The following is a 56,624-nucleotide window of genomic DNA, read 5'->3' as shown; positions in this document are numbered from 1 at the left end:
TGGTACGCGGAGCACCACAACATGTCCTCCATCGCCTCCTCCGCCACCAGCGTGCTGATCGCGCATGTGGCCGCCCACACCGAAAGCATCCGGCTGGGCGCCGGCGGCATCATGCTGCCCAACCACTCGCCGCTCACCATCGCGGAGCAGTTCGGAACCCTCGAAACCCTGCACCCCGGCCGGATCGACCTGGGCCTGGGACGGGCACCGGGCAGTGACCAGAACACCATGCGCGCCCTGCGCCGGGACCCCATGTCCGCAGACAGCTTCCCGCAGGACGTCCTGGAACTGCAGGGCTACCTGACCGGCCCCACCCGCATCCAGGGCGTTGAGGCCACCCCGGGCAAGGGCACCAACGTGCCGCTGTATATCCTGGGCTCGTCCCTGTTCGGCGCCCGCCTGGCCGCGCAGCTGGGCCTCCCGTACGCGTTCGCCTCGCACTTTGCCCCCGCCGCCCTGCAGGACGCCGTGGCCATATACCGCCGCGAGTTCAAGCCCTCCGCGCAGCTGGACGCGCCGCACGTGATCGCCGGCGTCAACGTGATCGCCGCCGACTCCGCCGCCGAGGCCCAGTCCATGTTCCAGGCCACCAAGCGCGCCCGCGTCTCGCTGTTCTTCGGCGGCGGCCGGGAGTTCACCGACGACGAGGCGGACATGGTCCTGGACTCCCCGCAAGGACAGCATGTGGCCCAGATGATGCGCTACTCCGCCGTGGGGACCCCGGACGCCGTGGTGGACTACCTGGCCGATTTCGGCAAGCACGCCGACGCCGACGAACTCATCGTGGCGCACCAGAGCACCGGCACCGAGGCGCGACTGCGGTCCGTCGAGCTGCTGGCCGAGGCCGCCGGCCTGGCCCGGGTGGGCGCCTGAGGGTTTCGCCGCCCGCGGCCCTGTCCGGCTGCTTTTACACGGACGCAATAAAAGCGACTCCCGGGGGAAACTCCCGCGGCTGAAGATGGGTACTGCCCCGTCAGGGATTGCTGGGATTTCCGGGCGGGGCACCAACCGGTAGTCCGCAGGCGATCCAGCGGCTGAGTTCCCGGCCTGGTTCTGCCTCGAAGGGGTACCTGGATGCCTACGCCGTTGAACCAAAGCGTGGCGGAATCCGCGCTGCTCACCCGCTCGCTCCCGCTGGACATGCTCCGCGCCTTCATCCAGTCCGATGCCGCGGACAACGGGCTCACCCCCGCGCTGCTGGCCGAACTCAAGGTTCTTGCCCGCGTTCCATCCCTGCTGGTGGCCTGCAACTACGGCGGGACCCTCTGCGAGGCCGAGGGCATCTCCACGGAGATCCTGCCCCTGGGCAACGCGGCCATCGCCCTCCGCGCCCTGGCGGCCCTGCCGAACACGCATGCAGCGATCATTTCCGGCCGGTCCCTGCGCGACCTGGCGGCAGTGTCGCGGCTGCCCGTGGAGGTCCACCTGATCGGGTCGCACGGTGCGGAGTCGGACATGGGCTTCGCGCATGCCCAGAGCCTGGCCACCGAATCCGTCCTGCTCAAGGTCAACGCCGCGCTCAACGAGGCCGTGGGCTTCCAGGAGGGCATCTGGATCGAACGCAAGCCCGTGGCCGTTTCCGTCCACACCCGGCCCGCGCCGCCGGAGGTGGTGGAATCGGTCACGGAAACCGCCCGGGAAATCGCCCGCCTCCATGGTCTGTTCTTCATCGTGGACGGCTCCGTGCTGGACCTCTCCGTGGTGGAACCGTCCAAGGCGGAGGCACTGGAAAGCCTCCGCTCCCGGCTCGGCGCCAGCGCCGCCATGTTCGCCGGTGACGCCTACAGCGACGAACTGGCCATCGCCACCCTCCGCGGCCCGGACCTGGGGCTGCGGGTCGGGCCCGGGGAGACCGCCGCCGCACACCGCGTCCGCGACCCCGAAGCCTTCGCCCGCGTCCTGGCCCTCCTCTTCGAACTGCGCCGGGCCTGGCTGTTCGGGGAGGACGCCGTCGGCCTGGAACGGCACTCGATGATCGGCAACGGCTCCTCCACCGCGCTGCTGACCCCGGACGCGAAGATCTGCTGGATGAGCCACCCGCTGCCGGACTCCGGATCCCTGTTCGCCCATATCCTGGGCGGCGACGCCGCCGGCCACTTTTCCGTGGAACCGGTCAAAGCCTCCCAGGTGCTGGGCCAGCGTTATGTGGACAGCACCATGATCGTCGAAACCCGGTGGGCGGACGTGACCGTGACGGACTACCTGGAGCCGGCCCCGGACGGCATCACCAGCCTGGTGCGGGTGCTCTCCGGCCACGGCGCCGCGAGGATCACCTTCGCGCCCCGGCCGGACTACGCCAACGCCCCGTTCAGCATGGAATCGCGCGGCGAGGAACTGCATGTGGTGGGGACCTCGGAGCCCATCATCCTGTTCGCGCCGGGGGTGACCTTCAGCATCGTCTCGGACGGCATCCATGCCACGGCCACGGCGTCGGTGAACCTGCAGGACGGCCCCGTGGTGTTGAACCTGCGCTGCGGCGATACGGACCCGCAGCCCGCGGATCCCGACGGCGAGACGGAGCGCCGGGCAGGGGTGGCCCTGCAATCGCGCCAGTGGGTGCAGGACCTCGCCCTGCCCTCCGTCAAACCCTCGCTGGTGCGGCGCTCAGCCCTGGTGCTCCGCGCCCTGGTCCACGAGCCCACGGGCGCCGTCCTCGCCGCACCCACCACGTCCCTGCCCGAGGGCATCGGCGGAACACGGAACTGGGACTACCGCTACTGCTGGCTGCGCGACGGCTCCATGACGGTCAACGCGCTCGTGGACCTGGGCTCCACCGCCGAGGCCGCGGGCTTCCTGGACTGGCTGGCCCGCATCCTCGAACATGCACCCGGCCCCGAATGGCTGCACCCCCTGTACTCGGTGACGGGCGCACCGCTCTCCACGGAAGCCGTCGTCGACAGCCTGCCGGGGTACGCGGGATCCCGCCCGGTGCGGATCGGCAACGCGGCGGACCACCAGGTCCAGCTGGACGTTTTCGGGCCGGTCGCCGAACTGATCCACGCGCTGAGCGGGCGGGAGGGTTCGCTGGACGACGCCCACTGGGAGCTGATGGTGCAGATGGCATCGGCCGTCCTGGCCCGCTGGCACGAACCCGACCACGGGATCTGGGAGGCCCGGCGCGCAGCCCGCCACCACGTCTACTCGAAGGTGATGTGCTGGGTCACCCTGGACCGGGCACTGCGGACAGCGGCCCGCCACGGCCGCCGGCCTGATCCGGCATGGGCGCCGACGGCGGCAACCATCCGCGACGAGGTCCTGCGCGAGGGCTGGGACGAATCGGCCAAGTCCTACACCGTGGCCTACGACAGCCCGGACCTCGACGCCGCCGTCCTGCACATCGGGCTCTCGGGCCTGCTGGACGTCACGGACCAGCGCTTCCTGGACACCGTCACCGCCGTCGAACGCGAACTCCGCGTGGGCCCCACCGTGTTCCGTTACCGGTACGACGACGGCCTGCCGGGCCTGGAGGGCGGGTTCCACATCTGCACCACGTGGCTGATCGAGGCCTACGTGGCCGTGGGCCGCATCGACGAGGCCTGGGAACTGTTCGACCAGCTGGTGAACCTCTTCGGCCCCACCGGGCTGCTCCCGGAGGAATACGATCCCGGCACCGAAACCCACCTCGGCAACCACCCGCAGGCGTACTCGCACCTGGGTTTCATCCGCTGCGCCCGGCTCTTGGACGCACACCAGGGCAGGCGGTAGTCCGCTTCCGTCTCGGGTACCTAGAGTGGAGGTAGCAGGGACCCGAAAAGACTGAAACGAGACTCATAATGACTGCCCGCGCCCAGGGAGTGGGGTTCCGTTCCGAACGGGGCCCGATCCTCATCGCTTTGATGCTGTCCACCGGGCTGGTGGCCATCGACTCCACCATCGTCGCCACCGCCGTACCGTCGATCGTCCGCGATGTGGGCGGGTTCTCCTCCTTCCCCTGGCTTTTCTCCGCCTACCTGCTGGCCCAGGCGGTCTCGGTGCCCATCTACGGCAAGCTGTCCGACATGACCGGCCGCAAGCCCATCATCCTCACCGGCATTGGCTTATTCCTGCTTGGCTCGGTGCTCTGCGGCCTGGCATGGAGCATGCCCTCCCTGATTGCCTTCCGGGCCCTGCAGGGACTCGGTGCCGGGGCGGTGCTGCCGGTGTCCGTGACCATCGCCGGCGACATTTACACCCTCCAGGAGCGCGCCAAGGTCCAGGGCTACCTGGCCAGCGTGTGGGCGGTTTCCTCGGTGGTGGGTCCCAGCCTGGGCGGCATCTTCTCGGCACTGGGTATCTGGCGAGGCATCTTCCTGGTCAACGTGCCGCTTTGCCTGCTGGCCGGCTGGATGCTGGTCCGCACCCTGCACGAGGACGTGGAACGGGCCAAGCACAAGGTGGATTTTGCCGGTGCAGTGCTGCTGGCGGGATCCCTGGGCCTGCTGATCCTCGGCGCCCTCCAAGGCGGCCAGGCGTGGGCGTGGAACTCGCCCATCAGCATTGGCGTGTTCGCGGTGGGCGGCGTGCTGCTGGTCGCGTTCCTCCTGGTGGAGCGGCGTGCGGCGGAGCCCATCCTGCCTTCCTGGGTGGTGTCGCGGCGCCTGCTGGCCACCACCACCCTGGTGTCCTTCGGGGTCGGGTCCGTCATGATCGGCCTGACCTCCTACGTCCCCACCTACCTTGAGGGTGCGCTGTCCTCCTCGCCGCTGGTGGCCGGCCTGGCGCTCGCCGCGCTGACCCTCGGCTGGCCCCTCAGTGCTTCGCAGGCGGGCAAGTTCTACCTGCGGAGCGGCTTCAAGTCCACGGCCCTGATCGGCATCGCCATTTCCGTGGCGGGCCTGCTGATCCTGTCGCTGACTGCCTCCTCGCCCAACGTGGCGCTGATCGCCATCAGCTGCTTCGTCGTCGGGCTGGGCCTGGGCCTGCTGGCCACGCCCACGCTCATCGCCGCCCAGTCCAGCGTGCCGTGGCACGAACGCGGCGTGGTGACCAGCACCAATATGTTTGCCCGGTCCATCGGCAGCGCCCTGGGCGTGGCCGTCTTCGGTGCCGTGGCCAACGCCATCTACGGCGGCAGCAGCGGCGGCGATACCGACCCCGCCACGGTGGTGGCCGCGTCCGGGGCCGTGTTCCTGGCGGCGCTGGCGGCCGGGCTGCTCACTGTGGCAGCGGTACTGGCCATGCCGGCGGTGAAGGCCGATGACGCCGGAAATGCCGACGGGCAGCCGGTCCCCAGCAGCGCCGAGGGCAGCGCCACCTAGCGTAAAGCCGCAGCTTGCGGGATGCCGCGGCCAGGTGAAAGCCGCGGCTAGCGGGATGCCCGGAAGATGGCCGGTGCGTCCCGCGTCCCGGTGGCAAGGTCCGCCAGGATCCGGCCGATCACGGGCGTGAACTTGAACCCGTGGCCGGAGAACCCCGCGCCAATGACCACCGGGCCCAACCGGTCCAGGACGAAGTCCTCATCCGGGGTGGTGGTGTAGGTGCAGCTGATGGCCTCGAACTGCTCGGGGTCGACGCCGGGCAGCCAGTCCCGCGCGTACGCCTGCAGGGCGGCGAGCTGGGCCGGCTCCGGCAGGAAATCCCGGTGGTCCGGATCCACCACGGGCCCAACACCGTGCCAGCCGGCCTTGATGCCTTCACCGGGGGTCTGCATGCCGTACACAGGGGAGTACCAGCCCTGGTAGTCGGGGCCTGGGTAGTGGTTGAACCCGGGCCACACGGCACCGGCGTCTGCCACCCGGAAATGCGCCGGCTGCTCCTGCGTGACCCGCAATTCCGGGATGCGCATGCCGGCCGCATCGTTCCCGGCTGCGGTGGCCAGCAGCTTCTCCGTCCAGCCGCCCGCCGTCACCACGGCCTGGGCTGCGGTGACCACCTCGGTGACTCCGGCGGATTCGAGCGTCAGCCGCACGCCGTCGTCGAACACTTTGAAGTCCACCACCTTGGTGTGGTGCCGGATCTCGGCGCCCCGGGCTGCCGCCAGCTGCTGGAACACCGGAAGCGCGGCCTCGGGATTGAGCTGGCCGCCGTCGGGCATGTGCAGGACCTGCCGGTCGAAGCGGATGCCGCGCCACCGCTCACCGGCTTCCGCCGGCGCCAGGAACTCGGCGCGGATCCCGGCCGAAGCCAGCGCCGCTGCCACCTGCTCCGGGTCGAAGCCGGGCCCGTGGTTGACGATGCCCGTGCGCGCCAGCAACTGGACGCCGCTCTCCTGCTCCAGCTCTTCCCACAGCGACAAGCCCTCGGCAAGCATGGCCACGTAGTCCGGCTGGTGGTAGCCCGGATTCAGGTTGCGGGTAGCGCCGTGCGAGGCACCTATCTTGTGCCCGGCCCCAAACTGCTCCACGAGTGTCACCTGGCGGCCGCGGCGGGACAGCGCCCAGGCGGCGGCGGAGCCCATGGCGCCGCCGCCGATCACCACGGTGTCAAGATTGGTATTCATCAGCCCTCCAAGCTGGGATGGTGCGGTTAAGGAGCTAGGCCAACAGGAGCGCGACGCCGATCATGGCGGGCACGGCCACCACCGTGGTGATCAGCACGGTGTCCTTCGCCACGGTGAGCCCGGTCTGGTACCGGCTGGCGGCCACGAAAACGTTTTGGGCTGTAGGCAGCGCCGAGGTGACCACCACCGCGAAGAGGGCGTGGCCGTCCATTCCCAGCGCGAAGCGGGCGAAAACGTATGCAAGGGCAGGCTGGACGGCGAGCTTGAAGCCACTCGCCAGCAGGGTGTCCACGCGGCGCCCGGCGGAAGCCTGCAAGGGGCGGGTGCCGTTCAGGCTCATCCCGAACGCGATCAGCATGGCGGGAATCGCGGCGCCGCCGATCAGGTGGATGGGTTCCATCACCAGCGCCGGGACCTGGAAACCGGTACCGGCCACCACCAGGCCCAGGGCGGAGCCGACGATCATCGGGTTCCGCAGGATCATGAGCACGAACCGCAGGGGAGTGGTGCGGTGGGCGCTGGTGCTTGAATCGAGGACCATGAGGAACATGGGGGTGAAGAAGGCCAGCTGGAAGATCAACAGGGGCGCCACGTAGCTGGCGTCCCCCAGGACATATACCGCAATGGGAATACCCAGGTTGGCTGAGTTCGCCAGCGAAGCGGACATGGCGGACATCAATGATTCCGGGAGGGCCCGCTTCAGCCAGAAGCGTGCGATCAGGAAAAAGATCGACGCCGTGGTGATTGCGGCCACCGCCGTCACCAGCAGCGGCTGGGCAAAGACTTCGTGGAGCCGTGCCTTGCTCAGCGTTTCAAAGAGCAGCGCCGGGCTTGCCACGAAGAAGGTCAGGCCGCTCAATACCGGCCGGGCGTTCTCGCCGAGGATCTTTTGCCGGCCCACGAACCATCCCACCAGGATGATGCACCAGACCACGAAGAATCCTGCCAGGACCCCTAGCACGGGATCCCTCCGCGGCCGTGGCGGGAGCGTCTACCGGACTTCACGCTCCGGGTTCAGAGGGTGGCGTTGTTCAGCGCGAACGGCGGACGCATCATGCCGGCGGTGAGGCCCTCGGCGGGGTCGTTGCCCAGCTGGATGATCCGGTTGCCCTGGTCCACGTGGACCACCCGGGGCTCGTAAGCCTTGGCTTCCTCGGTGGTCATCTGGGCGTAGGTAATCAGGATGACAATGTCGTTCTCGTGCATGAGGTGCGCCGCTGCACCGTTGATGCCGATCACGCCGGAGCCACGTTCACCGGCGATGGTGTACGTCTCCAGCCGTGCCCCGTTGGTGACGTCCACGATGGACACCAGCTCGCCGGGAAGGATGTCCGCAGCCTCGAGCAGGTCAAGGTCAACGGTGACCGAACCGACGTAGTGCAGGTCGGCGTGCGTGACGGTGGCCCGGTGGATTTTGGACTTGAACATTGTTCGATTCATAACGAAACCAGTCTAGACCCGTGCTCCGTTGCCCGCAGTGACGCAGGAAACACATCAGTCACGGACGACGGCGGCCAGTCACCCGGCGTCGTTCCCCGCCACCGCCGCGGCGGCTGCGGCGAGCGTCTCGCGGGCCGCGAGGATCGCCGGGCGCTGGACGCTGGAGCGGCGGACCGACGTGAAGATGGTGCGGTGCGGCTTACCGGGAAGCTCCAGGAGCTGCGCCGTGGTGCCGCGGCCGGTCCACACCAGGTCCGGCATCAGCGCCACCGCGTTGCCGGACTCGATCAGGCGGGCCTGGGCCTGCAGGTCCGCGGTTTCAAAGCGGACATCGGGCTCGAACCCGGCGCTGCGGCAGGCCTGCTCCGCCCAGTGGCGGGACGCCGCGCCCCGCGGTTCCATGACCCAGGCAAGGTCCGCGGTGTCCGCCAGCGACCGGATGGCCGGGCCGTCGTCGGATGCCGGGGGAACCGCAAGCCGGATGGCGTCGGTGGTCAGCTTCACCCGGTCCAGTTCGGGGTAGCGCGGGGCAGCGTGGCCCGGGTACTGCTCCGCGATCACCAGGTCGAAGTCCCGCGCCCACGTCTCATGCAGTGCTGTTTCGGGCTCCCGCTGGATCATCTCGATCCGCACCTCGGGGTAGGCGGCGGCCATGCGCGTCAAGGTATCCGGCATCAGCGCCAGCGCGGCCGACTGGAAGACCGCGATCCGCACCGTGCCGGTCACCGTGGTCAGGGAGGCGGCCAGGTCCGCCTCGGCCTGTTCCATGGTTTCGAGCAGTTGCGCGGTGTGCGCCACGAGCACCTCGGCCTGGGGCGTCAGCTGCACCCGGCGGCCGGTCTTACGGAGCAGCTCGACGCCGACTTCCTTCTCCAGGAGCGCGAGCTGCTGCGATACCGAGGACGGGCTGTACTGGAGTGCTTCCGCCACTTCCGCGAGGGTTCCACGGATGCTCAATTCACGCAGGAGCCGCAGCCGGCGGACGTCAAGCATCGCGAATTCCTAACTGAACCTAACGAATATTGGTTAGAAGGATTCACTTTATCTAATGCAAACGCCCACGCATACTGTTGGAACCTAGTTACCCCCGTCACAGCCATCCCCTGGCGTGCCGCGGCGGGGTCGCACCCCACAGCAGGAGTTCCTGATGAGTAGAGACATGACCCAGTCGATCATGCGGCGCAAGCCCATCGACGACATCGAAGAAGAAAGCAAGCACAGCGGCCTTTTCAAGTCCCTCGGGCTGTGGCAGCTCACCGCCATCGGTGTTGGCGGCATTATCGGCGTCGGCATCTTCTCCCTCGCGGGACTGGTGGCGGCAGGCAGCGACGGAACTCCCGGGGTGGGGCCCGCGGTACTGATCTCGTTCCTGATCGCAGGCCTCGCCTCAGCGGCCGCCGCCCTCTCCTACGCGGAATTCGCGGGCATGATCCCGCGTGCCGGCTCCGCCTACACCTATGGCTACGTAGCGCTCGGCGAGGTGATCGGCTGGTTCATCGGCTGGGACCTGCTGCTGGAATACATTGCCATCGTCGCCGTGGTTGCCATCGGCATCTCCGGCTACCTCGACGCTTTCCTCGCAGGCATTGGCATCCATTTGCCGGCCGCGATGACCTCCACCTTTGACGAAGGCAAGGGCGGCATCATCAATGTTCCCGCCATCCTGGTCTGCCTCCTGGTGACATGGATCCTCTCCCGCGGTACCAGGGCGTTCGGCCGGTTTGAACTCGTGGCGGTGGGCATCAAGGTGGTCCTGATCCTCTTCATCATCGGGCTGGGCGTCTTCTATATCGACACCAACAACTACAACCCGTTCATGCCCAGCGGCTTCGGACCTGTGGTTGCCGGCTCCGCCACCGTCTTCTTCGCTGTGTTCGGCTACGACGCCATGAGCACCGCGGCCGAGGAAGCCAAGGACGGCAAAAAGCACATGCCCAAGGCCATCGTGCTCTCGCTCATCATTGCGATGCTGCTGTACGTTGCCGCCACGCTTGTCCTCACCGGCATGCAGAACTACAAGGACATCGACCCCAAGGCAGGCTTCGCCTCGGCCTTCACGTCCGTGGGCCTGCCGGTCATCGCCACCATCATTTCGGTGTTCGCCGTGCTGTCCATCCTCACCGTGATGCTCACCTTCCTCCTGGGCGTGACCCGCGTCTGGTTCTCGATGAGCCGTGACGGCCTGCTGCCGGGCTGGTTCGCCAAGACGGACCGCAACGGTACCCCCCAGCGCGTCACCTGGATCGGCGGCATCGCGTCCGCGTTCCTGGCCGGCGTCTTCCCCATCAAGGCGGTCGCGGACCTGACGAATATCGGCATCCTGGCCGCGTTCGTCGTCGTCTGCCTGTCCGTGATCATCTTCCGTTACAAGCGGCCGGACGCGCCCCGTACCTTCCGCCTGCCCCTGATGCCCGTGATTCCGGCCTTCGGCGTGCTCGCCTCGGCTTTCCTGATGCTGCAGCTGCATTGGGAAACCTGGCTGCGGTTCGTGGTGTGGCTCATCATCGGCCTGGTGATCTACTTCGGCTACGGACGCAAGCACTCACTGATGAACCCCAACAGCCCGCGCCACCAGGAGCTCGCGGACATGCACCGCCCCCTGTCCTGACCCCCTTCCGACGCCCGCTCACATCCGACCGCTTTTCCCCAACGCCCGCTCACATCTGACCGCTTTTCCCCAACGCCCGCTCACATCCTGCAAGAACAGGGAACCCTCCTGCACATCACGTGCAGGAGGGTTTCCTGTTTAACTGCCGAATGTGAGCGGGCGTTTGGAATTAAATTGCAGGATCTGAGCGGGGGTTGGGGTTGTGAGTGTCAAAGGTGAGCGGGGGTTGGGGAGGGCTGAAAGATTGGTTTTCCTAACCTGTATTGGTTGGAAAAGATCGCTTTATCTTATGTGATTCGAAGCTCATACTGGTGGAAAGACCTCCTCCCAACCCCAGGAAAGATCGGGAAAACCATGACCCACGTTGCAATGGAACCGGCAGCCCCCGTCGCTGCCACGGCGCAGACGGTCGACGTCGACGTCCCCCAGGCGAAGGCACTCGCCGACGAAGCGGTCGCCTTGGTCCGCCGCTGGCTCACCGAGGCGTCGAAGGTCCCCGTCGACGCCTCCGCCCAGCAGCTCGCCGGCGTGCTAAAAGACCCCAACGGCCTGGAGTTCACCGTCGGATTCGTTGACGGCGTGGTCCGCCCCGAGGACCTGAACGTCGCCGCACGCAACCTGGCCGCACTGGCCCCCAAGGTTCCGGCCTTCCTGCCCTGGTACATGCGCCGCGCCGTGGCGCTCGGCGGGACCATGGCCCCCGTCCTGCCCCAGGTAGTCATCCCCGTGGCCCGCAAGGTCCTGCGCGAAATGGTGGGCCACCTGATCGTTGACGCCACCGATGCCAAGCTGGGTCCGGCCATCGCAAAGATCAAGAAGGACGGCATCAAGCTCAACGTCAACCTGCTCGGCGAGGCAGTCCTCGGTGAGCACGAGGCCTCCCGCCGGCTGGAAGGCACGCACACCCTGCTTGCCCGCCCCGACGTCGACTACGTTTCCATCAAGGTCTCCTCCACCGTGGCCCCGCACTCGGCCTGGGCTTTCGAGGAAGCCGTGGAGCACGTCGTCGACAAGCTCACCCCGCTGTTCCGGCGCGCTGCCTCCTTCGCGGGCCCCGGAAGGAAGGCCAAGTTCATCAACCTGGACATGGAGGAGTACAAGGACCTGGACATGACCATCGCGGTCTTCACCAGAATCCTGGACAATCCGGAGTTCAAGGACCTCGAGGCCGGCATCGTGCTCCAGGCCTACCTCCCGGACGCACTGTCCGCCATGGTCCGGCTCCAGGACTGGGCCGCCGGGCGCCGCGCCAACGGCGGGGCCGGCATCAAGGTCCGCGTGGTCAAGGGCGCCAACCTCCCCATGGAGCAGGTGGAATCCTCCCTGCACGACTGGCCGCTGGCCACCTGGGGATCCAAGCAGGACTCCGATACCAGCTACAAGCGGGTCATCAACTATGCGCTGCACCCGGACCGGATCAAGAACATCCGGATCGGCGTGGCCGGCCACAACCTGTTCGACATCGCCTTCGCCTGGCTGCTGGCCAAGCAGCGCGGCGTGGAAGCCGGCATCGAGTTCGAGATGCTGCTGGGCATGGCGCAGGGCCAGGCCGAAGCCGTCAAAAAGGACGTCGGCTCCCTGCTGCTCTACACCCCGGTGGTGCACCCGGCCGAGTTCGACGTCGCCATCGCCTACCTGATCCGCCGCCTCGAAGAGGGAGCCAGCCAGGAAAACTTCATGTCGGCAGTGTTCGAGCTCAGCGAGAACGAGGGACTGTTCGAGCGCGAAAAGCAGCGGTTCCTGTCATCGCTGGACGCCCTGGACAATACCGTTCCGCTGCCCAACCGCCGGCAGGACCGGAACCAGGCCCCGGAGGCGATGCCGCACACCGGATTCGGGAATACCCCGGATACCGACCCCGCGCTGCCCGCCAACCGCACCTGGGGCCGGGCCATCCTGGAACGCGTCCCGTCCTCCACCCTGGGCAACGCCGCCGTGGAGGCCGCCTTCATCAACGACGAAGCCGCGCTCAACACCGCCATCGAAACCGCCGTTGAAAAGGGCAAAGCCTGGGGCAAGCTTTCCGGCAACGAGCGCGCCGAGATCCTGCACCGCGCCGGCGACATCCTCGAGGCCCGCCGCGCCGACCTGCTCGAGGTCATGGCCAGCGAAACCGGCAAGACCATCGACCAGGGCGATCCCGAGGTCAGCGAGGCCATCGACTTCGCGCACTACTACGCCGAGTCCGCACGCAAGCTGGACACGGTCGACGGCGCCACGTTCGTCCCAGCCAAGCTCACCGTCGTCACGCCGCCGTGGAACTTCCCGGTCGCCATCCCCGCAGGATCCACCCTGGCGGCACTCGCCGCCGGGTCCGCCGTCGTGATCAAGCCCGCCAAGCAGGCCGCCCGCAGCGGTGCCGTGATGGTCGAAGCGCTGTGGGAAGCCGGCGTCCCCAAGGGCGTCCTGACCATGGTGCAGCTTGGTGAGCGGGAGCTCGGCACGCAGCTCATCTCCCACCCGGCCGTGGACCGCGTCATCCTCACCGGCGGCTACGAGACCGCCGAACTGTTCCGTTCGTTCCGCAAGGACCTGCCGCTGCTGGCCGAAACCAGCGGCAAGAACGCCATCATCGTCACACCCAGCGCCGACCTGGACCTGGCAGCCAAGGACGTGGCCCACTCCGCGTTCGGCCACGCCGGCCAGAAATGCTCCGCAGCCTCGCTGGTGATCCTGGTGGGCTCCGTGGCCACGTCCAAGCGGTTCCACAACCAGCTGATCGACGCGGTCACCTCGCTCAAGGTGGGCTACCCGCAGGATCCCACCAGCCAGATGGGCCCCATCATCGAGCCCGCCAACGGCAAACTCCTCAACGCGCTCACCACGCTGGGCGAGGGCGAAAGCTGGGCCGTGGAACCGAAGAAGCTCGACGACAGTGGCCGGCTCTGGAGCCCCGGCGTGCGCCACGGCGTCAAGCGCGGGTCCTACTTCCACCTCACCGAGTTCTTCGGGCCCGTCCTTGGCGTGATGACCGCCGCGACGCTGGAAGAAGCCATCGCCATCCAGAACCAGATCGAGTACGGACTCACGGCGGGCCTGCACTCCCTCAACACGGAGGAACTGGGCATCTGGCTGGACACCATCCAGGCCGGCAACCTCTACGTCAACCGCGGCATAACCGGCGCCATCGTGCAGCGCCAGCCCTTCGGCGGCTGGAAGAAGTCAGCCGTGGGTGCCGGCACCAAGGCGGGCGGCCCCAACTACCTCGCGGGCCTGGGCGACTGGGTTCCTGCCACCAGCACCGCCACCGCCCCGGTGACCAACGCGGGGGTCCGCCGGCTCCTGGACGCAGCCGCCCCGGTCCTTGGCGCCGCAGCGCTGGAATCCGTCCAGCGGGCACTGGCGTCCGACGCCGAGGCCTGGGCCGAGGAATTTGGCACCGCCAAGGACGTCTCGGGCTTGAGCGCGGAACGCAACGTCTTCCGCTACCGGAACCTCCCCGTCACCATCCGCCTGTCCGAAGGCGCCCCGCTGGCCCACCTCGTACGGACTGTCGCGGCCGGGGTGCTGGCGGGCTCCGCGCTCACCGTCTCCACCGCCGTCGAACTTCCGGCCCAGCTGCGTGCCGTGCTCACCGCACAGGACATTGAGGTGACGGTGGAGTCCGACGCCGGCTGGCTGGCTTCGGCAGGACGCCTCGCCTCCGCCGGCAAGCTGTCCGGTGCCCGCATCCGCCTGATCGGCGGCGACGCGTCCGCACTTGCCGAGGCGACGGGCGGACGGCCCGATATTGCGGTGTACGCCCATCCGGTCACGGAGGCCGGGCGGGTGGAGCTGCTGCCGTTCCTGCACGAGCAGGCCGTGAGCATCACTGCGCACCGGTTCGGAACCCCGAACCACCTCTCGGACTCTTTGATCTAGTCCGGGCAAGGGAACGGTGGTTGAGCTTGGTTTTCACAAGCTCAACCACCGTTCGTGATGCGGGTTCGCTATCCCAGGTACCAGCCGGGCGGCGTCCAGGTCACAGGGACGTTGTGGGCCGAGAATTCCTCGCAGTGGGTGCAGGTGTAGGCCACTTCCCCCAGTGCGGCCACGCTGCCATCGCGCCGGTACGTGGGGGAATGTAGGACTCGAGGTAGACGAATTCGTCGGTCCGGCACTTGTCGCAGGTGGGCTTGCCGACATAGCCGGTATCAACCGAAGCCCGTCCGCTGCCAAGGGTGTTCTGGCGGGTGGAAGGCCGTGCTTCGGCGTACGGGCGTGCGTGCGCGGAGTTGAGATGGGTGTTCCTGGCTGTCGTCATTGGCTGCCTGTCCCAAACGCGGGCCGGCATGCGGAAGCGCGTCTGTGTTAGTGAACGCGGCCTGCTGCTTGACCTTGGTACTAGAGCATAGGGGATGGCACCTCCCCTATCAATGGACACGGTCCCCCTATTCCCGCCAAATGCTGGAATTCGGGCTGCCGCGGGGTTAAGTTTGGCGGTTAATGGTCCGGCCAACGATCGATTGGGTGAGGGCATCGATCACCTCTGAGTTCGCCAGCGGATTGCGGATCAAGGTGAAGTCCACATCTCCCACCGCGGGCAGGTCGAAGCGCCGGGTAATGATCTTCAGGTCGTCCGGGACCAGTGACGTGGGCATGACGGCAACGCCGATGCCCGCCCGGACGGCCGCGAGAACCCCGCTGATCTGGCGGGTGGTGCAGGTGATCCGCCAGGTCCGGCCGTGGGCTTCCAAGGCATCGATGGCCAGTTTCCGGCTGAGGCTGGGGGACGGGTAGGCGATCAACGGCACGGGCGTTCCGGGTTCCAGCGATGTTTGTTCAAGGCCCACCCATGAGAACGAATCGTGCTGGACCACCGTGCCGTCCTTCGCCCCGGCCACCCACTTCACGAAGACCAGGTCCAGTTGCCCGGCGTTGAGTTTCCGGTAGAGCTGGTCACTTTGGCCCACTGTGAGTTCCAGGTTGATCTGCGGGTAGATCTGCCGGAATTCGCGCAGGATCCGCGGCAGCCCGGTGATGGCGAGATCATCCGCCGTACCGAACCGCAGCCGTCCCCGCATCGCGGAGCCGGAAAAGTAGCGTGCGGCGGCATCATGGGCCGCGAGGATATTCCGTGCAAATCCGGCCATGGCGTCGCCGTTGTCGGTGAGCCGCACGTCCCGGGTATCCCTGGCGATCAGGCTGCGCTTGGCCGCCGTTTCAAGTTTGCGGATGTGCTGGCTAATGGTGGGCTGCGCCAGCCCCAGGCGTTCGGCGGCCTTGGTGAAGCTCAGGGTATCGGCCACCGCCAGGAAGGAGCGCAGTTGGGCTGGTTCAAACATCTCGTGGCTCCCGCTGCATCAAGATTGGCGTGTATTGCGTTTTGCAATACGAGTTATAGGGACCATACCGCTCCATAATTGCCTCCGCCAGCCTAGCGTTAAGGACATCCCAGACCGCCCGCAATTTTGAGGACACACCTGTGGCACCCCCACCGCCTTCGTCGGCCTCCGTCACCCAGCCAGTTATCGACGCGGCGGGCTCAGCACCGCCGGACAACCAGACCCAGCCGCTCGCCGTCGTCCCTGAAAAGCTCCCTTGGCGGCACACCTTCATCTCGCTGAAAGTGCCCAACTTCCGGATCTTCGCCATGGGCCACTTCATCGCCGTCATCGCCATCTGGATGCAGCGCATCGCCCAGGACTGGCTGGTGCTGCAGCTCTCGGGGTCCGTGACGGCCGTGGGGTTCACGGTGGCCCTGCAGTTCATGCCGTCCCTGGTGCTTGGCCCCTGGGGCGGGATGATCGCGGACAGGTTCGCCAAACGGAAGATCCTGATCCTGTGCCAGAGCGTGGCCGCCGTCCTTGCGGCGGCGCTGGCCGTCCTGGCCCTGACCGGCGTGATCATGGTGTGGCACGTCTACGTCATCGCGTTTGTCCTGGGCCTGGTGACCGTCCTTGACCAGCCCGCCCGCCAGGTGTTCGTCGACGAGCTCGTGGGCCCCAAGTACTTGCGGAACGCCATCAGCGTCAACTCCACCACCTTCCAGCTGGGCGGCCTGATCGGGCCGGCCATCGCGGGGCTGCTCCTGACGGCGGTGGGGGCCGGCTGGGCGTTCGCGGCGAACGCGCTGGCCTGCTGCTCCACGGTGACCATGCTCCTGCTCCTGCGCAAGGACCAGCTTTTCGTCAGCGCCCCGACGCCCAAAAGCAAGGGCATGCTCCGGGAGGGGCTGCGCTACGCCCTGAGCAAGCCCACCATTTACTGGCCATGGCTCATGGCCGGGTTCATCGCGGTGTTCGCCATGAGCCTGCCGGTGCTGCTTGCCGCGTTCGCGGACCACGTATACCAGGTGGGGGCCGGCGGGTATGGCCTCCTCAACGCCCTGGTGGCACTCGGGGCACTGTTCGGCGCCGTGGCATCCACCCGGCGTCGGCAGCTGCGCCTGCGGTCCGTAGTGTTCTGCGCCGGGATGTACGGCCTGATGCTCTGCCTGGCTGCCCTTGCCCCGTCCATGGTGTGGTTCGGGGCGGTGATGGTCCTATCCGGGTTCTGGTGCCTGATGTTCCTCACCGGGTCCAACCAGCTGGTGCAGGTCAGTTCCAACATGGCCATCCGCGGCCGGGTCATGAGCCTGTACATCATGGTGCTGATCGGCGGCCAGGCGCTGGGCGGGCCCATGCTGGGCTGGATCGCCGAGCATCTGAACCCTCACGCCGCGCTGTTGGTATCCGGTGGCGTACCCGCGCTGGCCGCGCTGTCGGTGGGGGCCGTGCTGGCCCGCAAGGGCGGCCTGCAGCTCCGGATGGACCTGAAGGGGCGCCGCCCGTTGCGGATCGTCAGCCGGCACGCCGGCGCCTGAAAACCGCCGGCGCCTAGGGAAGGCGCGCCGGCGCCGCTGGGGGCAGCCGGGCGCGGCGCCGTGCCCGGCTGCCGTTCGGCGGAGCTTGCCTAAACAGCTGCCGGGTGCAACGCCTGGTGCGGGTACTCCGCGGCGCGCTCCTGGAATTGCAGCACGGCCTCGTTTCGAATGACCCCTTCGCGGATCTCGATGGCCCGCGCTATGGTGTCGTTCGCGTCCCACGCGGCCGGTCCGCCCATGACTGTTTCGAGGAACGGCTGGAGCGCCTGGCTGATCTCCCAGCTCGAGGAGTTCCAGAGGTAGGACGGGCTGTGGTCCACCGCGTAGTAGTTGATGTGGTCGCCGACCGTGATCATCGGGACCGCAAACGTGGTGGAACTGGCCCAGCTGAAGCCCATGCCGTCATCGCAGGAAACGTCAACGATAAGGCTGCCCGGGCTGAACGCTGCCAGGTCCTCGGTCCGCAGGTACGTAAGCGGGTTGTTCGGGTCCTGCAGCGTGCAGTTGACCACGATGTCGCTCTCGGCGAGGAACGGTGCCAGCGGGACCCTGCCCCGTTCGGTGATGACCTGGCTCAGGAAGGGAGCCTCGTCGTCGTGGTCGAACTGAACGATGTTCACTGAATGGATGGGGGCGCCCACCGCTGCCACGCCGCGGTTGGTCAGCACCTGGACATCGTGGATGCCGTGCGCGTTCAGCGCCGTCACCGCCCCGCGCGCCGTGGCACCGAAACCGATCACGACGGCGCTCAGCCGGCGCCCGTAGTCCCCGGTGGAACCTGTCAGCGCCAGCGCGTGCAGGACCGAGCAGTAGCCGGCCAGCTCATTGTTCTTGTGGAACACGTGCAGGCCGAACCCGCCGTCGCTGGCCCAGTGGTTCATCGCCTCAAACGCGATGAGGGTCAGTTTCTTGTCAATCGCCAGCTGGGTGATGGCCCGGTCCTGGACGCAGTGCGGCCACCCCCAGAGGACCTGCCCGTCCCGCATCTCCGCCAGGTCTTCCGGCTGCGGTTTGGGCAGGAGGACGACATCGGCCGCGGCCAGCAGTTCTTCCCGGGCCGCCATGCGTCCCACAAGCGCGGAGAGGTGGCTGTCCGGGACGCCGAAGCGCTCACCGTAGCCCTGCTCCAGGATGATGCGCTGCCGCAGTGCGGGGGCGATCCGTTCGACATGCAGGGGGTGGATGGGTACGCGGCGCTCGTCCGGTTTTCGCGTGGAGGCCAGGACGCCCAGGCTCAACCGGGGTTCGTGGCCGCTCACTTCTTTTTTGCGGCCTTGGTGGACGTGATGTCCAGGGAGCTGGCCGGCGCTGCGGCGGCCTTCTTGTCTGCGCGCTTTTCCTTGATGGACTTGCCGGACTTTTTTGATGCCGTTTGACGCGGGGACTTGTCAGCCATGATTGCTCCTGTAGCGGAACCGAAAAGGTTCCTGGCTACCGACCCTACACCCCTGCACCTAATGGGCGCCGGGCGGTTGCAACACATGGGGAGGGAGGTTCCAGAGCGGCTGACGGGAATCGAACCCGCGTATCAAGCTTGGGAAGCTAGCGCTCTACCATTGAGCTACAGCCGCAGTGCCGCCACTCGCGCGGGGCAGAACTTAGCTTAGCGCAGATCGAGGGGCTCCCCGCCAACCGGGCAAGCGGGGGCGTTGCGTGTCCTCCAAACCCCCGGCGTCATCCAGTAACTCTTCAATAACGTCGGCCCTGCCGGCTAGGTCCGGCGGACGGGCGCTGGCTAACCTGATCCGGGTAGCGGCCACATTGGGGGAGGCGGCTACTGCGGCAGCCGACGTCAACCACAGGAAATATCTTCATGGCAAGCGCAGAAAACGAGGTCCTCATTGAGCGTGACGCCATGGCCGTGTACCAGTACCTCCTTGACGCCACCAACCTCCCCTCCTGGCGGCACGACGTCCGCAGTGTCAAGCTCGTGCAGGGTCCGGCCGACAGCAAAGGCGCCGTTTACCGCAAGATGGTGGCCGGCCGTTCCGGGCTGAGCATTCCCGCGGAGCTGGAAATCACCAATGTCCGGCCCGGGGCTGAAATCGAGTTCCACATCGTTTCCGGGCCCGCCACCCGTTGGGGCGGGTACTACCTCAGCACCGAAGGCTCCGGCACCCGCGTCCGGTTCGCCGTGGAAGCCAAACGCGAGGGCCGCTTCAGCATCCTCAACCGTTTGGGGCTCCTGGACGGGATGCTGCAGCGCCGCGTCAGCTCCGACGTCGGCCAGCTCGAGCGGCTGAAGGACATCCTGGAACTCCAGCCCGCCCTCTGAACCCTGCGGGGCAGGGCCTGCTATCCCGGGTCTACTGCGCCAGCCGCTGGCCGGTCCAGGGCCCGGCAATGTTCGACGGCGACGCGAGGCTTCCGGAGCCCAGGTCCCAGTACTGCACGGTGTCGTTTGCCCGGCGCAGCGCCACTCCGGTGGAGTTCAGCCCGGTCACGTTGCGCAGCGCGCGGATCCCGGTGACGTCCGTCCAGCCCGTGGCTACGGTGGGCCGTGCCTCAGCGCGGAGGGTGGTGGTGCCCCACCCGCGGTACAGCGTGACAGTGCCGTCGGCCTTGAGCGCCAGGATGTCCTGGAAGCCGTCAGCGTCGTAGTCCACCATGGCCAGCCGGGAGGCGGAGATGCCGGTGGCAATGGTGACGCGGTCCGCAATGTCGCCGGTGCCCTTGTTCGGGTAGAGGAACAGGTTCCCGGAGCCGTCGAGGGCAAGGATCTGGGGCATCCTGTTGTTGGCGCACCAGCCTCCCACCGCCAGGGTCAAGGTGTTCCAGCCGCCCGTGCCGAGCGTGATGGGCGCCTGGAATCCGCCGGTGGCGATGCCCCGGTAGAGGGCCAGGTTGCCCGTGGTCCACTGGACCAGGACGTCGAAGGTGCCGTCGCGGTCCCAGTCGGTCACGAAGACTTCCTTGGCGCCGGCGAACCCTGAGCCGATCACTTTTGCGGCGGCGTAGGTGCGGGGCCCGGTGGCTGCCCTGTTCAACAGTTGCCCCGCGGAGTCGACCGACACGAGGTCGGCCGGGCCGGTGATCGCGGCGGCGGAAAGGTTCAGGGTGGGCGGCATGTGCCGTACCAGGGCATCGCACAGGCTTGGCGGGGGTGCCGGGAAGGGTCCGCCGGAGCCGGAGCCGGAGCCTGCGCCGCCCGGGGAATCGAGGGTTCCGGCGGGCAGCGTGGTGTAGCCGAAGAAGTTCACCACTCCCCAGATCTGGTAGGTGGAGTTGGTGTAGGAGATGCCGGCTCCCATGACGTTGAACCTGGGGTCCAGGAGCATGGCGTTGTGCCCGGGGGAGCCCTTCCACCATTCCACGAGCTGGGCGGCGTCGCGGTCCGTCCGGATGGCGATGATCTCACCGGCCCCGTTGTTGGGGTTCATCGCGCGGGGGTCGGTCCAGAAGGAGGCCCGGTGCTCCACCACCTCCCGGGTGGCGATGTTGTCCGACCATTCCTGGGACATGCCGGCCACGGTGGGGTGGTACTTCACCTTGTTCAGGCCGTTGGCCACCCGGTACTCATTGATCTTGGTGAAGACCGTGAGGATGGCGGCCGCGTTGCTGTCCGGGACGAGCGACTCGGTGGAGGGCAGCGCGGCGGCCGATTCGGGTGCGGCCACCTGGGCCGGGGCGGCGAGTTCCTGGTCGGGCGCCCACAGTGGAGGGATGGACGGCACGTCGGCTGCCGTCGCTGCCGGGGCGGTGGCGGGGAGCGCTCCGGTGGATGGCGGGGTGGACGGGGAGGACGCCGCAGCCGTTGTTGACGTTGCGGGCGCCGACGCAGCGGTGGGGGTGGGTGCGGGCAGCGGTGCAGCCGCCCTGATGTCCGGGTCCACGGCCGGCGTGAGGTTCCCTATGCCTGGATCCGCGGCAGCGGATTTGTTGGGGTTTCGCACTAAGGGAGCGGCGAGGGTGATGCTCGCCGCGCCCGAGGCCTGGCCGAGCGGCGGCGCAGGAGGAGCAGTGGCGGACGATGAGACCAGCGCCAACGCACAGAGCACGCCAATAAAAGACGGTGCCACCAATTTATTCACAACATCCCCAGCTCTGTCATGCCTACCGGGAGACCATTCCGGCGGCTTTCATTCGCAACATTAGCCCCACGGGGCCACAGCAACAACGGGAAAGTGGGGGTGTGGATAACCGATGCGGTAATTTGGGAGCCGTGCTGATCTCTGACCGCGACATTCGTGCCGAAATTGATTCCCAGCGGATCGTGCTGGAACCTTACGACCCCGCGATGGTCCAGCCATCGTCCGTGGATGTCCGGATCGACAAATTCTTCAGGTTGTTCGACAACCACAAATACGCGCACATCGACCCAGCGCTGGAGCAGCCCGAACTGACGCGGCTGGTGGAAGTGGAGCAGGACGAAGCGTTCATCCTCCACCCGGGGGAGTTCGTCCTGGGGTCCACGTACGAAACCGTCACCCTGCCCGACGACATCGCCGCCCGCCTGGAAGGCAAGTCATCCCTGGGCCGGCTGGGCCTCCTGACGCACTCCACTGCAGGCTTCATCGATCCTGGTTTCTCCGGGCACGTCACGCTGGAGCTGTCCAACATGGCCACCCTGCCGATTAAGCTCTGGCCCGGCATGAAGATCGGCCAGCTCTGCTTTTTCCGGCTCAGCTCCGCCGCGGAGTTCCCCTACGGCCAGGGGGAGTACGGCAACCGATACCAGGGCCAGCGCGGTCCCACGGCCAGCCGCAGCCACCTCAACTTCCACCGCACCAGCATCTAGCACCGGCAACGCCGGATCCGGCGGGGCGGCAGCGTTACGACTGGGACGCGACGGCGGGCCGGCGCCGGATGGCCGCCTTGGCCAAAGGTTCCACGTAGCGTGCCGCCAGCGGGCCCAGCACCGCCATGAGCAGCACATAGGCTGTGGCCAGCGCCGCCAGCTGGTGCGGAACCGCGCCTGACGCGACCGCCAGCCCGGCGATCACGATGGAGAATTCGCCGCGTGCGATGAGTGCGGCGCCGGCGCGGAAGCGGCCCGGGCGGGCGATTCCGGCGCGTTTTGCCGCCCAGATGCCGGTCAGCATCTTGGTGGCCGCCGTGACCGCCGCCAACACCAAGGCCCAGCCCAATACCGGCGGGATGGACGTGGGATCCGTGTTCAGCCCGAACGCCACGAAGAAGATGGCGGCGAAGAGGTCGCGTAGCGGCTCGAGGATGCGGGTGGCGCTGTGGGCCGTGGCGCCGGAGATGGCGATGCCCAGCATGAAGGCGCCCACCGCTGCGGACACCTGCATGGCTGACGCCGCGCCGGCCACCAGCAACGCGGCACCCAGGACGTTGAGCAGGAAGACCTCGGAGTTCTCGCTGTGGACGGCTTTGGAGACATGGTGCCCGTGCCGCAACGCCACCATCAGGACCAGGCTCACCACCGCCAGAGCGATTCCCACCGTGGTGAGGCCGCCCAGGAAACTCACACCGGCGAGCGTTGCAGTGAGGATGGGCAGGTAGACGGCCATGGCGAGGTCCTCGAAGACCAGGATGGACAGCACCACTGGTGTTTCACGGTTTCCCAGCCGGCCCAGGTCCGTAATGACCTTGGCGGCAATGCCGGACGACGAAATGTACGTTACGCCGCCCATGACCATGGCACCTACGCCGCCCCAGCCGAGGACCAGCGCGAGGCCTGCGCCGGGAATGAAGTTCAGGACCAGGTCCAGGACGCCGGCCTGCCACGAACGGCGCAGCCCGGTGAACAGCTCGGCGGCCGTATATTCCAATCCAAGCATAAGCAGCAGGAGGATGACGCCGATCTCGCCGGAAAGGTGTGCAAACTCGTGCATTCCCTCCAGCTTGACGATGCCGCCTGCCCCGAAGGCGAGTCCGCCCAGCAGGTAGAACGGGATGGGGGACATTCCGATCCGGCCGGCCAGCCTGGCCAGCAGGCCGAGGCAGAACACAACGGCCCCCAGCTCAATGAGGGTCTGGGCCAACGGGTCCATTCGGCTTAGCCGTGGCGCAGGATATTGGCCGCGGAGTCCAGGCCTTCCTGGGTGCCCACCGCCACCAGCAGGTCGCCGGGGTGGAGGACGACGTCGGGCCCTGGGGAGGGCAGCACCTCGCCTTCACGCATGATGGCCACAATGGAGACGCCGCACCTGGTACGGATGCAGGCCTTGCCCATGGGCTGGTTCTGGAACGGGGAGTCAGCGGCGATGGAGAACTGGCGGGTGACGATGCCGGGGACGTCCTTGTGCTCCTCGGCGAGCTTCATGGCCAGGTGGGTGCCGCCCAGGAGGTTGCCCAACGTGGCGGCTTCGTCGCTGGTGAGCGGAATCGAAGCCTGGCAGGTATCGGGATCGTCCCAGGTGGAGACGATAAGTTCGGTCTGGCCTTCGCGCAGCTCCACGACCCCGATGCGGCGTCCGGAGGCGGTCATGAAATCCTTCCGGCGGCCCAGGCCGGGCAGGTTGGTTTCGTCCACGTTCATGGTTCCAGCCTAGTCTGCCTGGCAACACCCGGCCCGGCCCCGGCGGGTGCCGGAAGCGGCGTCAGGCGGCGGGGACCACGGCGATGGCGGCCTTGTCCGGAGACTTCACCGGCAGCAGGACCAGGAGCCCGGCCAGCAGCACCACCAGGATGCCCAGGATGCCCCAGCGCTGGGCCTGCCCGGCGGGTACCAGCGGGGTGGCCACGGTGATGCACAGGGTGAAGAGGGCGGGTGCCAGGAAGCTGACAGCGCGTCCGGTGGTGGCGTACAGCCCGAAGAGCTCTCCCGATTCCCCGTGCGGCGCCAGGCGCGCCAGGTAGGCGCGGGACGAGGACTGGGCCGGCCCCACGAACAGGCAGAGGAACAACCCGAATACCCAGAACGTGGTGCTCCCGGCCCAATCCATGCCGAAGAAGGAATAGTTTCCGTTGCCCAGGACCAGGATGGCGGTCCCGGCGGCCAGGAGCCCCACCAGGGAACCCGTAATGACGGCCTTGGGGCCCACTTTGTCGTCCAGGAAGCCGCCGATCACGGCACCGATGGCCGCCACCACGTTCCCGAAGATGGCGAAGAAGATGACCTGCGGCAGAGCGAAGCCGAAGGTCCCGGCCGCGATGATGCCGCCAAAGGTGAAGACGGCGGCCAGGCCATCCCGGAAGACGGCACTGGCGAGCAGGAAATAGATGGTGTGCGGGCTGGTGGCGTAGATGGCCTTGATGCGCCGGAACAGCAGCCCGTAGCTGGCCAGGAAGCCCAGGCGGGCGGCCTGCGTGGCGCGGGGCAGTTCGGGAACGGCGAACAGCACCGGGAGGGCGAAGACGAAGAACCAGAGCGCCGAAAAGACGGCTACCAGCCGGATGTTCAGGCTCTCCGTGGTGGACGCCCCGGCCCAGTCGAAAGCCGGTTGGACGAACAGTTGCAGGACGATCAGGAGGGCCACGATTCCGCCAACGTAGCCCGCGCCCCAGCCGATCCCGCTGACCTTCCCGATGTTCTGCGGCGTGGAGACCTGGGCCAGCATGGCGTTGTAGTTCACGCCGGCGAACTCGAAGAACACATTGCCCAGCGCAATCAGGCAGGCGCCGGGGAGCAGGAATTCCGGGTGCGGAAACACGAAGAAGCACAGGGCGGTAAGGATGGCGACGGCGGCCGAGTTCACCCCCAGCCACAGCTTGCGGCGGCCGCCCGCATCCGAGCGCTGGCCGGTGACCGGCGCCAGGAGCGCGATGGCGAACCCGGCAACAGCCAGGGCGGACCCCAGGACCGCGGAAGCACTGTCCTCCCCGCCGAAGGCGTTGGACGTCAGGTAGACGGTGAAGACGAACGTGGTCATGACCGCGTTGAAGGCCGCCGAGCCCCAGTCCCAAGAGGCCCACGCCAGGATGCGGCGCTTGGTGGAAGTCCGGTTTCCGGATTCAAGTTCCGAGGCAGGCCGCATTGCCCCCTGAGCGCTGGCGCTGTTCATACGTTGAATCGTATCCGCCCGTGGCGAACACCCGGCGGAGCACAGCCCCGTGACGTGGGGGAATTCGCCGCGCGGGCCCACACGCACCAGAAAAGGCGGTGCCGGAGCCTTGATAAACTGGAGCCTCCCGGATCTAACTTTCTTGCCGCCTGCTCCAACTTTTGACAATCGAATCCCTGACGTTGCGGAGATACCAGTGATAACAGTCCTTGCCGTGCACTTTTCGGTGGCTGTCCTGGCGCCTTTCCTCTTCAGGGCCTGGGGCCGGAATGCGTTCTACGCGCTGGCGGCCGTCCCGGCTGTTTCCTTCGCCTGGCTGGCTTTCCAGCACGGCGCCGTCTACTCCGGGACAGGTTCAGTAACCGAAGTCTTCGAATGGATTCCCGGCCTCCACCTCGAATTTGCGTTCCGGATGGACGCACTGGCCTGGGTGATGTCCCTGCTGGTGCTGGGTGTCGGTGCGCTGGTGCTGCTTTACTGTGCCCGGTATTTCAAACGCAAAGACCAGGACCTCGGTCCGTTCGGCGCACAGTTGCTGGCGTTCGCCGGTGCCATGTTCGGCCTGGTGCTTGCCGATGACCTGTTGCTGTTGTTCATCTTCTGGGAACTCACCACCATCTTGTCCTACCTCCTGATCGGGTTTGCCAGGACCCGGCTCGCGGCCCGCCGGTCTGCCCTGCAGGCGCTGATGGTCACTACGGCCGGTGGCCTGGCCATGCTGGTGGGCCTGATCATGCTGGGCTACACCGCGGGCACCTACCGCGTCTCCAGCATCCTGGAGCAAGCCGCCGTGCTCGTCTCCGGACCCTCAGGCGCCATGGTGAGCGCCGCCGTCGTGCTCATCCTGGTGGGTGCCATCACCAAGTCCGCGCTGGTCCCGTTCCACCTCTGGCTCCCGGGTGCCATGGCTGCGCCGACCCCCGTCAGCGCCTACCTGCACGCGGCGGCGATGGTCAAGGCCGGAATCTACCTGGTGGCCCGCCTTGCCCCGGGCTTTGCGGAGACGGCGTACTGGCAGCCCGTGGTCCTGGGCCTGGGCCTGGCCACCATGCTGGTGGGAGGCTACCGGGCGCTCCGGCAAACCGACATCAAACTGATCCTTGCCTACGGCACCGTCAGCCAGCTGGGCTTCCTCACCATGGTGGTGGGCCTGGGGACGCCGGACGCCGCCCTGGCCGGGCTGGCAATGCTGCTGGCCCACGGGCTGTTCAAGGCCACGCTGTTCCTGGTGGTGGGCATCATCGACCACCAGTCCGGGACCCGTGATGTGCGGAAACTCTCCGGCGTCTTCCGGTCCTCGCGGGCCCTGGGCATTGTGGCGGGCATCGGTGCGGCCTCCATGGCCGGGGTGCCGCTGCTGGCAGGGTTTGTGGCCAAGGAATCGGTACTCGAAGCGTTCGTGCACCACGCCACCGGCCCGCATGCCGGTCCGTGGGGCATGGTGGTGCTGGCCGGCCTGGTGGTGGGATCCATCCTGACCTTCGCCTACAGCGCCCGGTTCATGTGGGGTGCCTTCGCGGCCAAGCCCGGCGTGGAGCCCACCCCGTTCAAAGCCATCCGGCCCTCCTTCCTTGCCGCGCCCGCGGTCCTGAGCCTCCTGACCATCGCCTACGGGCTCTGGCCGGTGCCGGTGGACGCCTGGATCCAGCCGTACGCGGCGCTGTTCGCCTCCACGGCGTCCGACGCCGGAACGCCGGCTGAGCAGGCCGGCCACCTGGCGCTGTGGCACGGTTTCACCCCCGCCCTTGGGCTGACGGCCGTCACGTTCGTGCTGGGCCTGGCCATGTACTTCGGCCGCAACGCCGTGGCCAGGGCGCAGGCACTGGTTCCGGGCTGGGTGGACGGCGACCGGGGCTACCAGCTCACCATCGGCGCCCTGGACGACGCCGCCGTCTGGATCACGGGCCGGACCCAGCGCGGTTCCCTCTACTTCTACCTCGCCGTGATCCTCAGCGTGGCGTTCGTCCTGCCGCTCACCGCCATCCTGCTCAGCGGCAATACCCTGCCGCAGGACATCTACCTCGTGGACCCGCACTCACCGCTGCAGCTCGTGGCCGGCGTGGGCATCGTGATTGGCGCGCTGGCCGCCGTCAAGGCCAACAAGCGCTTCCTGGCGGTGCTGATGGTCTCCGTCACCGGGTACGGCATCGCCCTCATGTTTGCCCTGCAGGGCGCCCCCGACCTTGCCCTGACCCAGATGCTGGTGGAAACCATCATCCTGGTGGCGTTCGTCCTGGCCATGCGCAGCCTTCCCCCGAGCTTCGTGACCGCACCGGCGGAAAGTACCGGGTGCTGCGCGTCATCATCGGGTTGGGCTTCGGCGTGACCATGGTGTTCGCCGCGATCTTCGCCATGGGAGCCAGGACCGCCATCCCGGTGTCCCTGCAGTTCCCGCAGCTCGCCTATGAGGGCGGCGGCGGCCTGAACGTGGTCAACGTGACGCTCGTGGACATCCGGGCGTGGGACACGTTCGGTGAGATCAGTGTCCTTGCCCTGGCCGCCACCGGCGTGGCCAGCCTGATCTTTGTCCGCGGCCGCGGGGACCGCCTGCAACGGTCCGCCTCCGTTGCCGAGGGCACCGTGGGCCGGTACCACGGCGTGGACCCCGGGTCCCGCGACGGTGCGGCGCTGGCCATCAGCCGGAAGTTCGCCGCCTCGGCACGGGACGCCTGGATCGTGGCGGGCAGGACCCTCGCCCCGGAACGCCGCTCCATCATCTTCGAGGTGGTCACCCGCCTGATGTTCCACTCGATGATCATCTTCTCGCTCTACCTGCTGCTGGCCGGCCACAACCTGCCCGGCGGCGGTTTTGCCGGCGGCCTGACCGCAGGCCTGGCCCTGACCATCCGCTACCTGGCCGGTGGGCGGTTCGAACTGCGGGAAGCCGCACCGCTGAGCGCGGGTGCGTTGCTGGGCACAGGCCTCGCCTTGGCCGCGGCCTCCGGTGTGACGCCCCTGCTGTTGGGCGGCCAGGTGTTCCAGTCCGCCATCATCGAGGTGTGGCTGCCCGTGTTCGGCGACATCAAGTTCGTCACCTCCACCATCTTCGATATCGGCGTGTATGTGGTGGTGGTGGGCCTGGTGCTTGACGTGCTGCGCAGCCTCGGCGCCGAGATTGATGAACACATGGAGGAACGGTCCGCCGCGGCCGGGCCTGAACCGGCACAGCAGGACCAGGAACCGGACCGTATTCCTGCCGAGACCACCGCAAAGGGCAACGCATGAGCGTCAACCTGACCTTGCTGATCGTCATGGGCGCCCTGTATGCCTGCGGCATCTACCTGATCCTCGAACGCAGCCTCACCCGCGTCCTGCTCGGGCTGATGCTGCTGGCCAACGCCACCAACCTGCTGATCCTGTCCACCGGGGGATACGCCGGGTTGGCTCCGTTTTTCACCAAGGACACCCCGGCCGGTGATTACAACGATCCCCTGCCGCAAGCCTTGATCCTGACCTCGATCGTGATTTCCTTCGCCGTGACCGCGTTCATGCTGGGCATCATCTACCGCACGTGGGTCCTGGCCCGCCAAGACGATATCCAGGATGACGTGGAGGACCTCCGGGTGGCGGAAACACCGAGCTTCGACGCGGAGGACGACGCCGAAATTCCGGCCGAAACATCCGAGTTTCCGCTTGCCACCGTCACGGCGGGAGGCCGGGAAATGCCGGCCGAGCAGGCGGCCGCGGAAGAACAGCCCGGCTCGCCCACCATCGAATCCGGCCCGGAAGGCGGCAAGAAGTGAACATCGCCAGCCTGGCCCCGCTCGCCGTCGTCCTTCCCATCCTGGGGGCCGCACTGACCTTCCTCCTGATCCGGCATTCCCGGGCCCAGCGGGCGGTCAGCATCGGACTGTTGTCGCTCACCTTGGCCCTGGAATGCCTCCTGTTGGCGTCCGCCTGGAACAGCGGAACCGCCGCGGTGACCATCGGGGGCTGGCTGCCGCCCTGGGGCATCGTCATGGTGGTGGACCAATTCTCCTCGCTGATGCTGGTGGTCTCCTCGGCCGTGAGCCTCGCCGTGCTGGTGTACGCCACGGGGCAGGGCATGGCCGACGGCGACGAAGACGCCCCGGTCTCGATCTTCCACCCCACCTACCTGATCCTGGTGGCAGGGGTGTCCAACGCGTTCCTCTCCGGGGACCTCTTCAACCTCTACGTCGGCTTCGAGATCCTGCTGACCGCAAGCTACGTGCTCATGACCCTGGGCGGCACCGGGCCCCGGATCCGCGCCGGCGTCACCTACGTGGTGGTGTCCGTGGTGTCCTCCGTGCTCTTCCTGATCGCCATCGCCATGGTGTACGGGGCAACCGGGACAGTGAACATGGCCGACCTCGCCCTCAAGCTGGGCGACCTGGACCAAGGCACCAGGACCCTGCTGCACGTCATGCTGCTGGTGGCGTTCGGCATCAAGGCCGCCGTCTTCCCGCTGTCCTTCTGGCTCCCCGACTCCTACCCCACGGCGCCGGCACCCGTCACCGCCGTGTTCGCCGGCCTGTTGACCAAGGTGGGCGTGTACGCCATGGTCAGGACCGAAACGCTGCTGTTCCCCGGCGACACCCTGAACACGCCACTGATGGTGGTGGCACTGCTGACCATGGTGGTGGGCATCCTTGGTGCGCTGGCGCAAAGCGACATCAAGCGTCTGCTCTCGTTCACCCTGGTCAGCCACATCGGGTACATGGTGTTCGGCCTGGCCATGTCCTCCGTGGCAGGCCTGGCAGCGGCGGTCTTCTACGTGGCGCACCACATCACCATCCAGACCAGCCTGTTCCTGGTGACCGGCCTGATCGAACGCCGCGGCGGCAAGCTCCTCGGTTGACCGGCTCGGCGGGCTGGCCAAGCTGTCGCCCCTGCTGGCAATGCTGTTCTTCATCCCCGGTATGAACCTGGCCGGCATCCCCCCGTTCTCCGGGTTCCTCGGCAAGGTGGGGCTGCTGCAGGCCGGCATTGAGCTGGGAACCCCGCTGGCCTACGCGCTGGTGATCGGAGGGGTGCTGACCAGCCTGCTGACGCTGCTGGCCATCGCCCGCGTATGGAACCGTGCGTTCTGGCGGAAGCCGGAGGACGCCGAACATCCGGACCCTGTGCTGTTGGCCGGACCCTCCGGGCGCGCCGCCGGGCCGGGCGCCAAACTCAACACGGTCACGCTCCTTCCGCGCACCATGGTGGGATCAACCCTTGGCCTGGTGGTGCTCGGCGTCGCCCTGACCGTGTTCGCCGGGCCGCTGTTCGGTCTCTCCGACCAGGCTGCGCGGGACATGCTCGACCGGGCCCCGTACATCCAGTCGGTCCTCGGCAGCAATACCGCCGTCCCGGCCACCGTGACGGGAGGAGGACGATGAGCCGCAAACGGATTTCGCTGCGCCAGGAGCTTCCCCTCCTGGTCTGGCTGGTGATCGTGTGGGGTGCCCTCTGGCAGGACTTCAGCCCCGGGAACCTGCTCTTCGGCGCCCTGCTGGCGGTGGGCGTTGCCAGGCTGTTCTACCTTCCGCCGGTGGAACTCAGCGGCCGGTTCAACATCCTGTACGCCGTGCCCTTTGCCTTTGCCTTCCTGGCGAAAGTGGTGGTCGCCAGCGGCCAGGTCCTGTACCTGGCCACCGTCCGCGGACCCAAGGTGACCAACGCCGTCGTCGCGGTGAAGCTCCGGAGCCACCAGGACCTGATCGTCACGGCCACCGGTCACGTGATCTCCCTGATTCCCGGCTCCCTGGTGGTGGAGGTAGACCGCCCGGCCTCCACCCTGTACCTGCACGCACTGAACATCACCTCGAAGCAGGACATCGAGGGCCTGCGGAACGAGGTCCGGTCCATCGAAGCAGGCCTGATCCGCATCATGGGTTCCGCCGAAGAACTTGAAGCCGTCCGAATGGAGGCGTCCGCATGATGCCCGTTGTCCTGGCGGTCACGGCCGTCATCTTCTCCCTCGCCGCGGGCGGGGCCATCATCAGGATTGCCCGCGGCCCTTCGCTGCTGGACCGGGTCCTTGCGGCCGATGTCCTGCTCGCCATCCTGGGCGGGGCCCTGTGCGTGGACATGGCCGTGAACCGGCACCTGAACAACCTGATGCTGGTGGTGGCCATCTCCATCATCGGGTTCATCGGGTCGGTCACGGTGGCCCGGTTCGTCGCCGACCGGAGGGTGAACCCCCATGAATCCTGACTTTTCCGGCGCGGACGCGTGGATCGACCTTGCCTCCGCGGTGTTCATGGTGGCGGGCGCGCTCCTGTCCCTGGGCGCCGCAATCGGGCTGCTCCGTTTCCCGGACCTGATGAGCCGCATGCACGCCGCCACCAAGCCGCAGGTCCTGGGCTTGTTCCTGCTGCTGGCAGCGATTGGGCTGCAGATGCGCACCTGGTGGGTGTGGCCGGTCCTGGTGGTGGCCTGGATCTTCCAGCTGCTCACGGTGCCGGTGTCCGCGCACATGGTGGGCCGGGCCGGCTACCGCACCAAGCACCTGCACCGGGAGCTGCTCGCCGCCGATGAACTCGAGGCCGTAGTGCAAAAAGCCGCCGCCGAGGCTGCCCGGACGGACAACCGCGACGACGGCTAAAAACGCCAGCAGCTAGACGATGTCCTGCGTCTTGGCGAAGCGGGTGATGGCGCGCTGGGTGCCCCGGTTGGCCAGGACCTGGATGGTGGCGCTGACGGAGGCGGAGATCAGTGCGAAGGTCAATGCCGACCGCAGGCTGGTGGGCACGTCCTCGCCCTTGCCGCTGGGCGGCTTCTGCCCGGTGGTCTTTTCCCAGATGGTGTTGACGAGCTTGGTGCCGACCAGGCCTGCGCCCAGGCTCACCCCGGTACCGAGCAGCTTGATGAAGAGGTTCATTCCTAGTACTCCTTGCGGGCGGAAAACGGACTGCCTCCAGCCTAGCCGTACACCCGGACTGGTCCGGGCAAGGGCATGGCCGGCATCCTCTCCGGCCCGCTGACGGCGGTCCGCGGTCACATCCGGTGCAACAGCCGTCATGGCCGCCGCCCAGCCCCCGCCAGGTGTAAACTTGACCACGCCCGAACCGGGCAGTATTTACACGCGAACATCAACATCTAAAAACGACAGGGGAGCGCCGCCGTCGGACAACCGGCCATGCCGGGAACCGCAGGTGGGCGCTGAGAGTGCGGGACAGCCGCAGACCCTCGAACCTGATCCGGTTAGTACCGGCGCAAGGGAGTCGAGTTCTCAAAGTGTCCGGCCGGACCGGTAACGGTCCGCCAGCCGGAGCCACTTTCCCCTCCTGTTACCCAGGAGGATCACATGAGTACTGCTGCAATCAAGAAGACCACCAGTAAGTCCTGGCGCGTCGTCGACATCGTGGTGGCGGCCCTGGTGGCCATCGCCGGCGGAGTCATTTTCTGGGCCTGGGACCAGGGCGCCGCCGCCCTGTCGGCCCCCATGAACGCCGCCTACCCGCCCCTGACCGGGATCCTGGCCGGCGGCTGGATGATTCCCGGCGTGCTGGGAATGCTCATCATCCGCAAACCCGGAGCCGCCCTGTTCTGCGAAACCGTGGCCGCAACGGGCGAGCTCCTGATGGGTTCCCAGTATGGCGCCTCAGTCCTTTTCTCCGGTTTCATCCAGGGGTTGGGCGCGGAAATCATCTTCGCGGTTTTCGTCTACCGCAAGTTCAACCTGCCCGTCTCCCTCTTGGCGGGGGCGGCCGCGGGCTTCTTCTGCGGCCTGAATGACTCATTCGCACCCTGGGGCTGGAACATTGCCTACTCCGGGGCGGACAAGCTCGCCTACATAGTCCTGACCACGGTGTCCGGCGCCGTGCTGGCGGGCGCATTGTCCTGGCTGGCCACCCGCGGACTGGCCCGCACCGGCGTGCTGAGCTCTTTCGCGTCCCGCAAGGCTGCAACGGAGCCAGTCTTCTCCTGATGGCGCCCTCCCAGGACGCCGCAGGAGGCGTGCGCCCTGCCGCCATTACGGCCCGTGGCTGGGGCTGGCGGCATGCCGGCAGGGCCAAACCTGCAGTCCACGCCCTCGACCTGGATATCCGCCCCGGAGAGCGGGTACTCCTGCTCGGTCCCTCGGGTGCCGGGAAATCGACGCTCCTGCATGCCCTCGCCGGGGTCCTGGGCGACATTAACGACGACGGCGAGGCCGGCGACGCGGACGAGTCCGGTTCGTTGCTGGTCGACGGCGCTCCACCCCGCGAGCGTCGAGGCCGGTCCGGCCTCATGCAGCAGGACCCGGAGACCCAGGTGGTCCTCTCCCGGGTGGGGGATGACGTCGCCTTCGGCGCCGAGAACCTTGCCGTGCCCCGCGACGCCATCTGGGCGCGCGTGCACGAGGCGCTTGCCGACGTCGGACTCTCCCACCTCCCGCTGGACCACCCGACGTCGGCCCTCTCCGGCGGGCAGAAACAGCGTCTGGCGCTGGCGGGCATCCTGGCGATGCGCCCCGGGCTGATCTTGCTGGATGAGCCCACCGCCAACCTCGACCCGGACGGCGTCCTGGAGGTCCGTGACGCCGTGGCACGCTGCCTGGACAAGACCGGTGCCACCCTGGTGGTGGTGGAGCACCGGGTTTCCGTCTGGAAGGACCTGGTGGACCGGATCGTGGTCCTGCAGCCGGGCTCCGCCTCGGATCCCGCCGTGCTCCTGGACGGACCTCCGGACCGCGTGCTCGGCGAGGCCCGGGCCATGCTGACGGCAGCCGGAGTCTGGGTGCCGGGGTATGTGCCGGCCACCCGCCGCCGGTCCGGCAACCCTGCCGCCGGAACCGGCAACCTCCTGCTGGCAGCCGAAGACCTGGCCGTCTCCCGCGAGCGTCCCCGCCGCAAAGGCTTCCGGAAAATCCCGCCGGTTCCTGTCCAGGAGGGTGTTGCCGCGCAGGTCAGGGCCGGCCAGGCGCTGGCCGTCACCGGCCCGAACGGCGCCGGGAAATCAACGTTCGCACTGACCCTTGCCGGGCTCCTTGAACCGGTGGCCGGAAAGGTGTCCGCCACGGTGGACCTTAGCCGCGGTGCCGGGATCGACCCCTACGCGTGGAAGGCCGAGCAGTTGATCTCACGGGTGGGCACCGTGTTCCAGGAACCGGAGCACCAGTTCGTGACGGGCAAGGTGTTGGACGAGCTGCTGTTCGGGCCGCGGCACCTGGGCCACGGCGAGGACCGGGTGGAGGAGCTGCTTGAGCGGCTGCGGCTCACCCGGCTGGTGGACGCCAATCCCTACACATTGTCCGGCGGGGAGAAGCGGCGGCTGTCCGTGGCCACGGTCCTGGCCGCCAGCCCGCAGGTGCTGGTCCTGGACGAGCCGACGTTCGGGCAGGACGCCAACACCTGGGCAGAGCTGGCCTCGTTCCTGTCCGAACTCCTGGACGCCGGCACGGCCGTGGTGTCCGTGACCCACGACGCCGAATTCACCCAGGCTTTGGGCGGGGCCGAGCTGCGGCTGGCCGCTGCGGAACCGGTGGCGCCATGAGGCAGCAGCTGACCCTGGACGGCAACCGCGCCCTCCTTGCCCGGGCCAACCCGCTGAGCAAATTTGCCGCTGTCGTGCTGATCACCGCGGTCCTGGCACTGTCCATCGACTGGGTGTCCGCGTCCGTGGCCCTGGTCTTCGAGTTGATGCTGTTTCCCCTGGCCGGCCTCACCGCGTCCCTGCTCTGGCAGCGGGGCTGGCCGCTGATCCTCGCCGCCGCCATCGGCGGCTGGAGCACCTCCATCCTGGCGCCGGACAGCGGGAGGATCCTGCTCGACGCCGGCATCTGGACCATGAGCGAAGGCTCCCTCCAGCTGGGCATCGGCTTCCTGCTGCGGGGCTTCGCGATCGCCCTTCCGGCGGTGCTCCTGATGAGCTGTACCGATCCGACGGACCTTGCCGATGCGCTGGCACAGAAGGCGCGCCTGCCGCACCGGTTCGTCCTGGGAACGCTGGCGGCGATGCGCCTGGTGGGGCTCATGGCCGAGGAATGGCAGACCATCGGCATGGCCCGGCGTGCCCGCGGCGTGGGGTCGCGCGGCAACGTGGTCCAGCGGGTAAAGGCGACCCTGGGGCAGAGTTTCGGGCTCCTGGTGCAGGCGATCCGCCGTGCGTCGAGGCTTGCCGTGACCATGGAAGCGCGGGGTTTCGGCGGCGCTCAGCGGACCTGGGCCCGGGAATCAACGTTCAGCGTCCTGGACCTGTGGGTGGTGGGCGGCGGCGTCCTGATCGCCGGCTGTGCCCTTGGTGCGGCGCTTGCCGCGGGCCGTTGGAACATGGTGTGGTTGGGCAGCTAACGGGGTTACCTGGCGGTACTATCGCATGTAGCGGGTAGGTTACCCCATATAAACACCCGGATGGCCGCGCTCCGGCCTGCTATCTCATTTATGATATATTTTCGTCATGACTCAGGAGACCGCCGGCCACGTCGCCGCCATGTTGAGGAACGCCCGGACCGAGAAGGGCTGGACCCAGGGCCAGTTGGCTTCCGAACTCGGAACCAGCCAGAGCGCCGTCGCCCGGATGGAACAAGGCAAGCAGAACCTCAGCCTCAAGATGATCCAGCGGCTGGAGAACATCTTCGACCGGAGCATCGTCAACGTGGGTAAACCCAGGATGACGCACCTGCGGGTGGAGGGCGGCCGTACCCTCTCCGGTGCGGTGGACGTCAACAGCAGCAAGAACGCCGGCGTGGCGCTGCTGTGCGCCAGCCTGATCAACCGGGGCACCACCGTGTTGCGCCGCCTGGCCCGGATCGAAGAAGTCAACCGTATCGTCGAAGTGCTGACCAGCATCGGCGTGGAATGCACCTGGCTCAACGACACGGATCTCCGCCTGCGCCGCCCGGCCGTCCTGGACCTGGAAGGGATGGACGTGGACGCGGCCCGGCGCACCCGCAGCGTCATCATGCTGCTGGGCCCCCTCCTGGACGAGTCACGGGAGTACCGGCTGCCCTACGCCGGCGGCTGCGACCTCGGGACCCGCACGGTGGAACCCCACATGCAGGCGCTGCGCGAATTCGGGCTCTCGGTGGAAGCCACCGCAGGTTTCTACACGGTCCAGGCGCCTCCCGCGGACACCCGGGACCGTTCGTTTGTCCTCACCGAACGGGGGGACACCGTTACCGAGAATGCGATCATGGCGGCGGCCCACCGGCCGGGAACAACCGTGATCCGCAACGCCAGCCCCAACTACATGGTGCAGGACCTGTGCTTTTACCTGCAGATGCTCGGGGTGGCCATCGATGGCGTGGGAACCACCACGCTGCGGATCACCGGCCGGCCCGTGATCGACGCCGAGATCGAGTATTTCCCGTCCGAGGACCCCATCGAGGCAATGAGCCTGATTACGGCCGGCATCGTCACCAACTCCGAGGTCACGGTCCGCCGGGTACCCATCGAATTCATGGAAATCGAGTTGGCCACCCTGGGCCAGATGGGGCAGAAGCTCGAAATCTCCGGCGAATACATGGCCCGCAACGGCCGCACCAGGCTGGTGGACGTGACCACCAAGCCGTCGGAGCTGCGCGCCCCCGAGGACAAGATCCACCCCATGCCGTTCCCCGGGCTGAACATCGACAACCTCCCCTTCTTTGCCGTGATCGCCGCGAACGCCCACGGGCAGACGATGATCCACGACTGGGTCTACGAAAACCGGGCCATCTACCTGACGGAGCTGAACCGGCTCGGTGCGCAGGTGCAGCTGCTGGACCCGCACCGGATCTACGTCAACGGACCCACCAAGTGGCGTGCCGCCGAAGTGGGCTGCCCGCCGGCACTCCGGCCCGCCGCCTGCCTGCTTCTGGCCATGCTCGCCGCGCGGGGCGTCTCCGAGCTGCGCAACATCTACGTGATTGAACGCGGCTATGAGGACCTGGCGGAGCGCCTGAACACCATCGGCGCCAAGGTGGAGTACTTCCAGGACTAGGCGTTCATGCTTCGTCATGATGACCAGCGGCGCCCGGAATTTCCGGTCCCTGACGCAGAATGTTCGTATGCGTACTTTCGGCGTCGAGGAAGAACTCCTGATTGTTGATCCGGAGTCCGGGGAGCCGCTTGCCCTGGCGGACGCCCTCCTCGCAGGCCACCGTGTGGCCGCGGACGATCTCCCGGTGGACCCGGACCTCCACCACTCCGGGAAGCAGGCGGATCACGACGACGAGATGGGCCTCAGTGCCGAGCTGAAGCTTGAGCAGATCGAGACGCAGACCAAGCCCTGCCTGGATTCCGGGGCCCTGCTCGAGCAGATCAGGGCCGGCCGCGCCATGGCCAACCAAGCGGCGGCCAAACACGGCGCCAGGGTGGCTGCGCTGGCCACGTCGCCGCTGGCATCCACCAGCCACACCACGCCGGACCCGCGCTACGCCAGGATGCTGGAGCGCTTTGGCCTCACGGCGCAGGAGCAGCTGACCTGCGGATTCCACGTGCACACCTACATCGAATCACCGGAAGAGGGCGTGGCGGTCCTGGACCGGATCCGCGACAAGCTGGCGGTCCTGACGGCGTTGAGCGCCAACTCGCCGTACTGGAACGGCGTCCCCACCGGTTTCGAAAGCTACCGCACCCAGGCCTGGAACCGGTGGCCGACGTCCGGTCCGGCCGCGATCTACGGGACGTACCCCGCGTACCGGAGGGTGGTCACCCGGCTGCTGGACACCGGCGTGATGCTCGATGAGGGGATGCTGTATTTCGACGCGCGGCTCTCCCGGAACCACCCGACGGTTGAGGTGCGGGTGGCCGATGTCTGCCTCCGCGCCGAGGATGCAGCCTTGATCGCCGTGCTGGTCCGCGCCCTGGTGGAATCAGCCGGCAGGGAATGGCGCGAGGGCGTGGACCCGGCGCCCGTGCCCACTGTCCTGCTGCGGATGGCCTCCTGGCAGGCCAGCAGTTCGGGACTCAGCGGCGAGCTCCTGGACTTCGGGAACTTCCGCCCGGCCCCGGCCGCGGACGTAGCCCGTTCCCTGGTGGACTACCTGGCACCTGTCCTGCAGGAACAGGGCGAACTGGCCTTGGCCCGGCAGGGCGTGGAGCACATCATCGCCCGCGGGACAGGGGCCGCCGAACAGCGCCGGGCCCGCGACAGGGCGCTGGCCGGACCGCCTCCCGAGGATATGGGTTTCGGGGCAGTGGTCCGGCACGCCGTTGACGTCACCATGCGCGGCGCCCTGGATCTTTCCGACGTGGAAGACACTCCGGAACTCCTGCGGGTCCGCCAGGCCTGACGCCTTAGATCTGCTTCAGCGCCTGTTCCAGGTCGCGGATGAGGTCGTCCGCGTCCTCGAGCCCCACGGACAGCCTGACCACGCCGTCGCTCAAGCCAATGGCGGCCCGCCCCTCCGGCCCCATGGCGCGGTGCGTTGTGGTGGCGGGGTGTGTGATCAGGGACTTCGAATCGCCGAGGTTGTTGGAGATGTCGATGATCCGCAGGCCGTCCAACAGGGCGAAGGCGGCCTCCTTGCCGGAGCGCCCGCCCGAGGGCGCCAGCTCAAGGGTGAGGACCGTGCCGCCGGCGCTCATCTGCTTCGCCGCCAGCTCATACTGCGGGTGCGATTTCAGCAGCGGGTACTTCACCCAGCTCACGGCAGGCTGCTCCTCGAGCCACTCGGCGAGCCGCAGGGCGGTGGTCGAGGAGTGCCGGACGCGCAGGCTCATGGTTTCCAGGCCCTTGGTTAGGACCCAGGCGTTGAACGCCGAAAGCGCCGGACCGGTGTGGCGCATCAGCTGCTTGACCGGGCCGTCGATGAACTCCTTGGTGCCAAGGATGGCGCCGCCCAGGACCCGGCCCTGCCCGTCGATGTGCTTGGTGCCGGAGTACACGATGACGTCCGCGCCGAGGTCCCCGCAGCGCTGCAGCAGGGGAGTGGCGAAGACGTTGTCCGCAACTACCTTGGCGCCGGCGGCATGGGCCAGTTCGCTCACCGCCGCGATGTCCACGATTTCCTGCATCGGGTTGGACGGGGATTCGAAGAAGACGGCGGTGGTGGGCTTGGACAGGGCCTCGCGCCACTGGTCCAGGTCCGGGCCGTCGACGAAGACCGTTTCCACGCCCCACCGCGGCAGGATCTCGTTCAGGATCACGAAGCACGACCCGAACAGTGACCGGGCGGCCACCACCCGGTCACCGGCGGCGAGCAGCGCGCCCAAAGCGGTGAACACCGCGGACATGCCCGACGCCGTCGCGAAGCAGGCCTCGGTGCCTTCCAACAGCCTGAGCCGTTCCTGGAAGGTGGCCACGGACGGGTTGCCGTAGCGCGAGTACACGAAGCGCTCGTCCTCGCCGGTGAAGGCGCGTTCGGCCGCGGCCGCGGATTCGTAGACGAACCCGGAATTCAGGAAGATGGCCTCTGAGGTTTCCTGGAAGTTGGTGCGGTCCAGCCCGCCGCGGACAGCCTGGGTGTCGGGGTTCCAGCCGGGGGCGTCTTGATTGAAGGTCACTTAGTTCTTTCCGAGGTTGGTGGGCAGGCCGCGGTTCTTCCAGCCGTTGACGGTCCGTTCGCCGTAGCGGTCAGGTTCCCCCTCGAAGCCCTCCAGGACGTTGTAGGAAGTGAAGCCGGCCTGGGTGGCCGCCACGGCCGCGGCGATGGATCGCTGGCCCGAGCGGCACAGGAACACCAGCTCCGCGCCGGGGTCCTCGGGCGCCTGCTCCTTGAGGTCCTTCACGAAATCGGGGTTGGGGATGCCGCCGGGGAAGGTCCACTGGATGAAGAGCGGATCGTTGTCCGTTGCCTTGGTGTCCGGAATGCCGATGTGGGCCCATTCGCCCTCGGTGCGGACGTCCACCAGGATGGCGCCCTGCTCCAGCTTGGCCCAGGCTTCCTGCGGCGTCAGGTCTCCCGCGTAGCTCATGCGTGGCCCTCGCCGTCGAACTCGCCTTCCAGGTCGTCAACGGCCGTGGCCACCGCGGCGTCTGCCGACGCGATGGCGGCCGGGAGGACAACGGCCTGGGCCACGATGACGCTGCTGCCGTTGAAAGTGGCCGCCGGGCTGCCGTGCAGGACATAACCGTCCGCAAGCGCAGCCGAGATCCGCTCACAGAAGGAGCGGTCGTCCGGGCCTGTAATCAGGCGGTAGGACAATTTTTCGTCAGGGGCGGGTGCGTCAGACACGACGGATCTCCTTCTTTCACGCTTGCAGCTCGAATCGGTCGATATGCCAAGTATTCACCTGAGGCACCCCGCCGCGAGAGGAGGGTTGCCGACCGGCCAGTCAGGGCTTGACACCGGTACTCATTACTCCCCAAAAACGTAACACCTGCGCCGCCAAGCCGCACGGCCGCCGTCGTCATGTTCCGTAATTGAGAGCCCGCGACCACCGCGTCACGGGAACCCGGCGGGGCCGCGGGACCGATAAAGTTTTCTACCGGGGCGCCGCCCTGCCGTCACAGTGGGAGTACCGGGGGGTCTTGCCAGCATGCGAGCAGCAATATCGCACCGCCAGGCCGGCCGTCGTCGTGCCCGTCATCGTTTCCTCGGGGCTTTCCTGGCCGCCGCCGTCGTCGTGCTTCTGGCGCTGCTGGCGCCCGCCGGTGCCGCGCAGGCGGCCTCCGCGGTACCGGACCAGGGCAAGCCCTGGCTGGGTGCCGTCCTTGAATGGGGTGAGGATACCGCCGCCGGATTCTCCGACCGGCTGGGGGCGAGCCCGGCAGTGTTTGGCCACGACATCGCTCTTCCGTTCCGCGACTCGGACCGGAACAACATTGAGGGCTTCCTGCAGCAGGCCGCGGCCAAGGGCGCCCACGCCATGCTCACCGTGAAGCCCACCGTGCCGCTGGACCAGATCGGCGCCTCCGAAGCGGAAGCCTTCGCCGGCAAGGTCCGCGACCTGACCTCCGGGTTCAAGGGCCGGCTGTTGGTCCGGTTTGCCCCGGACATGAACTCGAGTTGGGTGCCCTGGGGGCAGCAGCCGGGCGCCTACCGGGAAGCCTTCAAGGCGGTCGCGGCAGCGGTCAGGAAGGACGACGGCGGCCGGGCCGCCATGGTCTGGGCGCCGTACCTGGGCAAGGACTACCCCTTTGACCGGAACCGGAATGCCCCGCCGCCGGGAAGTGACGGCTTCGCCCTCCTCGACACCAATGGCGACGGCGCCTGGAACGGCTCCGATGCCGCCTACGCCCCCTACTATCCGGGGGACGACGCCGTGGACTGGGTGGGCCTGACCGCCTACCATGACGACACCGCCGGTGGGGCTGCCGTCAACACCGTGCCGCGTGCCGGTGAACTCCAGGAGATGCTGACCGGCTCGGGCGGCGAGGACTTCTACAATGCCTATGCGGAGGCCCGCAAGAAGCCATTCCTGCTCCAGACATCGGCGTTCTACAGCCCTGCTGCCGGCGGACCGCCGGAGGCGGATATCAAGCCGGCCTGGTGGGACCAGGTGGTGGGTACCGCCACCTCGCCGGCTTTCGCCAGGACGGCAGCGGTGGTGTGGGACGAGCGCACCAGCACCAGGGATACCGGCGTGGCCAGCATCGACTGGCTGCTCACCGGAAATCCCGCCATCGCCAAAGCCGCGCTGGACCGGCTGAAGTCCTCCGCCGTGGTCACCGGGCCGGTCACCGACGTGGTTGCGGACGGATCGTATGTCCGGGCCAACACGCTGTCCGGGGCAGCGGTCTGGACCGTTGCCGTGGCGATGGCCATCCTCCTGGCGGCGCTGTGGCAGATTCCACGCCGGGTCAACGCCGCCACCGCGTGGAGCTACCAGGACCCGGGAAACAGGGACTCGCGCGTGGATTTGCTGCGCGGGATGGCCATTGTCTTCGTGGTGGTCAACCACCTGGGCCTGGTCTCGCTGTTCCAGCTGCTCACCCAGGAGGCCGTGGGCTTCGTTTCCGGTGCCGAACTCTTTGTGCTGTTTTCCGGCCTGGTGGTGGGCATGGTCTACGGGCCGAAGGCCAGGGAAGACTTCGGCAAGGTTGTGGACCTCACCTCCCGCCGGGCGGGGAAGCTCTATGTGACCGCCCTGTCGGTGCTGATTGGCGTCTTCCTCATTGCGCAGCTTCCGTTCTTCCACACCGAGGCACTGACCACGTTCGTGGACCAGGGGACGGGCGGGGCCGGGCATAACGGTGCCGGCCGGACGTACGACCTCTACGCCGGGATGTCATCGCTGTTCCAGTTCCCGGTGCCGCCCCAGGTCCTGCCGGCCATCCTGCTGCTGCAGTTCGGGCCCTGGCAGTTCAACGTCATGGGGCTGTACGTGGTTCTTCTCCTGGTCAGCCCCCTGATCCTGGCGCTGCTGAACCGCGGAAAGGCCGTGTGGGTCCTGGTGGCGTCGCTGGCGGTGTACGCCGTCGGCGCCGGAACCAGGTTCCGGATCCTGCCGTCCCAGTTCGAGGACTCGTTTCCGCTGCTGGTGTGGCAGGTGCTGTTCGTGCTGGGGCTGGTGGTGGGATACCACCGGCGGAGCATTATCGCGTGGTTGTCGGCCCATGCCTGGGTGGTGGCAGCCTGTACGGTGGCCGCATTCGCCTTGGCTTTCCTCTCCTGGGGAAACCCCTACTTGGCCAACAACTACGACGTCCGGCTGGCGCTGATGCCGGACGCCACCTACCGGGCCATGTATGACGCCCTCTTTGGCCGGACGTACCTGGCCCCGGGCCGCCTGCTCAATGTCGTCTTCCTGGTGGTGGCGGCGTATGCGTTCCTCAGCGCCTACTGGAAGCCGGTTGAGCGGGCCCTGGGCTGGTTCCTGATCCCGCTCGGCCGCGCAACCCTCTATGTCTTCATCATGCATGTGGTGCTGATCGCCGTCGTGGCCAATATCCCCGCGCTCCAGCAGGAGAGTATCTTCCTCAACACCGTGGCGTACGCCGTGGTGCTGGCCCTGCTGTGGGTGATGGTCCGCACCAGGTTCCTGTTCCGGATCATTCCCACTTAGGCCGCATCCCCACCGGGCCCCTATGGCCCGGGCATGAAAAATGCTGCGGCACGGTGGGTGCCACAGCATTTACGTCATGGCCAGGCAGGGACTGGGAATCCCCCGCGGCTTCTTGTGTCCTAGACCAGCTCGGGATACGAGGACACGATGTAGTCGGCGGCAGCCGGCCCTTTCATGCGCAGGCCCTTGCGGCTGCCCGGCAACCGGGTCTTCATGGCCGACCAGAATGTCGTTTCCGTACCCGGCTGGTGCTGGTTGATGAAGCACCAGCTCATGTACAGGCCGTAGAAGCGGTCGCGTTCCAGGGTGGACTCGGAGGTCTGGTCGAAGTAGGTGGCGTCTTGGAGAAAGAGATCAAACTGGGAATGTGCCATGATGGCGTCCCTTCGCTATGTGCGTGGCGCCGCCGTTCGGCTACAGCAGCGAACCTCGATGCCCTGCACTGTTGGCAATCGGGTCCATAGATTAATCCTGTGAAAGAAACCGGGATCATTAGCGCCGTCAACGCCTGTCTACACTGTAGACTTTACCCGTAGACTACATATGAGGCAACCCTCTCGAATGAACTCGGGTCAGTTGTCCGCAGCGAGGACAAATTCATGACTTCCCCCAAACCATCCGGTACCGGCAAGGCCAAGGCCAGGCTCAGCCGGGACGTCGTGCTGGCAAAAGCGCTGGAAATGGTGGATGCGGAAGGCCTCGAAGCATTGACCATGCGCCGCCTGGGCCAGGAGCTCGGCAGGGACCCGATGAGCCTTTACCGCTACGCGGAAAATCGGGCTGCCTTGCTCGACGGGGTTTCGGAACTGGTGCTCGACCAGCTCACCATCCAGCAGGATGATCCGGACTGGAAGGCGCAGTTGCGGGCGATCGCCCATAACCTGCGGGCCCTGGCACTCAAGCATCCCAACGTGGTGCCCCTCCTGGTGACCAGGCCCCTCTCCACGCCCCTCGGTTTGCGGCCGCTGGGCACGCTGCGGCCGCTGGAGAAGATCCTTTCCCTGCTGGTGTCGGCAGGGTTCGAGCCCTCAGACGCGCTGCACGTCTACCGCGTGTACTACGGCTTCCTCTACGGCCACATCCTCAACGAACTGCAGGAGTTCGTGGTGGACCCCGAAGAGAACGAGGTGCTGCTGCGGCTGGGGCTCCACCGCCTTCCGGCCAAGGAATTTCCCAACCTGCGGGCATTGGCCCCGGCGCTGGCGGATTACGACGGCGCCAGCGAGCTCGACCAGGGGCTCACCATCCTGTTGTCCGGACTGGAAGCACAGCTGTCCCGGCAGGCGGCGGCAGCGCTCGGTTAGGACGGAAGCGGCGGCGCAGCATTATTCGAACGAGGCCCGGCGCCGGTCCTGCACGCGGGTGTTCCAGACATCCGGCCGGTTGACCTGGAACCGGCGGCCGGTCAGCGCCTTGGCGTTCAGCCGGACGTAGTTGGCCTTTTCGCCGGGCTGCCAGGGTTCCAGGCCGAGGCCGTCCACCTGGTCCTTCACCGCCTGGTCGTCGATGATCCCGGTATCGCCGCGCACCACCACGCTCCACGCCATTTCGGTGGCGGGGTCGTAGCCGTCGATCTCCAGCGCCGCCGGCCGCTCCATTTTGGCGCCCCAGAGCTTGGAACCGGGCGCGGTGCGGAAGACGATGCTGCGCAGGTGGACGATGTAGTTCACGGGAAAGATCTCGGGATGCTCGTCCACCACGATGGCCAGCCTGCCCACGGTGTCATTGGCGAGGAGTTCCCAGCAGTCGTCAAAGGAAAGGTTTTCGATCGGCAGCTTGTGCGAGTCCATGGTCCACACCTTACGGGTGAAGCCGGGAGGGCAAAAGGGGCCGGTGGCCCTGTTGCGCGGCTACTGGATCCCGGCGAAAAGCCCGCTCAACTCCGCAGTCAGTTCCTTCTGCACGGCCGGCGTGCCGATCTCCTTGCCGTCGATCCGGTTCACCGGGGCCAGCAGACGGACGCTGGAGATCAGCCAGACCGCATCCGCATCCAGCAGGTCGCGGGGCTCCAACGGGCCGTACCCCAGCTCCCACCCCGCCGCCTTGGCCGCCGCGAAAAGCGCGCCCTGGGACGTTCCGGGCAGGATGCCGCTGTCCAGCTGCGGCGTGATGAGGCGCTTGACCGCAGTGCCGTCGTCGGACTTTTCCACGTGTGCCAGCAGCACCGTGGAGGTGGGCCCTTCCAGGACGCGGCCGTCGGATGAGGTGAAGATGACGTCGTCCGCGCCCTGCTTGTGGGCGTGCCGGAGGGCCGCCATGTTCACCGCGTAGGACAACGTCTTGGCACCCAGGAGCAGCCACGGGGCCCGTTCGGCCACGTCACTGTCATAGCCGCGGTCCAGCAGGATCACGTCGATGCCGGTTTCCCGCTGGCGGCGGCCCGCCGCCCCGGCGGGTGAGACCTGCACCCAGGCGGTGGGGGCCGGGGCGCCCTCGACGCCGCGGGTCACCACCAGCTTGACCACCAGTTCGTCGGCATCAGCGTCCGACGGCGGGTTCCCGGCGCGGTGCCGGGCAACGGCGGCCGCAATGGCGCGCTGCCACACGTCCTGCCCGGGAATCTCGAGGTCCAGCGCGCGGGCGGAGCCTGCGAGCCGGTCCAGGTGGGCCTGCATCTTCCGGACCGCTCCGCCGACAGCCAGCATGGTTTCGAAGATGCCGTCCCCCGCGTGACGCCCAGGTCCGTGACCAGGAGCTGCGGTTTGGCGGCGTCGGCCACCCTGCCGTCAGGGTAGGCAGGGTCAAGGAAGACGAGAACCACGGGGGCTGGAGAGCTCATGGCACCAGCTTAGTGCGGCGGCGCCGCTAAGCTGGGCGGAGTGCGCCGGCCGGAACCGTCCCCGGAGCCCGACCTCCCCGGGAGTTATTGACGTGTTGTGGCCTTTTTCGCTTGCCGGCACCGCGCCGACGTGGGTTGTGGTGCTCCTGGGCTTTGCCGACCTGGTGATCAGGGTCCTGGCGCTGGGCATCATCCCCGGCAACAGGCGTCCCACCACGGCCATGGCCTGGCTGCTGGGGATCTTCTTCATTCCGTTCCTTGGCCTGGTCCTGTTCCTGCTCTTCGGCAACTTCCAGCTGTCCAGCCGCCGCCGGGCGCAGCAGGAGCTGGTGAACGACCGCGTGCGGGCCGGTATCACGGCTTTGTCGGACGTCGAAAGCGACTACCCGGGCCCGGAGTGGGTGAAGTCCGCCGCGGAACTTAACCGCACGCTGGGATCACTGCCCATGGTGGACAACAACTCCGTGGACCTCATCCCCGGGTACCCGGACTCCATCCTGGCCATGACCAACGCGGTGCGGAAGGCAAAGACCTTCGTCAACGCCGAGTTCTACATCATGAGCTCGGACCACGTCACCAACGACCTGCTCACGGCCATGGAAGAGGCCGCCGAACGGGGTGTGGAAGTCAGGCTGCTGTTCGACCACATCGGCACGTTGCGCATCAAGGGCTACCGGAAGCTGCTCAAGCGCCTGCGGGCCGGCAAGATCCAGTGGAAGCGGATGCTTCCCCTCCTCCCCATCCATGGCCAATGGCGCCGGCCGGACCTGCGCAACCACCGCAAGATCATGGTGGTGGACGGCGAAATCGCCTTCACGGGGTCGCAGAACCTGATCGAGCCCTCCTACAACAACCCGCGGCACCGCAAGGCCGGCCGCGAATGGGTGGAACTCATGGCCTGCCTGCGGGGCCCGATCGTGACCACCCTGAACGTCGTCTTTGCCACCGACTGGCTGAGCGAGACCGACGAATCCCTGGAACACCAGCTGCAGCTTCCCGGCGAATCCCGAGCCCGGAGACGTCACGGCCCAGGTGGTGCCCAGCGGCCCCGGGTTCATCACGGAGAACAACCTCCGGCTCTTCAACACGCTCATCTACTCCGCGCAGCACCGGATCTCCATCTGCAGCCCCTATTTCGTTCCGGACGACTCCCTGCTGTACGCCATCACCACCGCGGCGCAGCGCGGGGTCGACGTGGAACTGTTCGTCTCGGAAAAGGGCGACCAGTTCCTGGTCCACCACGCGCAGCGGTCCTACTATGAAGCCCTCCTCGAGGCAGGGGTGCGCATCTACCTGTACAAGGCGCCGTTCGTGCTGCACGCCAAGCATTTCACCATCGACGACGAAGTGGCCGTCCTGGGATCCAGCAACATGGACATGCGTTCCTTCTCGCTTAACCTTGAGGTCTCCGTGATGCTCCTGGGCGAGGACATCGTCAATAAGATGCGCGCGGTGGAGGATACCTACCGGGACATCTCCCACGAGTTGAAGCTGGCGGACTGGCTGAACCGGCCGCTGGCCGCCCGCTATGTGGACAACGTGGCCCGGCTGACGGCCACGGTGCAGTAAGACCGCCGTGGCCCGCTGAACCGGGGTCAGTCCTCAGGGAAGTCCGCGCCCAGGGTGGAGAGCACGCCAAAGGCCTTGGTGCGGATCTCGTCGTATTCGTCGTCCGAGTCGGAGTCCGACGTGATGGCACCGCCGACGCCGAGCGTCAGGTCCGCGGCTCCGTCGCCGGAGGCGTCAATCACCAGGGTCCGGATGGCGACGGCGAGGTCGGTCGCCGAGTTGAGCGAGAAGTACCCGATGGCCCCCGAGTAGAATCCGCGGGGCCCTGCCTCCAGCCGGTCCAGGATGGCCATGGTGCTGATCTTGGGCGCGCCGGTCATGGACCCTGCCGGGAAGCAGGCAGCCACCGCCTCGGCCCGGGCCGCCCCGGCAAGGAGTCGGGCGTCGATGGTGCTGACCATCTGGTGGACGGTGGCGTAACTCTCGATCGCGCACAGCCGGCTGACCGTCACGGAGCCGGGCACCGCAAAGTGGCTGAGATCGTTGCGCAGCAGGTCAACGATCATGATGTTCTCCGCCCGGTCCTTCACGGACGTGGCCAGGTCCGTGCGCAGTTTCGAGTCTTCCTGCGGATCGGCAGCCCGGCGGCGGGTGCCCTTGATCGGTTCGGCGCGCATGCCGCCGTCGGCCGCTATCTTCAGGAACCGCTCGGGCGAGGTGCTGGCGACGGCAAGGCCTCCCAGCCGCAGGTAACTGGCGAACGGGGCCGGGTTGCGGCGGCGCAGCGCCAGGTAGGTGGCCCAGGGATCCAGGCTGTCCGCCGCGATCCGGGCTTCCAGGGTGGTGGTCAGGCAGACTTCGTAGGTGTTTCCCTGCGCGATCTCGTGCTGGGCGGCCGCGATTTTCGCCCGGTACCGGGCTCCCGTGTCCCGGCTGCGGAAAGCGGGCGCACCGGGATGTTCGACGCCGGTGCTGCCGCCGGCATCCCCGGCGCCCACCGCTCCGGCGGGGCGTGCGGGCGTCGCGGAGGCTGAAGCGGCGGCGTGCACGGCTGCCCGCGCACCGGCCAGCCATTCATCGGCGTCCGGAGCCGCTAACGCCAGGAGCCAGGCGGTGCCTTCGGCATGGTCCAGCACCACGGCCCGGCCGGCGAAGATCAGGGCGGCGTCCGGGGTGGGCGCGGAAAGGTCGCTGCCGCCGGTTTCGCGCTTGAGTTCGTAACCCAGGCAGCCAAGCCACCCCAGGGTGAACTCGCCCGGATAGCCCTCGGGAGTCCGCACCGCCCGCCGGCCCCAGACGGTATTCAGCCAGCGGAAGAACGGCCCCGGAACCTTCGCCGCGGACGAACCCGCGCTGACCAGGCTAACCCCCGCGCGGTGCGTGACATACTGCCCGAACGTGCCGGCGTCGTCCGCCATGATGCTGAACCGGCTGCGCTCGGCGGCCGTCCTGTCCTGCCCTGACGCCTGCGGACCGGACACCTGCTGACCGCTGGCGGACGGTGCGTTCCGGTGGTTGGAGGAGTCCAGCCAAACGGCGTTCGGGGAGCGGCCGTACAGGGCTTCGAACAGGGCCGGTGCGTCCGGTGCCAGGTCCAGGCGCTCGGCGTGCAGGCGGAGGCCGCGGCGGGCGGACAATTCCGGGGCGAGCACCGGTGCCAGCGCAGGCAGGTAGGGGAGGAGCCGCAACAGGTCTGCGGGGGCGGAGCCGTCGGCGCGGTTGTTGACGCGCAGGTCCGCCCGGCCGGGGACGTCGTCGCGGCCCAGCCATTCTTCCTCCTGGGCCGCCCACTGGTCCCAGAACGGCGTGTAGGTGTCGCCGTCGCGGTCCAGGGCACGGGTCCGTCGGACGTCGTCCGGTGCTTCCGCCCAGATCACGGCGCTCAGGAACGGGCGGGCAGCTTCGGACGCTGCGCCTACCCCCTCCACGATGACGATCTCCGCCGGCAGCGTTACCCGGGCATCGCCGTCGTAATGGTTGGCCCAGTCCCAGCTGGTCCAGGTGGCGGCCTCGCCACGGCTCAGCGGTGTGAGGACCGTGGACACATAGCGTTCGACGCCGGCCGCGAGCCCGTCCCAGCCGGGGTAGATGTCCTCGAGGTGGAACAGGGACACCTTGTGGTGGGCGCGGAGGTGGGCCGCGAGTTCGACTGCCAAGGTGGTCTTGCCTGCGCCGGAGCGCCCGTCGATGGCGATGATGACGGGGGCTGGGATCATGGACTAGAGCGTACCGGTTTTCGCCATGGCTTTAGCCCGCACGTGCGGCGCCGCATGGCGGCCGCTTGCCAGGTGGCCACCAAGGAATCCGCTCACCAGCAGCAGCACCGCACCTCCTCGCGCCAGCCCGACGCCCAGCTGCTGCCGTCCGCGTTCCCGGGCTGCCCAGGATGCCATATAGACAGCGGTGGCAATCACGTTGGAGAGCGCGTGGACAACGCCCACGCGCTTGATGGCCCGGTCCTTGCCGGACCACTGGGCCCATCCGGACACGGAGGTGGGAACCGTGGATATGACGCCGAGGGCCACCAGCCGCCGGGCCGCGCGGCGGGACCCGTCATCCTTGAACAGGTCCAGGAACACCGCCATCCACCAGGCCCCAAACGGTACGTCGGTGAGGATGGTGTGGAGGGGAATGCCCGTGGTGTCACCGCTAAACATTCCGCGGAATGCGGGGCGTGCCACGAGTCGGGCTGCCACAGGCTCGATCTTGCCGATGGCACCGTCCAGCGGCTCCGCCTGTTCGAGGGCGGCGAGGACGCGTGTGTAGGTTTCTGAAGCGCGCGGGGTGGGCTGCATGGAGCACAAAATACTCTTGGCGCAGCCCGATTGCACGGCTTTTCCGTACAGGCCGATCCTGCCCGGTTACCGTTCCTGCAGCTGCGCAGCGCCCAGGACCTCGGATTTCAGGTGCTGCACCAGGCCGGGCAGGGAACTGTGGATCTGGTGCCAGACGGCGTCGAAATCAGCGTGGCCGCCGTACCAGGGATCCTCGATGCCCTGGTCCAGCCGGTCGCGGCCGACCATGGCGGGATCGAAGCTGCGGAGCATCCGGATCTTGTTCCGGGCATCCGGGCCCGGGGCTGCTTCGGTGAGCCAGGCGTAATGGTCGATGTCCAAGGCCAGGATCAGGTCGCGCTCGCCGAACCACCGTGGGTCCCACTCCCGGGCGACATGGTTTTCGGAGGCCAACTGTGCTGCCGCCAGCCGGCGGGCCGCCCGGGGATCGATGGGCCTGCCGGCCTCGTACCCGGTGGTGCCGGCGGAGTCCACCTCCACCAGCCCGTCCAGCCGCTCGCGTTCCAGCGCCGCCGCGAGCATGAGCTCGGCCATGGGGGACCTGCAGATGTTGCCGGTGCAGACGGTGATCACACGGTATGGGCTCGACGTTGAGTTCATGAAGCTAAGCATGCGCGCTGGTTGCCCGTCTTGGCTAGCGGGCCGTTCACAATGTTTTACGGGTTTGTAAAGATGAATTACTTGCTGTCATATGGGGAGGGCTTCCGGGCGCTGGTGCCCACCGCCCGGCCGTTAGTGGATCAGGGCCAGCAGGATGCCAACGCCCACGAACAGTGCACCGAAGACCCGGCTCAGGACGATTTGGCCCGGCTCGGTGCTGGTGAAGCGCTGGAAGGACCTGGCGGCTGCGGCAAAAAAGAACCACATCACCAGGATGTCGATGACCACGATGGTGGCGGTGAGCACCGCGTATTGCGTGAACAGGGGTTGCTCCGGCCGGATGAACTGCGGAGTGAACGCCAGGAAGAACACGATCGCCTTCGGATTCAGCAGGTTGACCCAGAATCCGCGCCGGAAAATCGACCACCCCGGCTCATCGCGCAAGGCCGCGGCCTCCTCCCGGGCGGCCGTGGGCTTGCTCAGGAACTGGCGGATGCCAAGGTACACCAGGTAGGCGGCGCCGGCGTAACGGATCACGTTGAAGGCCACGGGTGAGCTCGCCACCAGTACCCCCACACCCAGGGCCACAATCAGCACATGCACCACCAGGGCCGCCTGCTGGCCCAGGATCCCCCACATGGACCGGCGGAACCCCGCGTTCAGCGAGTTGCTCATGGTGTTGATGGCCCCGGCACCCGGAGTGAAGCTGATCAGGGCGCCGGCACCTGCAAGGGCCAGCCAAAGGGAAAATTCCACTCATCAATCCTAGGGGGCGGCAGGCCCCGGCTCCGGCGCTAGGCCCGGGCGATCACTTCGCCATTGGGGATCAGGAACCAGCCGTCGTCGGTGGAACCCCAGCGATGCCAGCCCGCGGAAATCCTGGCCAGGTCCGCGGGGTTGGCGAACCCGTACTCCAGTGCCTGCTCCGCGAAGGCTGAATGCAGCACCCGCTCGCCCCACACCCGCGCCTGCCAGCGGCGCTGCTGGGCCGTGGCGTACAACCAGTTGCTGCTGCTGGGGGCGACGTCGGTGAACCCTGCGGACTGGGCCCAGCTGACCAGCCGGCGCCCGGCGTCGGGCTCTGCTCCATTGCGGCGGGCAATCCGCTGGTACAGGTCCATCCACTCGTCCAGTTCCGGGATGGCCGGATACCAGCTCATTCCGTGGAAGTCCGCATCACGGACAGCCACGATGCCGCCGGGCTTGGCCACCCGGCGCATCTCGCGCAAGGCCTCCACCGGGTCCGTGAGGTGCTGGAGCACCTGGTGCGCGTGGACGAGGTCGAACGTTTCGTCGGCGAAGTCGAGGTCGTAAATATTGCCGGCAACGAACTCAACGTTGGGAACGCCGCGCTCGGTGGCGAGGGCCTGCGCCTGGGCGATGACGTCCGGCGAGCGGTCCAGGCCGGTAACGTGCCCGGGGTTGACCAGCGCGGCAAAGTCGCAGGTGATGCTGCCCGGCCCGCAGCCGACGTCCAGCAGGGCTGTTCCCGGCGTGAGGTGCGGGAGGACGAACGCCGCGGAATTTTCGGCGGTCCGGGCGGCATGGGCGCGGACCACCGATTCGTGGTGGCCGTGCGTGTAGACGTCTTCCCCTGGCTGCTGCGCACTCATAACCAAACGCTACTCCCAACCGGGCTGCAGTTGCCGCTCCTGCGGGCCAACACTGCGAATCCGGGGGCTTATCCGGGGTGCCCGCCCTTGGGTTGTTCGTCGTCGGATGCTTCCCGGGCCGCGGCGGTTGCCTCGACCATCGCGGTCATGAAGCGGGTCACCGTTTCCAGTTCCGCCGCGGAGAACTCCGCCATGGCGCTGTCCATGTGCTGCGCCAGCGGGGCAAAGATGGCGCCGCCGTCCCTGAAGGCCTTGGGCGTCATCTTCAGTTGGACCTGGCGCCGGTCCGTGGCGTGCCGTTCGCGGACCACGTGCCCGGAGTTGTCCAGCCTGTCGATCAGTGCCGTGGTGGCGGGGGAACTCAGGTTCAGCTCCTTCCGCAGCACGCCGGGGGTTACCACCTCGCCCCTTGCAGTGTGGCGCATGATCACGGCCAGGGCATTCATGTCCGTCCGGTGCATGTCCTTGCGGTCACCGGCGGCGTCCACGTACCGGTTCGCCTCGATGGTGAACTCCTGCAAAAGTCGAAGCAGGGGGTTCGGCGGGCCAAATTCCGGTCCGGCCTGGGGAAACGACGGTGGACCTGCCGCAGTCTGTCCTGCCATGCCCACCTCCCTTCAGCCATTCGTGTCCGCGTTCCTGCCGGGCCGATTCCGCCCGACCGTACTGACGGATATTACTGCAGCCGCCTGAGCCCCGGTTCTGTATGTACCGGCGGATCTGCGAAAAAAGCTCGACTGGCACTTATCTCCATGATGGAGATAATCTATGCTGGAATCAATTCTACTCGCGGCACCCTGGATGGAAGGCATCATGAAACGAACAAAAGTCGCCAAAGAGCGTGTCCCGTTCTGGCTGCGCTGGCTCATCCCCCTCGTCCTGGTCGTGACCTGGCTGGGACTGGCAGGGGTGGGCGGCCCCACGTTCGGCCGCCTGGACGAAGTCTCCAGCAATGACCAGGCGTCCTTCCTGCCCGCCAGCGCCGAGGCCACCGAGGCGCAGGACTGGCAGGCAAAGTTCCGGGACTCGGACGAGGTCCCCGGCATCATCGTCATCGAAAACACTGCCGCTTTCACTCCCGCGCAGCTGGGCGGGCTGGCCACGCTCAAGACCAGCCTCGAAGGCCTCAAGCTGGGCAGCGCCGTGATCGGCCCGATCCCCTCCAGGGATGCCAAGGCGGTCCAGTTCGTTGTGCCCATCGGGTCCTCCACCGAACTGAAGGACGCCGTCAAGGAACTCCGGGACACGGTGTCCGCAGCGGCGCCGCAAGGAACCCAGACGTACGTGACCGGACCCGCAGGGCTGGCCGCCGACCTCACCGCCGCGTTCGGCGGCATTGACGGCATCCTGCTGCTCGTGGCCCTGTCCGCCGTCTTCGTCATCCTGCTGATCGTCTACCGTTCCCTGCTGCTGCCCATCATGGTGCTGCTGACCTCCGTCTTTGCCCTCTGCGCGGCCATCCTCCTGGTCTTCGGCATGGCCAAGGCGGGCTGGATCCAGCTCAATGGCCAAAGCCAGGGCATCCTCTCCATCCTGGTGATCGGCGCGGCCACGGACTACGCCCTGCTCTTCGTGGCCCGTTTCCGCGAAGCCCTCACCCACACCACCAACCGGACCGCCGCAGTCCTCACCGCCTGGAAGGCCTCCTTTGAGCCCATCCTGGCCTCAGGCGCCACGGTGATCATCGCCCTGCTGTGCCTGCTGTTCTCGGACCTCAACTCCAACAAGGCCCTCGGCCCGGTTGCCGCCGCCGGTATTCTGTGCGCCCTGTTCGCCGCGCTGACCCTGCTGCCGGCACTGATGGCGCTCCTGGGCCGGGCCGCGTTCTGGCCCTTCCGTCCCAAGCTCGTCCCCGCCGACCAGCGCGAACCCGAGCTGGTGACCGGGCTGGAAGGCCAGAAGGGCCTGTGGCGCGCCACTGCTTCCCTGGTATCCCGCCGGCCCAGGGTTGTCTGGGTGGCGTCGGTCCTCCTGCTCCTGGTGGCGGCCGGCGGCCTGCTGCAGCTCAAAGCCAACGGCGTGCCGCAAACTGACGTCATCCTCACGGCCTCCAACGCCGTTGACGGCCAGGACGCGCTGGCGCGCCACTTCGACGCCGGCAGCGGCAGCCCCGCCGTCGTGGTTGCGGACCAGGCCAAGGCCGCCGAAGTGCTGGACCGCGTCAAAGCGGACGACGGCGTGGGCGAGGCCTACCTCCTGGCGCCAGGCAGCGTGGCCATCACCGGCGCGCCGGGGGCTCCCAGCGCCCCGGACGTGAGGGACGGAAAGGTCCTCATCAACGCCACGCTGAACGACGCCGCGGACTCCCTCCAGGCCGAGGAAACCGTCAAGGCCCTCCGCAGCGAGGTCAAGGCCGTGGATCCCGGTGCGCTGGTGGGCGGCGTGACCGCCACGGCCCTGGACACCAACACCACTGCCCAGCATGACCTCGTGGTCATCATCCCGGTGGTGCTCGTGGTGATCCTCTTCATCCTGATGCTGCTGCTGCGCTCCATTGTGGCCCCGGTCCTGCTGGTGCTGTCCGTGGTGCTGTCCTACGCGGCCGCGCTCGGCGTGTCCGCGTTCGTCTTCAACAACATCTTCGGGTTCCCCGGAGCGGATGCCACTGTCCCGCTGTTCGGCTTCGTGTTTCTGGTGGCCCTGGGCGTGGACTACAACATCTTCCTGATGAGCCGGGTCCGGGAGGAGTCCCTCAAGCACGGCACCCGGCCCGGGATCCTGCGCGGCCTCGGCGTGACCGGCGGGGTGATTACCTCCGCAGGCGTGGTGCTGGCCGCAACGTTTGCCGCCCTTGGCGTCATCCCCATCATGTTCCTGGTGCAGCTGGCCTTCATCGTGGCGTTCGGCGTGCTGCTGGACACCGTGCTGGTGCGCTCGCTGCTGGTACCGGCGCTCGCCTATGACATCGGCCCGAAGATCTGGTGGCCCGGGAAGCTGGCCCGCGCGGAGGCGGGGTCCGGCACCCCATCCCGGGGGCCCGGCGTCGAGCCCCGCACTGAGGTCCCCACCCGCTGACGCTCAGCCCTGCCGCCGCCACCAGTCCACGGTGGCGGCGGCAGCCGCGTCCAGCGGGGTGGGCCGGATGCCAAGGACGGCCTCCGAACGGGCCGAGTCCATCACGAACGGGTGCTCAAACTGGTAGCCGAGCTCCGCCAGTTCCCGCATGTCGGCGGAAACCAACGCCGCCGCCCGCAGGGCCCAGCCCGGCAGGACGCGCACCTTCGGTGCCGGCACGCCCGCGGCCCGGGCAAAGGCCTGGACCAGCTCCCGCTGCGTCAGGGCCGGCCCGGTGGGGGCGTGCCAGACCGAGTTCCAGGCAGCGGGGTTGGCAGCTGCCGCGACCATCGCGGCGGCGAGGTCCGGGACGTAGGTAAAGGAGTGCGGCTGGTTCGCGCTCCCCACCACGCTGACATTCCGGCCGGCAAGGATGGGGACAACGATGCGCTCGCCGCCGTGCGCCATCCGGACCCGCGGACCAAAGAAGTCCCCGGCGGCCACGCTGACAGTTGCCGCAGCTGCGTCCTCCCTGGCCTGCAGCAAGCGGGTGCGCACGCCGCGCTTGCCGCCGGCCGCCCGGCGCGGGCTGTCCTCGGCCATCACGCGGTCCGGCTCGCTGTAGGAGTACAGGCTTTCCGGAAAAACGACGACGGCGCCTGCCTCGTGGGCCGCGTTCAACACCGCATGCTCGGCTGCGGGCAATTCCGCCTCCCAGGCTGCGGCGGTGTAGGACGAGCCGTGGATGCAGTGGAAGACGGCATCGACACCGGCGAAGACCCGCCGCAGGGTTTCCGGATCCTTGGCGTCTCCCGCTACCCGGTCAACCAAGGGGTGGTCGGGCCCGCTGCCGGACCGGGTGACGACGCGGACGCGGTGTCCATCGGCCGCGAGCTGCTCGGCAACCGTCCAACCCACCGGCCCCGCACCGGTAACGACGAAATTCTTGACCATGAGTCCTCCTGGGAAAGTTTGTAGCGAGAGCGGTGCTCTCGCAATCAGCTTGGGGCCGGCGCCGCGGCTTTGTCAAGAGCACTGCTCTCCTTTGTTGGCACCGCTCTCGGTTGTGGCATGCTGGAGCTTGTGACGGACACAGAAAAGACTGACGCGACGGCGGAACCGGCCCGGGCCCTGACGCCCAGGCAGCGGGCACGGACGCAGACCGTGGCCGACATCATCCGGCTGGGACGGCGCCACCTGGCCCTGCACGGGGCTGCGGCGCTGTCCCTCAGGGCGGTGGCCAGGGACTTGGGAGTGGTCTCCTCGGCGGTGTACCGCTACGTGGAAAGCCGGGATGAGCTGCTGACGCTGCTGCTGATTGATGCCTTCAATGAGCTGGGGGACGAGGTGGACGCCGCCGTCGAGGCGGTTTC

At 67.6% G+C, this 56,624-nt stretch carries 46 protein-coding genes, 1 tRNA gene, 4 pseudogenes and 2 riboswitches (2 of these 53 running past the window's edge); of the genes and pseudogenes, 24 read left to right on the top strand and 27 right to left on the bottom strand.

The window, feature by feature from the left end; translation table 11 throughout:
• From ACX5I6_RS03360 to ACX5I6_RS03350, 3 genes are all read left to right on the top strand, one after another.
• A protein-coding gene (locus tag ACX5I6_RS03360; protein ID WP_285247982.1) for an LLM class flavin-dependent oxidoreductase crosses the window boundary here: on the top strand, nt 1-873 show its 3' portion. Its footprint begins 123 nt before the window's first position; the window shows 873 of its 996 coding nt (coding positions 124-996); its start codon lies beyond the left edge, outside the window; it ends in the stop codon at nt 871-873.
• A 201-nt stretch (nt 874-1,074) separates the two neighbouring features.
• Nucleotides 1,075-3,705, top strand: coding sequence for a trehalase-like domain-containing protein (locus tag ACX5I6_RS03355; RefSeq protein WP_461839466.1), 2,631 nt, complete (start codon nt 1,075-1,077; stop codon nt 3,703-3,705).
• Between the two features lie 68 nt (nt 3,706-3,773).
• On the top strand, nt 3,774-5,237 hold the full coding sequence (locus ACX5I6_RS03350) for an MFS transporter (protein WP_461839465.1): 1,464 nt from the start codon (nt 3,774-3,776) through the stop codon (nt 5,235-5,237).
• A 47-nt stretch (nt 5,238-5,284) separates the two neighbouring features.
• On the opposite strand, the gene ACX5I6_RS03345 is transcribed toward ACX5I6_RS03350, so the two are convergent.
• The 4 genes from ACX5I6_RS03345 to ACX5I6_RS03330 form a co-directional block, all read right to left on the bottom strand.
• A complete protein-coding gene (locus ACX5I6_RS03345; RefSeq protein ID WP_461839464.1) occupies nt 5,285-6,418 on the bottom strand; it encodes an FAD-dependent oxidoreductase in 1,134 nt (377 codons plus the stop codon).
• Nucleotides 6,419-6,452: 34 nt separating this feature from the next.
• The gene (locus ACX5I6_RS03340) at nt 6,453-7,379 is read right to left on the bottom strand and encodes an AEC family transporter (RefSeq protein WP_461839463.1); all 927 of its coding nucleotides are present in this window, start codon (nt 7,377-7,379) and stop codon (nt 6,453-6,455) included.
• A gap of 53 nt (nt 7,380-7,432) precedes the next feature.
• Nucleotides 7,433-7,858: an aspartate 1-decarboxylase gene (gene panD / locus ACX5I6_RS03335; RefSeq protein WP_461839462.1), complete on the bottom strand. Its 426-nt coding sequence runs from the start codon at nt 7,856-7,858 to the stop codon at nt 7,433-7,435.
• Between the two features lie 78 nt (nt 7,859-7,936).
• Entirely contained in the window at nt 7,937-8,851 is a 915-nt protein-coding gene (locus ACX5I6_RS03330) for a LysR substrate-binding domain-containing protein (protein ID WP_461839461.1), read from the bottom strand.
• Between the two features lie 166 nt (nt 8,852-9,017).
• On the opposite strand from ACX5I6_RS03330, the gene ACX5I6_RS03325 reads away from it, so the two are divergent.
• Together ACX5I6_RS03325 and ACX5I6_RS03320 are read left to right on the top strand one after the other, a co-directional pair.
• The gene (locus ACX5I6_RS03325; RefSeq protein ID WP_461841661.1) at nt 9,018-10,466 is read left to right on the top strand and encodes an amino acid permease; all 1,449 of its coding nucleotides are present in this window, start codon (nt 9,018-9,020) and stop codon (nt 10,464-10,466) included.
• 354 nt (nt 10,467-10,820) lie between these two features.
• Complete coding sequence (locus tag ACX5I6_RS03320) at nt 10,821-14,327, top strand: bifunctional proline dehydrogenase/L-glutamate gamma-semialdehyde dehydrogenase (RefSeq protein WP_461839460.1); 3,507 nt, start codon at nt 10,821-10,823, stop codon at nt 14,325-14,327.
• Nucleotides 14,328-14,427: 100 nt separating this feature from the next.
• Here ACX5I6_RS03320 and ACX5I6_RS03315 read toward each other — a convergent pair whose 3' ends face one another.
• Complete coding sequence (locus ACX5I6_RS03315; RefSeq protein WP_461839459.1) at nt 14,428-14,709, bottom strand: hypothetical protein; 282 nt, start codon at nt 14,707-14,709, stop codon at nt 14,428-14,430.
• Nucleotides 14,710-14,875: 166 nt separating this feature from the next.
• Complete coding sequence (locus ACX5I6_RS03310) at nt 14,876-15,730, bottom strand: LysR substrate-binding domain-containing protein (RefSeq protein WP_018760711.1); 855 nt, start codon at nt 15,728-15,730, stop codon at nt 14,876-14,878.
• A gap of 140 nt (nt 15,731-15,870) precedes the next feature.
• Between ACX5I6_RS03310 and ACX5I6_RS03305 the strand changes: the two genes are divergently transcribed.
• Complete coding sequence (locus ACX5I6_RS03305; RefSeq protein ID WP_461839458.1) at nt 15,871-17,250, top strand: MFS transporter; 1,380 nt, start codon at nt 15,871-15,873, stop codon at nt 17,248-17,250.
• 89 nt (nt 17,251-17,339) lie between these two features.
• Here ACX5I6_RS03305 and ACX5I6_RS03300 read toward each other — a convergent pair whose 3' ends face one another.
• The 3 genes from ACX5I6_RS03300 to ACX5I6_RS03290 form a co-directional block, all read right to left on the bottom strand.
• Nucleotides 17,340-18,509 carry a N(5)-(carboxyethyl)ornithine synthase gene (locus ACX5I6_RS03300; protein WP_461839457.1) on the bottom strand — a complete coding sequence of 390 codons (1,170 nt, stop codon included), beginning with the start codon at nt 18,507-18,509 and terminating at the stop codon, nt 17,340-17,342.
• On the bottom strand, nt 18,506-18,646 hold the full coding sequence (locus ACX5I6_RS03295) for a hypothetical protein (RefSeq protein WP_168223187.1): 141 nt from the start codon (nt 18,644-18,646) through the stop codon (nt 18,506-18,508). Before ACX5I6_RS03295 ends, ACX5I6_RS03300 begins: the two co-directional genes overlap by 4 nt.
• Nucleotides 18,647-18,750: 104 nt before the next feature.
• Nucleotides 18,751-18,821, bottom strand: a tRNA-Gly gene (locus ACX5I6_RS03290).
• 242 nt (nt 18,822-19,063) lie between these two features.
• On the opposite strand from ACX5I6_RS03290, the gene ACX5I6_RS03285 reads away from it, so the two are divergent.
• The gene (locus tag ACX5I6_RS03285; RefSeq protein ID WP_461839456.1) at nt 19,064-19,525 is read left to right on the top strand and encodes an SRPBCC family protein; all 462 of its coding nucleotides are present in this window, start codon (nt 19,064-19,066) and stop codon (nt 19,523-19,525) included.
• Nucleotides 19,526-19,556: 31 nt separating this feature from the next.
• Here ACX5I6_RS03285 and ACX5I6_RS03280 read toward each other — a convergent pair whose 3' ends face one another.
• Nucleotides 19,557-21,269, bottom strand: a complete 1,713-nt coding sequence (locus ACX5I6_RS03280) for a CAP domain-containing protein (RefSeq protein WP_461839455.1) — start codon at nt 21,267-21,269, stop codon at nt 19,557-19,559.
• A gap of 143 nt (nt 21,270-21,412) precedes the next feature.
• Here ACX5I6_RS03280 and dcd point away from each other — a divergent pair, with 143 nt between their 5' ends.
• Nucleotides 21,413-21,988 carry a dCTP deaminase gene (gene dcd, locus ACX5I6_RS03275; protein WP_018760717.1) on the top strand — a complete coding sequence of 192 codons (576 nt, stop codon included), beginning with the start codon at nt 21,413-21,415 and terminating at the stop codon, nt 21,986-21,988.
• A 34-nt stretch (nt 21,989-22,022) separates the two neighbouring features.
• Here the strand turns inward: dcd and ACX5I6_RS03270 are convergent, their stop codons facing one another.
• The 3 genes from ACX5I6_RS03270 to ACX5I6_RS03260 form a co-directional block, all read right to left on the bottom strand.
• The gene (locus tag ACX5I6_RS03270) at nt 22,023-23,207 is read right to left on the bottom strand and encodes a cation:proton antiporter (RefSeq protein WP_461839454.1); all 1,185 of its coding nucleotides are present in this window, start codon (nt 23,205-23,207) and stop codon (nt 22,023-22,025) included.
• A gap of 5 nt (nt 23,208-23,212) precedes the next feature.
• Nucleotides 23,213-23,695 (bottom strand): cation:proton antiporter regulatory subunit, encoded by a 483-nt coding sequence (locus tag ACX5I6_RS03265; protein ID WP_285247968.1) that lies wholly within the window; start codon nt 23,693-23,695, stop codon nt 23,213-23,215.
• A gap of 61 nt (nt 23,696-23,756) precedes the next feature.
• Nucleotides 23,757-25,160: an MFS transporter gene (locus ACX5I6_RS03260; RefSeq protein WP_461839453.1), complete on the bottom strand. Its 1,404-nt coding sequence runs from the start codon at nt 25,158-25,160 to the stop codon at nt 23,757-23,759.
• Nucleotides 25,161-25,356: 196 nt separating this feature from the next.
• On the opposite strand from ACX5I6_RS03260, the pseudogene ACX5I6_RS03255 reads away from it, so the two are divergent.
• The 6 genes and pseudogenes from ACX5I6_RS03255 (at nt 25,357) to mnhG (ending at nt 31,710) form a co-directional block, all read left to right on the top strand.
• Nucleotides 25,357-28,385: pseudogene (locus tag ACX5I6_RS03255) on the top strand (Na+/H+ antiporter subunit A).
• Nucleotides 28,382-28,903, top strand: a complete 522-nt coding sequence (locus tag ACX5I6_RS03250) for a Na(+)/H(+) antiporter subunit C (RefSeq protein ID WP_018760722.1) — start codon at nt 28,382-28,384, stop codon at nt 28,901-28,903. The pseudogene ACX5I6_RS03255 and the gene ACX5I6_RS03250 overlap by 4 nt, the downstream one beginning before the upstream one ends.
• Nucleotides 28,900-30,502, top strand: a pseudogene (locus ACX5I6_RS03245) (Na+/H+ antiporter subunit D). Before ACX5I6_RS03250 ends, ACX5I6_RS03245 begins: the two are co-directional and overlap by 4 nt.
• Nucleotides 30,499-31,044: a Na+/H+ antiporter subunit E gene (locus tag ACX5I6_RS03240; RefSeq protein WP_018760724.1), complete on the top strand. Its 546-nt coding sequence runs from the start codon at nt 30,499-30,501 to the stop codon at nt 31,042-31,044. Before ACX5I6_RS03245 ends, ACX5I6_RS03240 begins: the two are co-directional and overlap by 4 nt.
• Nucleotides 31,041-31,319 carry a monovalent cation/H+ antiporter complex subunit F gene (locus tag ACX5I6_RS03235; RefSeq protein WP_018760725.1) on the top strand — a complete coding sequence of 93 codons (279 nt, stop codon included), beginning with the start codon at nt 31,041-31,043 and terminating at the stop codon, nt 31,317-31,319. Before ACX5I6_RS03240 ends, ACX5I6_RS03235 begins: the two co-directional genes overlap by 4 nt.
• On the top strand, nt 31,309-31,710 hold the full coding sequence (gene mnhG / locus ACX5I6_RS03230) for a monovalent cation/H(+) antiporter subunit G (RefSeq protein ID WP_285247964.1): 402 nt from the start codon (nt 31,309-31,311) through the stop codon (nt 31,708-31,710). The genes ACX5I6_RS03235 and mnhG overlap by 11 nt, the downstream gene beginning before the upstream one ends.
• 12 nt (nt 31,711-31,722) lie before the next feature.
• Here the strand turns inward: mnhG and ACX5I6_RS03225 are convergent, their stop codons facing one another.
• Nucleotides 31,723-31,986, bottom strand: coding sequence for a DUF4235 domain-containing protein (locus ACX5I6_RS03225; protein WP_461839452.1), 264 nt, complete (start codon nt 31,984-31,986; stop codon nt 31,723-31,725).
• 219 nt (nt 31,987-32,205) lie between these two features.
• Nucleotides 32,206-32,345: riboswitch (TPP riboswitch) on the top strand.
• Nucleotides 32,346-32,412: 67 nt separating this feature from the next.
• Between ACX5I6_RS03225 and ACX5I6_RS03220 the strand changes: the two genes are divergently transcribed.
• The 5 genes from ACX5I6_RS03220 (at nt 32,413) to ACX5I6_RS03200 (ending at nt 38,304) form a co-directional block, all read left to right on the top strand.
• Complete coding sequence (locus ACX5I6_RS03220; RefSeq protein WP_285247962.1) at nt 32,413-33,036, top strand: ECF transporter S component; 624 nt, start codon at nt 32,413-32,415, stop codon at nt 33,034-33,036.
• Nucleotides 33,036-34,583 carry an ABC transporter ATP-binding protein gene (locus tag ACX5I6_RS03215; protein ID WP_461839451.1) on the top strand — a complete coding sequence of 516 codons (1,548 nt, stop codon included), beginning with the start codon at nt 33,036-33,038 and terminating at the stop codon, nt 34,581-34,583. The genes ACX5I6_RS03220 and ACX5I6_RS03215 overlap by 1 nt, the downstream gene beginning before the upstream one ends.
• Complete coding sequence (locus tag ACX5I6_RS03210; RefSeq protein ID WP_461839450.1) at nt 34,580-35,380, top strand: energy-coupling factor transporter transmembrane component T family protein; 801 nt, start codon at nt 34,580-34,582, stop codon at nt 35,378-35,380. Before ACX5I6_RS03215 ends, ACX5I6_RS03210 begins: the two co-directional genes overlap by 4 nt.
• Before the next feature lie 106 nt (nt 35,381-35,486).
• Nucleotides 35,487-37,010 (top strand): UDP-N-acetylglucosamine 1-carboxyvinyltransferase, encoded by a 1,524-nt coding sequence (locus ACX5I6_RS03205; RefSeq protein WP_461839449.1) that lies wholly within the window; start codon nt 35,487-35,489, stop codon nt 37,008-37,010.
• A 67-nt stretch (nt 37,011-37,077) separates the two neighbouring features.
• A complete protein-coding gene (locus tag ACX5I6_RS03200; protein ID WP_461839448.1) occupies nt 37,078-38,304 on the top strand; it encodes a glutamate--cysteine ligase 2 in 1,227 nt (408 codons plus the stop codon).
• Between the two features lie 4 nt (nt 38,305-38,308).
• Here the strand turns inward: ACX5I6_RS03200 and ACX5I6_RS03195 are convergent, their stop codons facing one another.
• From ACX5I6_RS03195 to ACX5I6_RS03185, 3 genes are read right to left on the bottom strand one after another with little or no spacing between them, the layout of a single operon-like run.
• Nucleotides 38,309-39,517: an O-succinylhomoserine sulfhydrylase gene (locus tag ACX5I6_RS03195; protein ID WP_461839447.1), complete on the bottom strand. Its 1,209-nt coding sequence runs from the start codon at nt 39,515-39,517 to the stop codon at nt 38,309-38,311.
• Nucleotides 39,518-39,928, bottom strand: coding sequence for a rhodanese-like domain-containing protein (locus ACX5I6_RS03190; protein ID WP_018760734.1), 411 nt, complete (start codon nt 39,926-39,928; stop codon nt 39,518-39,520). It abuts the gene before it with no gap.
• Nucleotides 39,925-40,188, bottom strand: coding sequence for a DUF1737 domain-containing protein (locus tag ACX5I6_RS03185; RefSeq protein ID WP_018760735.1), 264 nt, complete (start codon nt 40,186-40,188; stop codon nt 39,925-39,927). The genes ACX5I6_RS03190 and ACX5I6_RS03185 overlap by 4 nt, the downstream gene beginning before the upstream one ends.
• A gap of 13 nt (nt 40,189-40,201) precedes the next feature.
• Nucleotides 40,202-40,316: riboswitch (SAM riboswitch) on the bottom strand.
• A 176-nt stretch (nt 40,317-40,492) separates the two neighbouring features.
• Here ACX5I6_RS03185 and opgC point away from each other — a divergent pair.
• The gene (gene opgC, locus ACX5I6_RS03180; protein WP_461839446.1) at nt 40,493-42,961 is read left to right on the top strand and encodes an OpgC domain-containing protein; all 2,469 of its coding nucleotides are present in this window, start codon (nt 40,493-40,495) and stop codon (nt 42,959-42,961) included.
• 119 nt (nt 42,962-43,080) lie between these two features.
• Here opgC and ACX5I6_RS03175 read toward each other — a convergent pair whose 3' ends face one another.
• Nucleotides 43,081-43,335 (bottom strand): hypothetical protein, encoded by a 255-nt coding sequence (locus tag ACX5I6_RS03175; RefSeq protein WP_285247955.1) that lies wholly within the window; start codon nt 43,333-43,335, stop codon nt 43,081-43,083.
• A gap of 225 nt (nt 43,336-43,560) precedes the next feature.
• Here ACX5I6_RS03175 and ACX5I6_RS03170 point away from each other — a divergent pair, with 225 nt between their 5' ends.
• Complete coding sequence (locus ACX5I6_RS03170; protein WP_461839445.1) at nt 43,561-44,265, top strand: TetR/AcrR family transcriptional regulator C-terminal domain-containing protein; 705 nt, start codon at nt 43,561-43,563, stop codon at nt 44,263-44,265.
• Nucleotides 44,266-44,286: 21 nt separating this feature from the next.
• Here ACX5I6_RS03170 and ACX5I6_RS03165 read toward each other — a convergent pair whose 3' ends face one another.
• The gene (locus ACX5I6_RS03165; protein WP_461839444.1) at nt 44,287-44,751 is read right to left on the bottom strand and encodes a pyridoxamine 5'-phosphate oxidase family protein; all 465 of its coding nucleotides are present in this window, start codon (nt 44,749-44,751) and stop codon (nt 44,287-44,289) included.
• Nucleotides 44,752-44,811: 60 nt separating this feature from the next.
• Nucleotides 44,812-45,740, bottom strand: a pseudogene (locus ACX5I6_RS03160) (aminodeoxychorismate lyase).
• A gap of 92 nt (nt 45,741-45,832) precedes the next feature.
• Here ACX5I6_RS03160 and cls point away from each other — a divergent pair.
• Nucleotides 45,833-47,309, top strand: a pseudogene (cls, locus tag ACX5I6_RS03155) (cardiolipin synthase).
• A 26-nt stretch (nt 47,310-47,335) separates the two neighbouring features.
• Here cls and pabB read toward each other — a convergent pair.
• The 6 genes from pabB to ACX5I6_RS03125 all read right to left on the bottom strand — a co-directional run bounded on the left by pabB (nt 47,336) and on the right by ACX5I6_RS03125 (nt 52,862).
• The gene (gene pabB, locus ACX5I6_RS03150) at nt 47,336-49,465 is read right to left on the bottom strand and encodes an aminodeoxychorismate synthase component I (protein ID WP_461839443.1); all 2,130 of its coding nucleotides are present in this window, start codon (nt 49,463-49,465) and stop codon (nt 47,336-47,338) included.
• 3 nt (nt 49,466-49,468) lie between these two features.
• Nucleotides 49,469-50,044: a DUF2231 domain-containing protein gene (locus tag ACX5I6_RS03145; protein WP_461839442.1), complete on the bottom strand. Its 576-nt coding sequence runs from the start codon at nt 50,042-50,044 to the stop codon at nt 49,469-49,471.
• Between the two features lie 66 nt (nt 50,045-50,110).
• Entirely contained in the window at nt 50,111-50,644 is a 534-nt protein-coding gene (locus tag ACX5I6_RS03140) for a low molecular weight protein-tyrosine-phosphatase (protein WP_461839441.1), read from the bottom strand.
• 132 nt (nt 50,645-50,776) lie between these two features.
• The gene (locus ACX5I6_RS03135) at nt 50,777-51,400 is read right to left on the bottom strand and encodes a LysE family transporter (protein ID WP_461839440.1); all 624 of its coding nucleotides are present in this window, start codon (nt 51,398-51,400) and stop codon (nt 50,777-50,779) included.
• Between the two features lie 38 nt (nt 51,401-51,438).
• On the bottom strand, nt 51,439-52,257 hold the full coding sequence (locus ACX5I6_RS03130; RefSeq protein WP_461839439.1) for a methyltransferase domain-containing protein: 819 nt from the start codon (nt 52,255-52,257) through the stop codon (nt 51,439-51,441).
• 68 nt (nt 52,258-52,325) lie between these two features.
• On the bottom strand, nt 52,326-52,862 hold the full coding sequence (locus tag ACX5I6_RS03125; RefSeq protein ID WP_461839438.1) for a MarR family winged helix-turn-helix transcriptional regulator: 537 nt from the start codon (nt 52,860-52,862) through the stop codon (nt 52,326-52,328).
• 208 nt (nt 52,863-53,070) lie between these two features.
• On the opposite strand from ACX5I6_RS03125, the gene ACX5I6_RS03120 reads away from it, so the two are divergent.
• The gene (locus ACX5I6_RS03120; protein WP_461839437.1) at nt 53,071-55,272 is read left to right on the top strand and encodes an MMPL family transporter; all 2,202 of its coding nucleotides are present in this window, start codon (nt 53,071-53,073) and stop codon (nt 55,270-55,272) included.
• Between the two features lie 3 nt (nt 55,273-55,275).
• On the opposite strand, the gene ACX5I6_RS03115 is transcribed toward ACX5I6_RS03120, so the two are convergent.
• On the bottom strand, nt 55,276-56,205 hold the full coding sequence (locus ACX5I6_RS03115) for an NAD-dependent epimerase/dehydratase family protein (RefSeq protein ID WP_461839436.1): 930 nt from the start codon (nt 56,203-56,205) through the stop codon (nt 55,276-55,278).
• Between the two features lie 129 nt (nt 56,206-56,334).
• On the opposite strand from ACX5I6_RS03115, the gene ACX5I6_RS03110 reads away from it, so the two are divergent.
• Nucleotides 56,335-56,624: the beginning of a TetR/AcrR family transcriptional regulator gene (locus ACX5I6_RS03110; protein WP_461839435.1), read on the top strand. The gene runs 478 nt beyond the window's last position; the window shows 290 of its 768 coding nt (coding positions 1-290); the start codon lies at nt 56,335-56,337; the stop codon falls past the right edge of the window.

This window comes from Arthrobacter sp. MMS24-T111 (genome assembly GCF_054888995.1).
This window is presented reverse-complemented; position numbering and strand designations above follow the sequence as displayed.

Bases quoted from the DNA above. Each gene is read 5' to 3' on its own strand.
- ACX5I6_RS03190 (WP_018760734.1), bottom strand. From the start codon at position 39,928: ATGAGCTACGCGGGAGACCTGACGCCGCAGGAAGCCTGGGCCAAGCTG.
- ACX5I6_RS03295 (WP_168223187.1), bottom strand. From the start codon at position 18,646: ATGGCTGACAAGTCCCCGCGTCAAACGGCATCAAAAAAGTCCGGCAAG.
- ACX5I6_RS03210 (WP_461839450.1), top strand. From the start codon at position 34,580: ATGAGGCAGCAGCTGACCCTGGACGGCAACCGCGCCCTCCTTGCCCGG.
- ACX5I6_RS03125 (WP_461839438.1), bottom strand. From the start codon at position 52,862: ATGGCAGGACAGACTGCGGCAGGTCCACCGTCGTTTCCCCAGGCCGGA.
- ACX5I6_RS03325 (WP_461841661.1), top strand. From the start codon at position 9,018: ATGACCCAGTCGATCATGCGGCGCAAGCCCATCGACGACATCGAAGAA.
- ACX5I6_RS03330 (WP_461839461.1), bottom strand. From the start codon at position 8,851: ATGCTTGACGTCCGCCGGCTGCGGCTCCTGCGTGAATTGAGCATCCGT.
- ACX5I6_RS03235 (WP_018760725.1), top strand. From the start codon at position 31,041: ATGATGCCCGTTGTCCTGGCGGTCACGGCCGTCATCTTCTCCCTCGCC.
- opgC (WP_461839446.1), top strand. From the start codon at position 40,493: ATGCGAGCAGCAATATCGCACCGCCAGGCCGGCCGTCGTCGTGCCCGT.
- ACX5I6_RS03130 (WP_461839439.1), bottom strand. From the start codon at position 52,257: ATGAGTGCGCAGCAGCCAGGGGAAGACGTCTACACGCACGGCCACCAC.
- ACX5I6_RS03345 (WP_461839464.1), bottom strand. From the start codon at position 6,418: ATGAATACCAATCTTGACACCGTGGTGATCGGCGGCGGCGCCATGGGC.
- ACX5I6_RS03200 (WP_461839448.1), top strand. From the start codon at position 37,078: ATGCGTACTTTCGGCGTCGAGGAAGAACTCCTGATTGTTGATCCGGAG.
- ACX5I6_RS03140 (WP_461839441.1), bottom strand. From the start codon at position 50,644: ATGAACTCAACGTCGAGCCCATACCGTGTGATCACCGTCTGCACCGGC.
- ACX5I6_RS03215 (WP_461839451.1), top strand. From the start codon at position 33,036: ATGGCGCCCTCCCAGGACGCCGCAGGAGGCGTGCGCCCTGCCGCCATT.
- ACX5I6_RS03165 (WP_461839444.1), bottom strand. From the start codon at position 44,751: ATGGACTCGCACAAGCTGCCGATCGAAAACCTTTCCTTTGACGACTGC.
- pabB (WP_461839443.1), bottom strand. From the start codon at position 49,465: ATGATCCCAGCCCCCGTCATCATCGCCATCGACGGGCGCTCCGGCGCA.
- ACX5I6_RS03285 (WP_461839456.1), top strand. From the start codon at position 19,064: ATGGCAAGCGCAGAAAACGAGGTCCTCATTGAGCGTGACGCCATGGCC.
- ACX5I6_RS03250 (WP_018760722.1), top strand. From the start codon at position 28,382: ATGAGCGTCAACCTGACCTTGCTGATCGTCATGGGCGCCCTGTATGCC.
- ACX5I6_RS03265 (WP_285247968.1), bottom strand. From the start codon at position 23,695: ATGAACGTGGACGAAACCAACCTGCCCGGCCTGGGCCGCCGGAAGGAT.
- ACX5I6_RS03355 (WP_461839466.1), top strand. From the start codon at position 1,075: ATGCCTACGCCGTTGAACCAAAGCGTGGCGGAATCCGCGCTGCTCACC.
- mnhG (WP_285247964.1), top strand. From the start codon at position 31,309: ATGAATCCTGACTTTTCCGGCGCGGACGCGTGGATCGACCTTGCCTCC.
- ACX5I6_RS03320 (WP_461839460.1), top strand. From the start codon at position 10,821: ATGACCCACGTTGCAATGGAACCGGCAGCCCCCGTCGCTGCCACGGCG.
- ACX5I6_RS03240 (WP_018760724.1), top strand. From the start codon at position 30,499: ATGAGCCGCAAACGGATTTCGCTGCGCCAGGAGCTTCCCCTCCTGGTC.
- panD (WP_461839462.1), bottom strand. From the start codon at position 7,858: ATGAATCGAACAATGTTCAAGTCCAAAATCCACCGGGCCACCGTCACG.
- ACX5I6_RS03220 (WP_285247962.1), top strand. From the start codon at position 32,413: ATGAGTACTGCTGCAATCAAGAAGACCACCAGTAAGTCCTGGCGCGTC.
- ACX5I6_RS03225 (WP_461839452.1), bottom strand. From the start codon at position 31,986: ATGAACCTCTTCATCAAGCTGCTCGGTACCGGGGTGAGCCTGGGCGCA.
- ACX5I6_RS03350 (WP_461839465.1), top strand. From the start codon at position 3,774: ATGACTGCCCGCGCCCAGGGAGTGGGGTTCCGTTCCGAACGGGGCCCG.
- ACX5I6_RS03315 (WP_461839459.1), bottom strand. From the start codon at position 14,709: ATGACGACAGCCAGGAACACCCATCTCAACTCCGCGCACGCACGCCCG.
- ACX5I6_RS03205 (WP_461839449.1), top strand. From the start codon at position 35,487: ATGACTCAGGAGACCGCCGGCCACGTCGCCGCCATGTTGAGGAACGCC.
- ACX5I6_RS03310 (WP_018760711.1), bottom strand. From the start codon at position 15,730: ATGTTTGAACCAGCCCAACTGCGCTCCTTCCTGGCGGTGGCCGATACC.
- ACX5I6_RS03115 (WP_461839436.1), bottom strand. From the start codon at position 56,205: ATGGTCAAGAATTTCGTCGTTACCGGTGCGGGGCCGGTGGGTTGGACG.
- ACX5I6_RS03175 (WP_285247955.1), bottom strand. From the start codon at position 43,335: ATGGCACATTCCCAGTTTGATCTCTTTCTCCAAGACGCCACCTACTTC.
- ACX5I6_RS03145 (WP_461839442.1), bottom strand. From the start codon at position 50,044: ATGCAGCCCACCCCGCGCGCTTCAGAAACCTACACACGCGTCCTCGCC.
- ACX5I6_RS03270 (WP_461839454.1), bottom strand. From the start codon at position 23,207: ATGGACCCGTTGGCCCAGACCCTCATTGAGCTGGGGGCCGTTGTGTTC.
- ACX5I6_RS03260 (WP_461839453.1), bottom strand. From the start codon at position 25,160: ATGAACAGCGCCAGCGCTCAGGGGGCAATGCGGCCTGCCTCGGAACTT.
- ACX5I6_RS03170 (WP_461839445.1), top strand. From the start codon at position 43,561: ATGACTTCCCCCAAACCATCCGGTACCGGCAAGGCCAAGGCCAGGCTC.
- ACX5I6_RS03120 (WP_461839437.1), top strand. From the start codon at position 53,071: ATGAAACGAACAAAAGTCGCCAAAGAGCGTGTCCCGTTCTGGCTGCGC.